The 57671-nt window shown below is 70.7% G+C and carries 44 protein-coding genes, 2 tRNA genes and 1 pseudogene (1 of these 47 running past the window's edge); 15 read left to right on the forward strand and 32 right to left on the reverse strand.

The features are described from left to right. From Manayef4_RS09495 to Manayef4_RS09510, 4 genes are all read right to left on the reverse strand, one after another. A partial coding sequence (locus tag Manayef4_RS09495; RefSeq protein WP_175443360.1) for an ATP-dependent Clp protease proteolytic subunit occupies positions 1-191 on the reverse strand: 191 nt, incomplete at its 3' end. Between the two features lie 83 nt (positions 192-274). Next, complete coding sequence (locus tag Manayef4_RS09500; protein WP_082456852.1) at positions 275-892, reverse strand: ATP-dependent Clp protease proteolytic subunit; 618 nt, start codon at positions 890-892, stop codon at positions 275-277. A 359-nt stretch (positions 893-1251) separates the two neighbouring features. Further along, on the reverse strand, positions 1252-2709 hold the full coding sequence (gene tig, locus Manayef4_RS09505) for a trigger factor (protein ID WP_070131357.1): 1458 nt from the start codon (positions 2707-2709) through the stop codon (positions 1252-1254). 57 nt (positions 2710-2766) lie between these two features. Further along, a tRNA-Pro gene (locus Manayef4_RS09510) sits at positions 2767-2839 on the reverse strand. 47 nt (positions 2840-2886) lie between these two features. On the opposite strand from Manayef4_RS09510, the gene Manayef4_RS09515 reads away from it, so the two are divergent. Then, positions 2887-2960: transfer RNA gene (locus Manayef4_RS09515), tRNA-Gly, on the forward strand. Between the two features lie 435 nt (positions 2961-3395). On the opposite strand, the gene Manayef4_RS09520 is transcribed toward Manayef4_RS09515, so the two are convergent. Together Manayef4_RS09520 and Manayef4_RS09525 are read right to left on the reverse strand one after the other, a co-directional pair. Beyond that, entirely contained in the window at positions 3396-4520 is a 1125-nt protein-coding gene (locus Manayef4_RS09520; RefSeq protein WP_198030948.1) for an acyl-CoA dehydrogenase family protein, read from the reverse strand. Between the two features lie 30 nt (positions 4521-4550). After that, entirely contained in the window at positions 4551-4886 is a 336-nt protein-coding gene (locus Manayef4_RS09525; RefSeq protein ID WP_070131358.1) for an enoyl-CoA hydratase-related protein, read from the reverse strand. Here Manayef4_RS09525 and Manayef4_RS09530 point away from each other — a divergent pair. After that, entirely contained in the window at positions 4885-5157 is a 273-nt protein-coding gene (locus Manayef4_RS09530) for a hypothetical protein (RefSeq protein WP_049760852.1), read from the forward strand. The genes Manayef4_RS09525 and Manayef4_RS09530 overlap by 2 nt on opposite strands. A 225-nt stretch (positions 5158-5382) precedes the next feature. Further along, positions 5383-7332: a class I SAM-dependent methyltransferase gene (locus Manayef4_RS09535; protein ID WP_175443358.1), complete on the forward strand. Its 1950-nt coding sequence runs from the start codon at positions 5383-5385 to the stop codon at positions 7330-7332. Between the two features lie 217 nt (positions 7333-7549). Here the strand turns inward: Manayef4_RS09535 and Manayef4_RS09540 are convergent, their stop codons facing one another. Then, a complete protein-coding gene (locus Manayef4_RS09540) occupies positions 7550-7909 on the reverse strand; it encodes a hypothetical protein (protein WP_070131359.1) in 360 nt (119 codons plus the stop codon). Positions 7910-8424: 515 nt separating this feature from the next. Here Manayef4_RS09540 and Manayef4_RS09545 point away from each other — a divergent pair. Then, positions 8425-8976: a DUF3291 domain-containing protein gene (locus tag Manayef4_RS09545; protein ID WP_070131360.1), complete on the forward strand. Its 552-nt coding sequence runs from the start codon at positions 8425-8427 to the stop codon at positions 8974-8976. A gap of 81 nt (positions 8977-9057) precedes the next feature. Here Manayef4_RS09545 and Manayef4_RS09550 read toward each other — a convergent pair whose 3' ends face one another. From Manayef4_RS09550 to Manayef4_RS09570, 5 genes are all read right to left on the reverse strand, one after another. Then, the gene (locus Manayef4_RS09550; protein WP_070131361.1) at positions 9058-9999 is read right to left on the reverse strand and encodes a dihydroorotate dehydrogenase; all 942 of its coding nucleotides are present in this window, start codon (positions 9997-9999) and stop codon (positions 9058-9060) included. A 68-nt stretch (positions 10000-10067) separates the two neighbouring features. Then, a complete protein-coding gene (locus Manayef4_RS09555) occupies positions 10068-11306 on the reverse strand; it encodes a glycosyltransferase family 4 protein (RefSeq protein ID WP_070131362.1) in 1239 nt (412 codons plus the stop codon). Positions 11307-11511: 205 nt separating this feature from the next. Next, entirely contained in the window at positions 11512-14193 is a 2682-nt protein-coding gene (locus tag Manayef4_RS09560) for an ATP-binding cassette domain-containing protein (RefSeq protein ID WP_139140054.1), read from the reverse strand. A gap of 197 nt (positions 14194-14390) precedes the next feature. Next, positions 14391-14606 (reverse strand): hypothetical protein, encoded by a 216-nt coding sequence (locus Manayef4_RS09565; RefSeq protein WP_011435628.1) that lies wholly within the window; start codon positions 14604-14606, stop codon positions 14391-14393. 60 nt (positions 14607-14666) lie between these two features. Beyond that, positions 14667-15500, reverse strand: a complete 834-nt coding sequence (locus Manayef4_RS09570) for a dihydrofolate reductase family protein (protein WP_070131392.1) — start codon at positions 15498-15500, stop codon at positions 14667-14669. Between the two features lie 68 nt (positions 15501-15568). On the opposite strand from Manayef4_RS09570, the gene Manayef4_RS09575 reads away from it, so the two are divergent. Further along, on the forward strand, positions 15569-16462 hold the full coding sequence (locus Manayef4_RS09575; protein ID WP_035959179.1) for an exodeoxyribonuclease III: 894 nt from the start codon (positions 15569-15571) through the stop codon (positions 16460-16462). A 108-nt stretch (positions 16463-16570) separates the two neighbouring features. On the opposite strand, the gene Manayef4_RS09580 is transcribed toward Manayef4_RS09575, so the two are convergent. Further along, the gene (locus Manayef4_RS09580) at positions 16571-17158 is read right to left on the reverse strand and encodes an Hsp20/alpha crystallin family protein (protein WP_011435625.1); all 588 of its coding nucleotides are present in this window, start codon (positions 17156-17158) and stop codon (positions 16571-16573) included. 845 nt (positions 17159-18003) lie between these two features. Here Manayef4_RS09580 and Manayef4_RS09585 point away from each other — a divergent pair. Then, a complete protein-coding gene (locus Manayef4_RS09585; RefSeq protein WP_254665557.1) occupies positions 18004-20856 on the forward strand; it encodes a non-ribosomal peptide synthetase in 2853 nt (950 codons plus the stop codon). A 13-nt stretch (positions 20857-20869) separates the two neighbouring features. On the opposite strand, the gene Manayef4_RS09590 is transcribed toward Manayef4_RS09585, so the two are convergent. Both Manayef4_RS09590 and Manayef4_RS09595 read right to left on the reverse strand, forming a co-directional pair. Then, a complete protein-coding gene (locus Manayef4_RS09590) occupies positions 20870-21586 on the reverse strand; it encodes a DUF4230 domain-containing protein (RefSeq protein WP_011435623.1) in 717 nt (238 codons plus the stop codon). 46 nt (positions 21587-21632) lie between these two features. Beyond that, on the reverse strand, positions 21633-23561 hold the full coding sequence (locus Manayef4_RS09595) for a SpoIIE family protein phosphatase (protein WP_070131365.1): 1929 nt from the start codon (positions 23559-23561) through the stop codon (positions 21633-21635). Positions 23562-24168: 607 nt separating this feature from the next. On the opposite strand from Manayef4_RS09595, the gene Manayef4_RS09600 reads away from it, so the two are divergent. Continuing rightward, positions 24169-25338 carry an ATP-binding cassette domain-containing protein gene (locus Manayef4_RS09600; RefSeq protein WP_070131366.1) on the forward strand — a complete coding sequence of 390 codons (1170 nt, stop codon included), beginning with the start codon at positions 24169-24171 and terminating at the stop codon, positions 25336-25338. Further along, complete coding sequence (locus tag Manayef4_RS09605; RefSeq protein ID WP_070131367.1) at positions 25335-26120, forward strand: ABC transporter permease; 786 nt, start codon at positions 25335-25337, stop codon at positions 26118-26120. Before Manayef4_RS09600 ends, Manayef4_RS09605 begins: the two co-directional genes overlap by 4 nt. Before the next feature lie 38 nt (positions 26121-26158). Here the strand turns inward: Manayef4_RS09605 and mdoC are convergent, their stop codons facing one another. Together mdoC and Manayef4_RS09615 are read right to left on the reverse strand one after the other, a co-directional pair. Further along, entirely contained in the window at positions 26159-27424 is a 1266-nt protein-coding gene (gene mdoC / locus Manayef4_RS09610; RefSeq protein WP_070131368.1) for a glucans biosynthesis protein MdoC, read from the reverse strand. Between the two features lie 149 nt (positions 27425-27573). Further along, on the reverse strand, positions 27574-28419 hold the full coding sequence (locus tag Manayef4_RS09615) for an aldo/keto reductase (RefSeq protein WP_070131369.1): 846 nt from the start codon (positions 28417-28419) through the stop codon (positions 27574-27576). Between the two features lie 180 nt (positions 28420-28599). Between Manayef4_RS09615 and Manayef4_RS09620 the strand changes: the two genes are divergently transcribed. Together Manayef4_RS09620 and Manayef4_RS09625 are read left to right on the forward strand one after the other, a co-directional pair. Then, a complete protein-coding gene (locus tag Manayef4_RS09620; RefSeq protein WP_070131370.1) occupies positions 28600-28878 on the forward strand; it encodes a DUF1778 domain-containing protein in 279 nt (92 codons plus the stop codon). Between the two features lie 100 nt (positions 28879-28978). Next, complete coding sequence (locus Manayef4_RS09625; protein WP_023840460.1) at positions 28979-29470, forward strand: GNAT family N-acetyltransferase; 492 nt, start codon at positions 28979-28981, stop codon at positions 29468-29470. 70 nt (positions 29471-29540) lie between these two features. Here the strand turns inward: Manayef4_RS09625 and Manayef4_RS09630 are convergent, their stop codons facing one another. Then, a complete protein-coding gene (locus tag Manayef4_RS09630) occupies positions 29541-31328 on the reverse strand; it encodes a hypothetical protein (RefSeq protein ID WP_254665558.1) in 1788 nt (595 codons plus the stop codon). A 55-nt stretch (positions 31329-31383) separates the two neighbouring features. Further along, positions 31384-32832: a hypothetical protein gene (locus tag Manayef4_RS09635; RefSeq protein ID WP_011435614.1), complete on the reverse strand. Its 1449-nt coding sequence runs from the start codon at positions 32830-32832 to the stop codon at positions 31384-31386. A 180-nt stretch (positions 32833-33012) separates the two neighbouring features. Here Manayef4_RS09635 and Manayef4_RS09640 point away from each other — a divergent pair, with 180 nt between their 5' ends. After that, entirely contained in the window at positions 33013-34839 is a 1827-nt protein-coding gene (locus Manayef4_RS09640) for a glycosyltransferase family 4 protein (RefSeq protein ID WP_070131372.1), read from the forward strand. A 123-nt stretch (positions 34840-34962) separates the two neighbouring features. On the opposite strand, the gene Manayef4_RS09645 is transcribed toward Manayef4_RS09640, so the two are convergent. The 3 genes from Manayef4_RS09645 to Manayef4_RS09655 form a co-directional block, all read right to left on the reverse strand. Then, positions 34963-35562 (reverse strand): RyR domain-containing protein, encoded by a 600-nt coding sequence (locus tag Manayef4_RS09645; protein WP_254665559.1) that lies wholly within the window; start codon positions 35560-35562, stop codon positions 34963-34965. 100 nt (positions 35563-35662) lie between these two features. Continuing rightward, positions 35663-39631: a DUF3367 domain-containing protein gene (locus Manayef4_RS09650; protein WP_070131374.1), complete on the reverse strand. Its 3969-nt coding sequence runs from the start codon at positions 39629-39631 to the stop codon at positions 35663-35665. A 185-nt stretch (positions 39632-39816) separates the two neighbouring features. Continuing rightward, the gene (locus tag Manayef4_RS09655; protein ID WP_254665565.1) at positions 39817-40770 is read right to left on the reverse strand and encodes a dolichyl-phosphate beta-glucosyltransferase; all 954 of its coding nucleotides are present in this window, start codon (positions 40768-40770) and stop codon (positions 39817-39819) included. Positions 40771-41496: 726 nt separating this feature from the next. Between Manayef4_RS09655 and Manayef4_RS09660 the strand changes: the two genes are divergently transcribed. Next, positions 41497-41982, forward strand: a complete 486-nt coding sequence (locus Manayef4_RS09660; protein WP_023840457.1) for a hypothetical protein — start codon at positions 41497-41499, stop codon at positions 41980-41982. Here the strand turns inward: Manayef4_RS09660 and Manayef4_RS09665 are convergent. From Manayef4_RS09665 to Manayef4_RS09675, 3 genes and pseudogenes are all read right to left on the reverse strand, one after another. Beyond that, entirely contained in the window at positions 41925-42413 is a 489-nt protein-coding gene (locus Manayef4_RS09665; protein ID WP_011435608.1) for a ribose-5-phosphate isomerase, read from the reverse strand. The two genes, Manayef4_RS09660 and Manayef4_RS09665, sit on opposite strands and share 58 nt — an antisense overlap. Positions 42414-42432: 19 nt before the next feature. Then, positions 42433-42516 (reverse strand): annotated as a pseudogene (locus Manayef4_RS26620) (disulfide bond formation protein DsbA); the annotation flags it as partial. Positions 42517-42671: 155 nt separating this feature from the next. Continuing rightward, entirely contained in the window at positions 42672-43919 is a 1248-nt protein-coding gene (locus Manayef4_RS09675) for an AI-2E family transporter (RefSeq protein WP_070131393.1), read from the reverse strand. A gap of 313 nt (positions 43920-44232) precedes the next feature. Here Manayef4_RS09675 and pepN point away from each other — a divergent pair, with 313 nt between their 5' ends. After that, complete coding sequence (pepN, locus tag Manayef4_RS09680) at positions 44233-46782, forward strand: aminopeptidase N (protein WP_070131394.1); 2550 nt, start codon at positions 44233-44235, stop codon at positions 46780-46782. Positions 46783-46859: 77 nt separating this feature from the next. On the opposite strand, the gene Manayef4_RS09685 is transcribed toward pepN, so the two are convergent. From Manayef4_RS09685 to Manayef4_RS09710, 6 genes are all read right to left on the reverse strand, one after another. Further along, positions 46860-47297 carry a DUF5130 family protein gene (locus tag Manayef4_RS09685; RefSeq protein ID WP_011435605.1) on the reverse strand — a complete coding sequence of 146 codons (438 nt, stop codon included), beginning with the start codon at positions 47295-47297 and terminating at the stop codon, positions 46860-46862. Then, positions 47284-47724: a hypothetical protein gene (locus Manayef4_RS09690; protein ID WP_232234886.1), complete on the reverse strand. Its 441-nt coding sequence runs from the start codon at positions 47722-47724 to the stop codon at positions 47284-47286. The genes Manayef4_RS09685 and Manayef4_RS09690 overlap by 14 nt, the downstream gene beginning before the upstream one ends. A gap of 10 nt (positions 47725-47734) precedes the next feature. Further along, on the reverse strand, positions 47735-50008 hold the full coding sequence (malQ, locus tag Manayef4_RS09695) for a 4-alpha-glucanotransferase (protein WP_070131377.1): 2274 nt from the start codon (positions 50006-50008) through the stop codon (positions 47735-47737). Between the two features lie 110 nt (positions 50009-50118). Further along, positions 50119-51540, reverse strand: coding sequence for a HAMP domain-containing sensor histidine kinase (locus Manayef4_RS09700; protein ID WP_254665566.1), 1422 nt, complete (start codon positions 51538-51540; stop codon positions 50119-50121). A 257-nt stretch (positions 51541-51797) separates the two neighbouring features. Then, positions 51798-52517: a response regulator transcription factor gene (locus tag Manayef4_RS09705; protein WP_070131379.1), complete on the reverse strand. Its 720-nt coding sequence runs from the start codon at positions 52515-52517 to the stop codon at positions 51798-51800. Positions 52518-52653: 136 nt separating this feature from the next. Then, a complete protein-coding gene (locus Manayef4_RS09710) occupies positions 52654-53982 on the reverse strand; it encodes a mechanosensitive ion channel family protein (RefSeq protein WP_070131380.1) in 1329 nt (442 codons plus the stop codon). Between the two features lie 418 nt (positions 53983-54400). Between Manayef4_RS09710 and Manayef4_RS09715 the strand changes: the two genes are divergently transcribed. Then, a complete protein-coding gene (locus Manayef4_RS09715) occupies positions 54401-54916 on the forward strand; it encodes an HNH endonuclease (protein ID WP_011435599.1) in 516 nt (171 codons plus the stop codon). 129 nt (positions 54917-55045) lie between these two features. After that, a complete protein-coding gene (locus tag Manayef4_RS09720; RefSeq protein ID WP_070131381.1) occupies positions 55046-56578 on the forward strand; it encodes an SDR family oxidoreductase in 1533 nt (510 codons plus the stop codon). Between the two features lie 62 nt (positions 56579-56640). On the opposite strand, the gene Manayef4_RS09725 is transcribed toward Manayef4_RS09720, so the two are convergent. Next, positions 56641-57671 carry the end of a SpoIIE family protein phosphatase gene (locus tag Manayef4_RS09725; protein ID WP_070131382.1) on the reverse strand. 1111 nt of this gene lie beyond the right edge of the window, so only the last 1031 of its 2142 coding nucleotides appear in the window; its start codon lies beyond the right edge, outside the window; the stop codon is at positions 56641-56643.

Raw genomic sequence — 57671 nt, forward strand, 5'->3', positions numbered from 1 at the left:
AGCAGCTGCGCCATCACGTCGTTCGCCGACACATCATCGATCTGCACACCGAGAAAGACGATCCGCTCCTTGAGCAGCTTCGAATACGGATCCATGCCGTACTCGCCGCGGGAGGTCTTCTCGATGATGTTCGGCAGGACGTAGCGGCCCTGCGGCTGGGCGGCTGCCTGGCGGGCCTGCTCGTGCCGCATCTGCTGGTACAGCGTGTCGTGGAACATGGTGGCTGCCTCCGGGACGGATGACGACGGTTCGATCCGGTGAGCGGGGGCTCCGCTCAGCTCACCGGGCCTTCGCTGGGAACCTGGCGGGCCTGCTGGACGACGTGGTCGACGAAGCCGTAGTCCTTGGCCTCCTCGGCTGTGAACCACCGGTCCCGGTCGGAGTCGCGCTCGATCTGCTCGATCGGCTGACCGGTGTGGAAGGCGATGCGCTCCTGCATCATCCGCTTGGTGTACAGCATCTGCTCCGCCTGGATGGCGATGTCGGAGGCGGTGCCCCCGATACCACCGGACGGCTGGTGCATCATGATCCGCGCGTGCGGCAGGGAGTAGCGCTTGCCCGACGCACCGGCGCAGAGCAGGAACTGCCCCATCGACGCGGCGAGRCCGAGCGAGACGGTCGCGACATCATTCTCGACGAACTGCATKGTGTCGTAGATCGCCATACCGGCGCTCACCGACCCACCCGGCGAGTTGATATAGAGGAAAATGTCGCGGGTCGGATCCTCCGCGTTGAGCAGCAGGAGTTGCGCGCAGATCGCGTTGGCGATCGAGTCCTCGACGACCGAGCCGAGGAAGACGATGCGGTTGGCCAACAGACGGTTGAACACCTGGTCGTCGAACGCGGGTCCACCCTGACCGGGTGCACGAAGGTCCGGACCCGGAACCGGCAGGCGCGGGGCTGCGATGTTACTCACGGTCAGCTCCTCGACTTCCTCACATGGGACGGCTGATTGACCGGCTCGACACTATCTGTGACACGCCCCAGTTCCCGCCCTTCCCGCCCGATGTTCGCGCTGGGCGTGAGGACGGGCCAGCCCGGCCAGCCCGGGGCCGGTGGGCGCTCATGGCCAGCCGGGTGCGGGCTGGTTCGGCGCGGCGCCGTCCGGTCACGGAAGGCGGCGATGATGAGACGAACAGCGGGGCCGGCCACGGTTCCAGGTGGGAACGGTGACCAACCCCCACGGTTCGCCTGTTATGACCCGATGGTTGCTTCGGGAGGAACGCGACCGCGCCAGCGGCGAGGCGCTGATCAGCCGTTGCCGTCGGTCTCCGCCTCGACCGGCTCGACCGGCTCGACCGTGGCGTCCCCGTCCCCGTCCCCGGGGGCGACGGCCTCCGCCGCGACGGTGACATCGCGGTCATGATCGGCGTCGGCATCGGTGTCCGGCTGCGAACGGGCTGGCAAAGCGAGCTCGACGGGGGTCCCCGCACCGTCGACGACCTTGGCGTTCTCCAGCAACAGGAAGAGCGCCTTGGTCCGCAGGACGTCGGCCATCAGGGCCGTGAGACCCTCGCCCTGCGCAAGCTGCTGAGCGTAGACGTCCGGCTGCACCCCGGAGCGCTGAGCGCGCAGGATGAGCTGCTCCATCAGCTCGCCCTGGTCGATCCCGATCGACTCGGCATCGATCACCGCGTCCAGGATGAACTGGGAGCGGATCGCCTTGCCGGCGGACTCGCGGACCTCCGCGTCGAACTCCTCCTCGGTCTGGCCGAGGGTCTCCAGGTAGGRCGGGCGGTCCGTGCCGATGTACTCCAGCTCGCGGGAGAGGCGGTGCTCACGGGCCTCGATCTCGCCGGCGAGCAGCGAGCCGGGCACCGGCACCTCCACCCGCTCCAGGAGGCTTTCCAGCAACTTCTCCCGGGCCTGGCCGACCTGTTCGGTGCGGCGCGACTGCTCCAGGCGCGTCCGGATGTCCGCGCGCAGCTCGTCGAGGGTGTCGAACTCGCTGGCGGTGGTCGCGAAGTCGTCGTCCAGGGCCGGGAGCTCCTTCTCCTTGACCCCGCGGACCGTCGCCGTCACCTGGGCGGGCTGACCGGCTTGCTCACCGGAGAGCAGCTCCGTGGTGAAGGTGCGGGTCTCGCCGTCCGTGGCGCCGATGATCGCGTCGTCGAGACCCTCGACCAGGTTGCCGCTACCGACCTCGTAGGACAGCCCGGTCGCCTCGGCACCATCGATCGGCGTGCCGTCCGCCTCGGCGGACAGGTCGAGCGAGACGTAGTCACCCGCCTGCACGGCCCGCTCCACCGGCGTGAGCACCGCGAAACGATCACGCAGCGCGCCGAGCTGCTCCTCGACCTGCTCGTCGGTGACCTCGACGGCGTCAACGGTGATCTCAAGCTCCGAGAACTCCGGCAGAGTCACCTCGGGCCGGACATCCACCTCGGCGGTGAAGACGAGCTGGCCGCCGTCGGCGAACTCGGTGATGTCCACCTCGGGCCGGGACAGCACATCGACCTCCTCGGCCTGCACGGCCTCGGAGTAGAGCTGCGGCAGCGCCTCCTGGACGGCCTCGTCCAGGATGACACCCCGGCCTAGCCGCTGGTCCAGGATGCGCGGCGGGACCTTGCCCGGCCGGAAGCCCGAGACCCGGACCTGGCGGGCAAGCTTGCGATATGTGGCCTCGAGCGAGGGCTTGAGCTCGTCGAAGGGCACCTCGACAGTGAGCTTGACCCGGGTCGGGCTGAGGGTCTCCTTGGTGGCCTTCACGGCGCGGCGGTCTCCTGGTACGACGTTGGACAGGGGGTGACACGCCGAGGGTATCGGTCGGGGCGGGGAGACTCGAACTCCCGATCTCCTGCACCCAAAGCAGGCGCRCTAGCCACTACGCTAYGCCCCGAGGCGTCGCCTGCTCATTCTACGGGGTAAGCTCGCATCGATCACCTCGCGGGTGTAGCTCAATGGCAGAGCCCCAGCCTTCCAAGCTGGCCATGCCGGTTCGATCCCGGTCACCCGCTCCACTCTGGGTCAACCGTGTCCGCGCGGAGGCGGACCTTGTCGTTCCGCCATGTCCACCGGGCGGGCCGAACCCCCCGAACCCCCCACGTACCGAACAGACCCGGCTCCAGGCAAACCGTGTCCGCGCGGAGGCGGACCTTGTCGTTCCGCCATGTCCACCGGGCGGGCCGAACCCCCCGAACCCCCCACGTACCGAACAGACCCGGCTCCAGGCAAACCGTGTCCGCGCGGAGGCGGACCTTGTCGTTCCGCCATTTCCACCGGGCGGGCCGAACCCCCCGAACCCCCCACGTACCGAACAGACCCGGCTCCAGGCAAACCGTGTCCGCGCGGAGGCGGACCTTGTCGTTCCGCCATGTCCACCGGGCGGGCCGAACCCCCCGAACCCCCCACGTACCGAACAGACCCGGCTCCAGGCGTGGTTGGTCTCTTGCCGGTCAGAGGGAGCGGGCGATGAGCTCCTTCATGATTTCGTTGGTGCCGCCGTAGATCCTCTGGACGCGGGCGGCGGCGTACATGCGGGCGATGGGGTACTCGGTCATGTAGCCGTAGCCGCCGAAGATCTGTAGGCAGCGGTCGACGATCTCGCACTGCTTGTCGGTGGCCAGGTATTTGGCCATGGACGCGGTTGCTCCGTCGAGCCGGCCGGCCACATGCTCGGTGATGCAGTGGTCGATGAAGGTGCGCAGCGCCAGCGCTTCGGTACGGCACTCGGCGAGCACGAACCGGGTGTTCTGGAATTCCAGCAGGGGTTTGCCGAACGCCGTGCGCTCCTTGGCGTAGGCGATGGCCAAGTCGACGGCGTGTTCGGCGGCGGCCGCGGCATTCACCGCGATGGACAGCCGTTCCTGCGGCAGCTGCTGTACCAGCTGCACGAAGCCTTGGCCCTCGGCCGGACCGAGCAGGTTGACCGCAGGMACCCGCATGTCGGTGAAGGCCAGCTCGCGGGTGTCGGTGCCCATCGCGCCGATCTTCTGCAGCACCCGGCCGCGTTCGAACCCCGGCAGCCCCTGGGTTTCCGCCACGATCAGCGACAGCCCTCTGCCGCCGGGCGCGTTGCCGGTGCGGGCCACGATGATGAGCAGGTCACAGTGGGTACCGTTGGTGATGAACGTCTTTGCACCGTTGATCACGTAATGGTCACCCTCACGCCGGGCGGTGGTGCGCACGGCCTGCAGGTCGCTACCGGTGCCCGGTTCGGTCATCGCGATCGCGCCGACGAACTCACCGGACGCCAGTCTGGGCAGCCAGCGCTGCTTCTGCTCGTGGTTGCCGTAGGCGTTGATGTAGTGCGCGACGATCGGGCTGTGCACCAGGTAGGCCCAGCAGTCGTCGGCGATGTAGCCCTGCTCGCGCAACACCACGGCCTCGTGCGCGAACGTGCCGCCACCGCCGCCGTACTCAATGGGGCAGCTGATGCACAGCAGGCCGATCTCGCCGGCCTTGTTCCAGAACTCGCGGTCGACCGCGTGCTGCTCGGTCCACCGCCCGTGGTTGGGTTCGGATTCCTTGGCCAGGAAGGTGCGGGTGAGGTTTTGGAGCTGGTCGAGCTCCTCGGTCATCCACGATGATCGGTAGGTCATAGTCTGTCCTCAGTGGCCGGTAAAGTTGTCGGTGATCCGTTCGGCGATTTTCGTCGCGGTGGCAAGGGTTCCGGTGTCGGGGACGACCTCGGCGGCCAGCCTGGCGGCGAGCGCGTCGGCGAGCGCGTCGGCGGCGATGATCGGCTCGCMGGTGAGCAGCATCCGCATCGCCGTGGCCTTGCCGGCCGCGTGCACCAGCCGCTGGGTGCCGCCCGCGCCCGGGATCACCCCGAGGGTCACCTCGGGCAGCCCGCCCTTCGAGGCGGAGTAGGCGGTCTGGCCGATCTGCCTTGCAAAGGCCGCGGTCGACGCGGTGTTGACGATGACGGCTTCTCGGATACTCATGCTGTCCGACGGTACGGCAGGCTATACAAACGGTCAGCTGATCATCCTGCTCGCCGACCTCACCCTCAGCCAGGTCCGCGACCTACGTGCCGCCGGCATTTCCACCAAGCCCGATCCAGAGCACACCCAGGCGCTGGGCATCCTGATCCGCGAACTCGGCCCTCGCCCGCTGCAACCCATGGTCGAGCAGTTCTGGAACCGCCTCGCCCAGGACGCGCCCACCGCCGGACCACCGCCAGAGCTGGAGATCAAAATCAGACCAGTCCCGTGACCCTGACGCWGGGCTCCGGCGTGCCTGCGGTGACGTTCTCCCGTGCCGCGGCGGGTGCGGCCGAACCCAGCTGCGTGTTCCGCCCCGGTTCAGCCTGACCACCCGGTTCAGCCGCGCAGCGCGGAGCGGTCGGTGAAGCTTCGGCTGCAATTCGGAGGCAAGAGGTATTTTGCGGGGGCTTCCCGACAGCGGACCGGATGCGGATCAAATATTCAGAGGAGGCCGATGGTGAGGCGTCGTGGCTGGCTCCCGGTAGCCGCGTGTGTGGGGATCGGCCTCAACAGCATCCGGCTGCGCGGCCGGGTAGGTGCCATCGACGTCATCGAATCGGTGGACCATGGGCCCCCGGGGGGCGCGCCCGGCTCGGACGACCCTCACGCGCAGCGTCCGCCGTACGTCCTCCTCCTCGCTTCCGGAGTGCGTCTCGGCCCCGAGCATCGCCGCGCGGCCGACGCGTACGCGCGTCGGCACGGCTGCGAGGTCCTCGACCTGGTCCCGGCCGAGATGTCGGCGCACCGGATCCTCGACCTGGCGCGGATGGTCGACCCGTCCACCTACCGGTCAGCCCGGCTGGCCCGCGGTCGCGGTGCCTTCCAAGCGGTGCTCGTCGATGCAGAGGTGCTGGCCCGCACCGGCCTCACCACCGCGGACAGCACCGATCTCACCGACCTCACCGACCTCACCGAGGCCGAGCTCGTGGCCGTGCTCGAGACGTGCAAACGGCACGCCGCCGCGTCCACCGACCTCGCCGTGCTGCCCGGCCTGGTCGGTGCCGAGCCGGACGACGGGCGCACCCGGCTGTCCGTGCACCGCGCCGCCTATGCGTGGGAGCCCGCCAGACGGGTGCTGCCCGCGCTGCGGGACGCCGCCATCCCGCTCGGGGCTACCAGCAACCCGCTCGCGGCACTCGCGGCGGTGACGATGTCCTGGCTGCAGCCGGTCGCCGTGGGCGGTAGCCGACTATTGGTGACGCCCGGGACGCTGCGGCGCAGCATGCTGACGCGGCGACGCGGCGCCCTCCTCCAGCTGGTGGGGATGCCGAGCCGAACCCGTGATCTTCTCGGCGCACCGACCATCGGCCCGGACCCGGCGACGTGCCCGCGGGCTCCGCGACCGATCAGAACGGCGGGCAGGCTCACCCCCACGGAGATCGCCGAGAAGAGATCCCAGTACCGGCGGGAGCTCGCCGGCGGTCTTGACCGGTTCCTCGAGTCGCCTCGCACGACCTGCCCGTGGTGCGGCGGAAACGACCTCTCCGTACGCATGAATGGCCGCGACGTCTCCCAGGGGAAGCCCGGCCGGTTCCGCTACGACCGGTGCGGCGACTGCGGCCACGTCTTCCAGAATCCCCGACTCTCCTTCGAAGGTCTGGACTTCTACTACCGGGACTTCTACGACGGGCTCGGCGCCGCCATGATCGAGGAGGTCTTCGGATTCAGCCCGGGCCCTTATCTCCACCGGGMCAGCCTGTCGATACCGACGCCCCGTCGCTGGTTGGACGTGGGAGGCGGCCATGGACATTTCTGTAACGTGGCGAGAACGGTCTGGCCGACGACGTCGTTCGACGCACTCGACATCGGGGCGGGCATCGAGGAGGCGGAACGCCGACGCTGGGTGGATCGGGCCTACCGCGGATTATTTCCCGATATCGCCGCCGATCTGGCTGACCAGTACGACGTCATCAGCATGTTCCACTACCTCGAACACACCCGGGATCCGCTGGCCGAACTGGATGCCGCCGCACTCGCGCTGGCCCCGGGCCGCCATCTGCTGCTCGAGGTACCGAATCCGGAGAGCCCCGCGGCCCGTATGTACCGCCAACTGTGGCCGGGATGGCTGATTCCGCAACATCAGCACCTTATGCCGGCGGCCAATCTGGCGGCTGCCCTGAGCGAACGTGGCTTCGCGGTCCAGGAGATCCGGTTCGGTGACGTCCATCAGCGGGGGGACCCGGTGATGGCCCTGTACGGGCTGCTCCAGACTGTCGCGCCGTCACCGTCCTCAGCGTGGCGCACCGAGGAGGAGCCGGGCCGCCCGCGGAGGGTCCGGGCGCTGACCGCGGCCGCCATGGTCCCCGCATTCGTGGCAGGCCTGGCCCTGGACGCGATGAGCCGGCCTTATCTGACCGCCGGCAGCCGGTCGAACGCCTACCGCATCCTCGCCCGCCGGAGGTAAGCCGGAGCGCCACATTCCCGCCRCCCGCGCGTGATGGCCATGAAACGTGAGTGCCGGACACCGCAGCGCCATGGTGTCCGGCACCGCGCCGGCCAAAGAACCCGGGYGGGCATTGCCGATCGGAATCCGTTCCGGACACCCTCGCCAACGCCGCTACACGTTTCTCCTAGCGGTTCGCCATATTTCAGTGGCGCTCCGTCCAGGTCCTCTCGTCAGCTCAGGCCCAGTCCCAGTTCCAGTCCCAGTCGTCCTTCTGGTGCCCACCCTTGTCGTCCCGGCCCTTCTTGTCCTTACCGTCCCAGTCCTTCTTGTGCTTGTCGTCCCGTCCCTTCTTGTCCTTGTCGTCCCGGCCCTTCTTGTCCTTGGCCTCCCAGACCTTCTTGTCCCAGCTCTCCTTCTCCCAGCGAATCTTGGTCCAGTGCTCCTTGACGACGTGCTTGGTGACGTGCTTGTCCTTCGGGCCGTCGTGACCATCGAAGGCCAACGCGCTCGTGGCCGCGGGCCCCGCGGCGACGACCAGAGCCGCCGTCGTGGACAGAGCGACAACTGCGGCTTTTCTCCTTGCGGAACTTCCCATGATTCCCCCATGGCTAATAGAAAATGACCAAATACTGCCGGCGGTGGAGGCCATTTCGGCCAGCGAGAACCGAAATTGGATCACCGGCCGAGCTCGAGCGATCCGCACTCAGGCTGATTTCCGCGGAGAAACGCGCTTCCACGTAAGTGACACAGCCCGCCCCGGGATCCTGGGATCTTCCCCTCCCGGCACCTCCGACTACGGAGAGTAGCGTCGCCGTTGCCAATAGGTGGGAGGCGCGCATGATCGACTCGGGTGAGTCCATCCGGGTGGCTCCAGCGGAGTCCTCGACGGCGACACCACCTGACGGATCATCTGACARCCCCACGATGGGGCGCCGATCGGGAGGCATYGRCATCAGCCGGCCCGTTCGTGGCGGGGTTACTGTTCGCTGGCTGTTCCGATCGGCATCGAAAAACTGGTAGAAATTGCACCCGCCGACTCGCCGATCATGATCGACCGGTAATTGACCGATATTCCTGGCGGCGGCGCGACAACCTCCCTAGGCTGCCTTCATGACGGGTTACCATCTGGCCCAGGTGAACATCGCCCGACTGCTCGCGCCGCCCGGCTCCTCCGCGCTGACCGACTTCGTCGCCGGTCTCACCCCCACCAACACGCTCGGCGACCGGCAGTCTGGTGTCGTCTGGCGCCCGCGGCCCGAGGATGGCGACACCGCCGTGCGCACGTTCGTGTGGGAGGGCGACGGCGACCATGCGATCATCGTGAACCTGACCGTGTGGGAGTCGGTGGAGGCACTGGCCAACTTCGTCTTCCATAGCGGCCACGGGGCGTTCCTACACCGTCGGCGCGAGTGGTTTCATCCCATCCAGCGGACGACCAACGCCCTGTGGTGGGTACCCGCCGGGCATCGGCCGGGGACGGACGAGGCCGAGGACCGGGTTCGTCACCTGCGGGCCCACGGCCCGACCGCCACCGCCTTCACGTTCCGGCTGACGTTTCCACCGCCGGACCGGCGGATCTCCCTGGTCCCGGGAAACGGCCCGGAGAACACCGCCGAGCAGCCGGGCCGAGYGGCACCGAGAAACGCGGCAGCCGGAGGCTGATCCGGCGCGACAGGCTCCCGTGCCGAGGACGTGAAAAAAATATGTCGGGAAGATATACGGAAAACACGCATGAAACCCTTTTCAGGGGACGGCCGGGTCGGTGTGGTCGATCCAGTCGGACAGAATGGCACCGAAGACGGCCGGATCCTCCGCACGGTTCCAGAACGCGGTGGYGGCCTGGACCGCGGTGGCCCCGGCCAGCAGGTAGTCGGCGACGTCACGACCGCCGGTCACACCCCCAACCCCGATGATGTCCACACTCTCCGGGAGCAGGCGGCGTAGCTGGCGCACCTGACCGAGCCCGACGGGCTTGAGCGCCGGCCCGCTCATACCGGCGAGCTCGACGTCGACGACTGGTCGGTGCGCATCGTCAACGGCGAAGGCGTTGGGGAAGGTGTTCACCGCCGTGACAAACCGCGGGCCACCGGGACGCGCGGCAACCTCATCGATCACCGTTGCGAGCTCCACCAGGGCCGACGGATCGGAGAACGGCGAGATCTTGACTCCGTAGGGGACGCGTCGGGCCGGATCGGCACCAGCCTGCGCCACCAGCGTGTCGCCCACCGCCGTGCAGATCGTCGCGGTGTGCCCGGGATCGAAGCAGGCGATGCGTTTCTGCGTTCCGCCGTCCCAGATGTTCGGGCAGGCCAGGTTCAGTTCGATCAGGTCGACCCCGGTCCGCGCCACGACCGCGGAGATCTCGCGGTACTCGTCAACACCGAACCCGGCGACGCTGACGGTCAACGGCTTGCCCGCCCGGTGAGCGCGCCGCACCATACCGGGCAGATGCGCGGCATAGTAGTCCAGCCCGCGGTTGGGAAGCCCGAGCGCGTTCAACGAGTAGACCCGGCCGGGCCAGTAGACGTTGCCGGAGTTACCTGACCGCGGTTCCCGGGTAATCGAACCAACGACGATCATCGAGACCGCCGACCGGGCGAACGTCTCGACATCCTCGGCGGTCTTGCAGGTGCCAGCCGCGTTCATGATCGGATGTTCCAGGGAGACACCGCACAGACCGCTCATGACCCTACCCTAGGGTTTTCGCCTGGATCAGGTTCGTGACCGGCAATCGATGATCCGGGTCGCTACCCTCATGCCACGGCGGAGGTTTTTCCGTGGCGCGCCCGCAAACGGTCGATGRCCTTCTGGTAGACCTTCTCCCGCAGGGCGGCGATACGCAGCGGCTCGAGCTCGGCGGTGCCGACCCGACCGCGGGCACCCACCGTCTCCGCGAGCTCCGGGTCGGTGAGGAAAGGTTCCAGGGCGTCGGCGAGTGCGGGGGCGTCCTCCGGCGGAACGACCGTGCCGCCCTTCCATTTCGCCACCCAGGTGGCCACCCCGGTCGTCGCGGTCGCGACGACCGGGCGTCCCGAGGCCATTCCTTCGAGACCCGCGATGGAGAAGCTCTCGAACCGGCTCGGCACGACGACCACCCGTGCCTCCTCATAGGCCTTGACCAGCTCGGGACGGGTCAGGTGGCCGGCGAAACGGCAGGTGACGCCGAGTTTGACCGCCTGCTGCTCCAGCCAGGTCCCGGTCGCCACGCCCTCGATCGTGCCCGAGGACTGACCGGCGAAGACCACCGTTACCTCGACACCCCGTTTCTTCAGCAGCGCGGCCGCCTCGATCAGGACGTCCAGCCCCTTGCGCCATTCGAGCCGTCCGACGACGAGCAACGTCGGGTCGGTGTGCCGGGGCGAAGCCACCTCCATGTACGGGGACCGGTCGAACGGGTAAGGAATGACGTCCGCGTCGGTGTCCTTATCCAGCCAGCCGAAACCGCGCAGCGTGGTGACGATCAGCTCGGAGGGAGCGGTGCGCGCGTCGGCGCGCAGCGCGGAGAACCGGTCGATCCGGTCGGCCACCGCGCCCCTGCCGTGCAGCCGGCCGTCCCGCAGACGCACGTCCATCATCGTCGGGGTGTGCAGGTGGATCACGAGGGGAATATCGCGGCGCAGGGCGGTACGCAGGCCCCGGGTCTCGCCGTCCTGAGTCTCGATCACGTCGGGACRCAGACCGAGACGACGCAGCCAAAAAGCATAGGAGACCGCGAGAACGAACCGCAGGGAGAGYGAATCGCGAGGATGGTTCTCCCCCTGAAACGACCGGCCGAGYGGACCGAGAAACCTGGTGACGGGCAACCGCAGGAGCGGCCGCCGGTGCACCATCACTCCGTCATGATCTTCGTCCGTGCGGTAGCGCCCCTGGGCGCAAAGGATATGAACCCGATGACCGAGCGCGACCAGGGCGTGAGCGATGTCGTGTGTGTAGACTCCCGCCCCGTCCCAGATGATCGGCGGATACTGCTCGCACAAGAAGACGATCTCCATACCCAATCCCCCACCGCGAGCGAACTTCGGTCGGCTCACCTTATCGCTACGATAACCGGTCGCTGCGKGGGGTTTTGGATTTGCGGCCACTCGCGCCACGTCGACCCACATATAGGGGCATAGCGGTCCCCCTCACGGCCCGRCTCGCGAGGGAGATCGCCGGGATACCTGCTCCGGGGCGTGGGCTACGGGGAGGACTGACCGCTCAGCCGCGCAGCGGCATGGACCGACCGGTCCTGGAACCGTGCGCCGGGGGAACCCCGGTGCCATACAGCCGCGGACCCGACAACCCTCCCGACAACCCTCCCGAACCCGAACCCGGACCAGTGGCCGGCCCTGGCCCGGCACCCGTCGGCCGGGTGACCTTCGGTTCGATCCGGCGCAGCATGACGGCAGTGAGGATCAGTGCCACGACACCGATCAGCACGCAGATCACGATGTCGAGGACCCAGATCGTCACGCTGTGCTTCCACAGCCCGTCGGTCGGGTCGGTCCGCAGGGTCTCGTTACCGAACTTGCTGACGTCGTTGAGATCGTCCGTGGACGCCAGGGCCGCGAACCCCCAGCGAGCCGGGACGAGCAGGCTGATCTGCGCCAGCACGGGACGCCCGACCAGCGAGGTCAGTCCCCCGGAGAACACCAGCTGACCCATCGTGACCAGGACCAGGATCGGCATGGTCTTGTCCGCGTTGTCGATCAGCGTCGAGACCAGCAGACCGATCATCATCGAGGCGAGCGCCGCGACCCCCACCGCGATCAGACACTCCAGCACCGGCGAGCCGAGCACGACCGCCCTCGGCGGGGTCCGGCCCACCAGCCCGATCAGGGTGAAGACAAGACACTGGGCGGTGGTGATCCCGGTCAGCAGAATGATCTTCGATCCAAGGTAGGCGGTGCGGGACAGCCCGATCGTGCGTTCCCGCCGGTAGATCGGCCGCTCCTTGACGATCTCCCGGACCGAGTTGGCCATGCCCATGAAACAGGCACACAGCACCAGAACGAGGAGGACCTTCGTCGCGTCGGTGTTCGGTGCCTGGGGTAACGCACGCAGCCCGTCCGGGGCGCGGATCACCTGCGGGACRACGCCGAGCAGGAACGGGAAGGCGATGATCAGCCGTAAGTACGACCGGTCGGCGARCACGACCCGCCAGTACCGTCGAGTCAGCGTCGCGAGCTGGGCCCGGACCGGCTGCTGGCGCACGCTGGGCAGCTCCGGCGGTGCCTTGCGCACCGCGGGCGCCACGATCGCGGAGGGTACGAAGAACTCCGAGTCCCGGAACCGCTCCGCCATCTCCTCGCCCGGAGTGGCCTCGAGCTCGCGGAACACCGCCGCGAACTCGCGGAAGTCCTCCTTGCCGAAGAAGCGCAGCGCCCCATCCGCCGGCCCGAAGTAGGCCACGTGCCCGCCGGGCGCGAGCACGAGGATGAAGTCGCACAGGTCCAGGAACAGCACACTGTGGGTGACGACGATGACGGTCCGGCCGGTCTCGTCGCCGGAGCCGGCGCCGCCGCCCTTCGCCAGGCCCCGCAGGGTTTCCATCACGGACTGGTCATTGGCCGGGTCCAGACCGGAGGTCGGCTCGTCCAGGAACAGCAAAGAGGGCCGGGTGAGCAGCTCCAGCGCGACGCTGGTGCGCTTCTTCTGGCCGCCGGAGAGCCGGGAGACCGGTGTGTCGGCGTGCGCGGTYAGTCCAAGCTGGCCGATGACCTCCTCCACCCGGGCCCGCCGCTCCTTGGCGGTGGTGTCGGCGGGGAAACGCAGTTCCGAGCCGTATACCAGAGCCTCACGCACGGTCAGCTGGTCATGCAGCGGGTCGGCCTGCGGCACGTACCCGATCCGGCGTCGCAACTCGTCGTACTCGGCGTAGAGGTCACGTCCCGCGTAGATCACCGATCCCTGGTCCGCCGGTCGGAAGCCGGTGAGAGCGTTGAGCAGCGTGGACTTGCCGGCCCCGCTCGGTCCGACGACACCGAGCAGGGAACGGCCCGGCAGCCGGAAGGTCATGTCGTGCATGAGCTGCTTGGTGCCGGCCCACACCGACAGCGCCTGCGCCTCGAAGGCCACGTCACCGGAGTCGACGTATTCGACGAGCGAGTTTCCCTCGAGCTGGAACAGATGATGGCCGATGGCGATGATGTCGCGTTGTATCACCCGTGCCCGGGTGACCCGGTGGCCGTTGACGAAGGTGCCGTTGGCGGAGGCGAGGTCGATGAGCTCGACGCCGGCCACCGAGATATGCAGCTCGGCGTGATGGCGGGAGGCAAGCAGGTCGCCCACGTTGATGTCGTTGTCGCGGGAGCGGCCCATCCGCACCCGTCCGATCGTCAGCGGATACACGCGCCGCCGGTCGTGCACCATCGTCGCCTGCCCCACGGCCGGGTCGGGCCCGCCCGACTGCGCGGGCGCCGACGGGACGGGCGCCGACGCAGCGCCCGGCGCCGGTTCGGACCACCATTCCATGCCCGGCACCGCCGCGCCCGGCGGCGATGGCAGCGACGGCGACGGCCAAGACGAGGGCGACGGGCCGGCAAGGGGGATGGGCGCCCCGCCCGGGCTGTGGGTCGGCGCGGTCGGCGGGATCATCGGCGGGGCCGGACGCGGAACGAGCACCACCTCGGGTCCGTCCACCGCGCCGAGCCGGAGCCGAAGCTCCCCGGAGACGGCGAGACCGCCCACACGGCAGCCATCCCGCCACAGACCGTTGGCGCTGATGTCCTCGATCCGCCATCCGCCGACGTCGGGATGCAGCACCAGATGCCGGCGCGACACCCGGCCATCGTTGATCACAATGTCGGCCGCACGGGCCCGCCCCACCACGACCGGCTTGTCTCCGGTGAGCGTCACCTCCCCCGCGGGGGTGGTGACATGAAGCGGGGTCGGAACCACCAGCACTCTCCCTCGCTCCTTCGATCGCCAGACGCACCATAGTGTGCCTGTACAGAGGGAATTTTCCTGCCCCTTCCGCAACATGTCCGAAAGCTGACGGCCATGAGACGGGCCACGACGGGTTGGAGCGTGCTGGACCCGGACACCGACCGGTCCGGGGAACGAGGAAATGTGGTGGGCGGGTGGTGGAAATCGAATCAGTTCCAGCGGGCCGCACGGGTGCCGCCGTCGGGCAGGCGGGCGGAACCGACGGCCTGACCGCGGTTGTTGACCGCCGTCGCCAGGCTGCCGCGGCCGCCCAGCGTCCCAAGATCGATGATCCTCCGACCCCGCCAGACGACCGCGTGCATCGTCCGATCGGCGGCCTGGGCCCAGCCGACGACGTCCCCGCGATGGGGGCGAAAGCCTGCCACCTGGCCGGCGTTGCTGATCCGCGCCGGCCCGGAAGCGATCGAGCCGCCGGACCACGGCGCTTAGTGAGACGTCGGTGCCAGATACCGAAGAAAAACCACATCGTCGAGTTGTCGGACCTCGGCAAGGCGAAGGGGCGAGTGGACGTCGTTGGGGAAGACCCCCGGTCCCACGAAGGTCGGCGCATCGCGCTCGCCGACGAAGAACGGGGCGACGGTGAGATGCAGCTCGTCGACCAGGCCGGCGGTGAGGAAGGCCGTATGCAGCGAGGTACCACCCTCCACCAGCAGCCGACGGACGCCACGCCGGGCGAGATCGGTCAGGATGGCGGCGACCTCGACCCGGGGCCGACCGGGGAGTTCGACCAGGATGACGCGCGCGGCGCGGGTAGCGGGCGCGGTGCGGATCGCAGCCGGCGCCGATTGCGGCGTCGACGGCTCGGGAGACGAGGTCGGCTCGGCGATCGCCAACGATGATCCAGCCCGACGGTAGATGATCGTCTCGACCGGGTCGGCGGTGAACAGCCGAGCGCTCGGATCGAGGTCTCCCCCGCCGGACAGCACGACCTTGATCGGCGTGGGCGGGCGTCCGGCCGCCTCTCGCGCCACCCGACGGTGCTGCGCGCGCACGGCGAGACGGGGATTGTCCCGCCGGACAGTGGCCGCGCCGACGAGGATCGCGTCACAGCCGGCACGCACCTCGTCCACCCGGTCGAGATCGGCGGCACTGGAGAGGATCATCCGCTCAGCCGAGCTGTCGTCGATGTGCCCATCCAACGACATCGCGCAGCTGCAGATGACGTACGGCCGGCCAGCAACAGCGCCTTGGCCCACAGTGTCATTGTCGACGATGACACTGTCGACAGTGTCATCGTCGACACGCCGGCTCATTCCCATGACGACCATCATCCCAGACCCGACATGCCCGGCAGACCTGTCGGACCGTGGGACTACCGTCAACAGATGTGCGGATCGCAACGTGGAACATCAACTCTGCGAAGGCTCGGCAGGCCCGCCTGATCGAATGGCTCGACCGGGCCGAGCCGGATGTGGTGTGCCTGCAGGAGACGAAGCTGGCGGACGACGCCTTCCTGGAGCTGTTCGACGAGGATCTGTTTCGCCGGGGCTACCGGGTCGCCCATCACGGYGACGGCCGGTGGAACGGCGTGGCGATTCTGTCGCGGGATACCCTCGACGACGTCGCGCGGGGTCTTCCGGGCGATCCGGGCTTTCCCGGTCCCGAGCCTCGCGCCATCGCCGCGACCTGCGGCGGCATCCGGATCTGGTCGCTGTACGTGCCCAACGGCCGGACCATCGACGACCCTCATTACGCCTACAAGCTGGCCTGGCTCGCCGCGCTGCGCGAGGTGGTGGCCGAGGCCACGACCCAGGGCGCGGTGATGACGTTGGGTGATTTCAACATCGCGCCAACGGACGTTGACGTCTGGGACATCACCCAGTTCGAGGGCGCCACCCACGTCACCCCGGCGGAACGCGCGGCACTCGCGGAACTCGTCGACGCCGGGCTCATCGATGTGCTGCGGGCCCGCTGGCCCGACGACGTCGTCTACACCTACTGGGACTACCGCCAGCTGTGTTTCCCGAAGAACCTCGGGATGCGCATCGACCTGGCTCTGGCGACCGCCGACGTGGCGGGCCGCGTGCGCGCGGTCTGGGTGGACCGGGCGGCCCGCAAAGGTGTCGGGACGAGCGACCACGCTCCCGTCATCGTCGATCTGGACACCGCGCCGGACGGCGACATCGGGCCGATGGTGCCGCCTCCGTCGAGTGGCAGCTCGGCCGGACAGTCCGCCCCGGGACGGACCTCCTCCACCGGCACCGGACCGCGCCGCCGCTGAGCCGGGCGGTCCCGGCAGGATCGACCGGTCCAGCGGGGTAGGCCGCCCGGCGCGAGGGAACCGCTGCCCGGCGTGCGGACGTCGGCGTCCGCACGCCGGGTGCGGTCCTCAGGCGGTGGAACCGGCTGCGGCCGGCGTGGCCGGCTCGGCGGACCGCGGCGTCGCGGACTCCGCTGATTCCGCCGGCAGCCCCGGGGAGCCCCCCTCGACGACCTCGGCCGGCCGGGCGTCGCCGACGACTGGGGTGATCTCGATCCGGGTCGCCTTGGGCTCCGCCGCCGCGCCGACGAGACGGACCGTCAGGATGCCCCGGTCGTAAGTGGCCGAGATCCGCTGCGCCTCCACGCCCTCGGGAAGCCTGAACTCCCGGCGGAAGGAACCGTGCCAGCGCTCGCGGTGTACGCGACCGGCGTGCTCACTCTCGCTGCCGGCCGCACGCTTCCCGCGGACGACCAGGCGGCCCCGGTCGATCTCGACCGCGACGTCCCGCTCGACATCGACCCCGGGCAGCTCGAGGTTGATCAGTACATCCGCTCCCTCAGTAACCACATCAGCCGACGGGACGGCGAACTCGGTGACCGACGACCGTCCGGTAAGCACCGGACGCCGCGGGCCCCAGACACGCCGAACGATCTCGTCGAACTCCCGGTCCATACGCCCCAGCGAGGCAAACGGGTCCCACAGGTAGGTGCTCACGATGCTCCCCCTCCAAAAGATTGATCTTTCTAGGGCCGATCTCTGTACATCGATGCCGATCGGGACGCTCCCGCGCCTCAGGCGCTCCCTGGGTGGATCACCTTCGGTTCGATTGCCTCCCGCTCTCACAGTTCATGAGTCTAAGGCGCTCAACCTTGCTGTTGCAAGCGGGGGTAAGGAATTTGTTGGATGTGAGGCAGAACACCGAAACGGCGAACGGTCGCAGCGGCCGACCCCGGGCGGCCGGGCGGCGGGGCCCCGGCTCCGGCCCGCCGCGGGCTCCGGGCCGCCGTGACGCCGCGGGCGCCGGGCCGCCGCGGGCTCCGGGCCGCCGTGACGCCGTGACACCGCGGAATGGCGGCACCGGATCCGGGCACCATCAGCCGAACCGCCGACCCGGGATCAAATTAGTCCGGGATCACGGCAAATCGTTTGCGCCGTACATACCCGAAGCCCGATTACCACCGACAAACTACCCCTTGAGTGAGGGTTACCGGGAGTGACCACAAGATAGCCACAGCACCGTGGTATAAAGTCGCACGCGCCATACCGGACTGCGTGTTGGGGAGGCTGTTCGTGTACCACGAGCGAACGGTTGCAGCACCGTACGAGGCAGCACCGTACGAGATTGTTGGACGGAGTTACCACAAACGGCCCGTCCCATCGCGCAGCCACCCGGCACCGGCCCCGGCCCCGGCGCATCCGTGACCATACGGGATTCGAGGTCCGCCCCCCGATCAGGGGTAACCAGCCGCATCCGGTTGACGAGATGAGGACCGGCGAGGATACAAGATCATCGTCATCCGCTGTGAGCCGATGACGCCGAGAGAGGACAGGACGAGGGAGTGGCTTTGAACGAAAGCGGTCGGCGCGCGTCCCTTGCGGTCGCGACGCCTGAAGGTGGCGCGTTCTTCCCGGCGTTGCACTTCGACGACCTGCCGGCCTCGGTGGTCAGCCGGTTCCGGGAGGTCGCCACGCACCTGCCCGATACACCCGCGCTGGTCTCGCCCGGCGTCGTCATGACCTTCGCCGAGGCTGATCGCCGGACCGATGACATCGCGATGGCGGTCCTCGGCCGCCTCGACGCGAACGAGGACGGTCCGGTCGCGACCCTGCTGCCGCACAGCGTGGCCGGCCTGCTGGGCGTACTGGGCGTACTGAAAACCGGACGCCCGGTCGTCCCGCTGGATCCGATGGTGCCCGCCGAGCGGATGGCGCAGATCGTTCGGCAGGCCGGCTGCGTGGCCCTGCTGACCGACCTGGGCGACAGTTCCGTGGCCCGCTCGACGGTGGGCCTGCGGCCGGTGGGGACCAACGGTTCGAACGCCACGGCCGAATCCAGCGTGAATCCGGACGCCCTGCTCGCCGCGCTGGCCGGGGGCGGCCCCCGCCACGTCCTGGACCTCGCCGCGGCGGCCGCGGACGGCGCCCGGTGGATCGCGGCAAACGGCGCGGACGCGGTCTGGTGGCCGCAGCCGCTGGTCGACGATCCGGCCTGCATCGTGTTCACCTCCGGTTCGACCGGCGCGCCCAAGGGCGTGGTGTGGACAAACGGCACGTTCCTGTGCGACGCCTACGCCGGCGCCGAACGTCTCGGTTTCGCGCCGGGCGACCGGCTGGCCCTCGTGCTGCCGTACTCGTTCGCCGCCGGCATCACCGTGGTGGTGTTCGGTCTACTCAACGGGGCCGGGGTGTATGCCTATGATCCACGGGCGGCGGGCCTGAGCGGCCTCGCCGACTGGATCTCCTCGCAGCACCTGACCGCGCTGCAGACCACTCCGTCTCTGCTGCGCTCCCTCGTCGGCTCGCTCGAACCGGACCAGGTCCTCGCCGACCTGCGGATCGTGACCACGTGCGGGGAGGCCGTCTACGGACGCGACATCACGGCGCTGCGGCCGCACGTGCCACCGGCGTGTACCTACGTGAACTGGTCCGGTGCCTCCGAGATCGCATCCCTCGGCTTCTTCGAGGTCCCGCCGGGCACGCAGCCGCCCGCGGGCACGGTACCYGCCGGCCTGCCGGCGACCGGCAAGGAGGTGGTACTGCGTCGCGAGGACGGCACGCCCGCCGATCCCGGCGAGGTAGGCGACGTGGAGGTCACCTCGGCCTACCTGTCGGCCGGGTACTGGGGGAACGCGGAGATGACGACGTCCCGCTTCACCCCGCTCACCGATGGCCGGACCACCTGCCGGACCGGCGACGTCGGCCGGTTCGAACCCAACGGCACGCTGATCCTGCTCGGCCGCCGGGACGCGGCGGTGAAGATCCGCGGCTATCTCGTCGAACCGAGCGAGGTGGAGGYGGCGCTGCTGAGCTCCGCGGAGATCGCCGAGGCGGTCGTCACCGCCGTCGCGCATCCTTCGGCGCGGAACCGGCTGGTCGCCTATGTCGTGCCGGCGGTACACGGCAACACCCTGTCCCCGGTCCGAATCCGGCGGAGGCTACGCGAGAAGCTGCCGGTCTGGATGGTCCCGACGACGATCATCCCCCTGGCGGAACTGCCCCGCAACGAACGCGGCAAGGTGGACCGGGGCGCGCTGCCGCCCCCGCCGGAGGCCCCGGCCGTCTCCGCCCGGCCGAGAACGCAGTGGGAGATCGTCGTCGCCGACATCTGGACGCGGGTCCTCGATCTCGAGGAGGTCGGCATCGGGGACGACTTCATGGAGCTCGGCGGCGACTCCCTGGCCGCGAACGAGCTGCTCACCCTGGTCGCGGAGAAGCTCGGGATCACCATGCCGTCATCGGCGCTGGTCGACGCGCCGACGCTGGGCGAGTTCGCCCGCGCGCTGTCACTCGCGCAGCAGTCGGGTCCGCGACACCCCACCGTCGTCCCCCTGCGCACCACCGGCTCGCGGCCGCCGCTGTTCTGCTTCGCCGGGGCCGGCGCGCTCGCCCTCGGCTTCCACTCACTGGCCCGCCGCCTCGGCGACGACCAGCCGGTCTACGCCTTCCAGGCGCATGGGCTGGAGCGGCGGGGCGTCCCGGACTGGAGCGTCGCGCGGACCGCCCGCCGCCACCTGGAGATCATCCGCGTCCTGGCTCCCCGGGGTCCCTACCTGCTCGCCGGGCACTCGCTGGGTGGCCTGATCGCCATGGAGATCGCCCAGCAGCTCGCCGCCGCGGGAGAGGAGGTCGGTTTCCTGTCCATCATGGACACCTACCTGCCGGCCTCGCTGCGGATCGAGTCGGCCGGGTCGGGTAGCGCCGCCGGGTCGGGCGGCGCCGCCGGGTCGTCGAAGGCAGCCGAGGACCACGCGCGCGGTTACCGCGGCCGGCTGGCGCGGTTCACCCAGAAGCTGCTACCGGAACAGCGGGCGAACTTCACCAGCAAGGCGACCCTCAAGAAAATGGTGCAGATTCCGCTCACCGGGGTCGTACAGTTCGGCGGGCTCGAGCAGTTCGACGTCTTCTTCAACCACGGGCGGCTTCTCGAACGTTTCTACCGACCGCGGCCATGGCCCGGCCGGACCCTCGTGTACCGATCGGCGGAGAATCCGGACCCGGAGGACGCATGGTCAGCATTCCTCACCGGGAGCCATGACACCCATTTCGTTCCGTGTGAGCATTTCTACCTGCTCCGCGAACCRCACATCATCAAGATCTCGGAGCATTTCCGGGCCGAGATCGACCGGGTGGTCGCCGGGCTGACGAAGACAGGTCGCCGGGCTGACGAAGGCAGGCTGACCGCGACGGACTGAGCACTCCGTTCGCCTAGCGGCGGTCGGCTGCGTAGGTCACCCTKACGTCGGTAAAGCCCAGCGCGCCGAGTAGACCGCGCAGCATGGCGGTGGTGTTCTTCCTGCCCAGCTCGAGCACCTGACCGTCCGTCTTCGCCGCGTCGGTCATCCGCGCCGACGCGGTCCGGTAGAGCTCCTGGTCGGTGCCGACCCCACCGAACAACCCGCCGACGCGGTTCAGCGCGCCGCGCTGGCGGGCCACCACGTAGCTGTGGTCGAGATCCAGCTCGGGCCTGGACAGCGTCGGGTTCGGCAACTCGATGGTGACCGCACGACGGTCCGGGGAGACGGTGACCGCGTCCTTGCCGAGCGCACCAAAATTGATCACCGAGTCGACGGTACCGACCCCGACGAACAGGGTGCGCTCGCCGCGCAGCGCATCAGGGATCCACTTGCTGTCCTTCTCGAGGTCGACCACCACCTCGAAGTGGGCGCTGGCGGCGTGATAGTCGCTCAGCTCTTCCAGGGAACGCAGCACCGCCGGGGAACTGCGGTCGACCGTCCTCTCCTCGAACAGGTTCGGCAGGCTCGGCCGCCATCCCGCCACCAGGGCGATGCCGGCGAGGACGAGCACGACGACGGCGACGACGGCGATCAACCGCAGTGGGCTGAGCCGGGACGACGGAGACCGCAAAGATCGCGGAGACCGGGTCGAGCGGGTGGGCCGGTCCAGGCCGGACTCGTCGTTCATGGGCGTCTTCTACCCGAAATGGYCGGCAACCACGCCGATGTCGCCRCTATGACTCTCCGGGCGCGATCGTGGAGCCACGCTGGGCGGTACGGGCGAGGATGATCGCCGTACGGTCGTCGCCCTGCCGTCCGGGCGCGTACCGGCGAACCGCGTCGAAGGCGTCGTCGAGCAGCGCCACCGGCGTGCGCGTGGGATCGCGCAGGATCTCGGCGATCAGCCGGTGCAGCCCGAACTGCCGCCCGGCCTCGTCACGTGCCTCCACCAGTCCGTCGGTGTAGGCGAAGAGCACGTCGCCCGGTTCGAGCCGCAGCGTCTGGATTCCCCACGCCCCGGGCTCCGCGAGCAGGCTCGACATCAACGGGCCCGTCGGAGGCAGCCGAACGACCTGCGCCGTTCCCAGCCGGGAACCGACGATGGAACCGGCTCCCGGCACCCGACCGGACCCGGGGCCGGCACCGTTCGCCCCATCCCCCGGCCCGCAGGCCGATCCGACGGCCTGCGCGGATCCGACGGCCTGCGCGGATCCAACAGCAGCCGCCATGACGGATCCGCCCGCCCCGTCACCGGGGCCGCATCCCGGCCGGGCGGGATCGCGGGGTCCGACCAGGTGAGCGGTCGGAGCGGGTACCTGGGGTGAGGATGCCTCGTCGGGAAGCACCGCGTCCGCAGGTACCTTGCCTGTGGGCAGCTCACCCACCCACACCTCGCCCACGGGCGACTCGCCCGCCGACGCCATGTTCCCGGAGTTCCCGGGCACCGCCCGGCGCAGCAGGAGCGCGTCGGGATGACCGGCGTTGACGTAGTACAGGTCCCCGGTCCGCGGGTCGACGACGGCAATGATCGCGGTCGCGAACATCTCCTCGATCTCGCCGAGGTTGTCCACCGTCCACTCCAGGGCCCGACCGGGATCGATCTCCGTCGACAGAGCCGCGTCGAGCAGTTGCTTGAGCCGCAACGCGAAGACCCCGGCCGCGGCTCCATGACCGGAGACGTCACCGACCACGACGGCGACCCGCCCGTCGGGCAGCTCGAAGGCGTCGTACCAGTCCCCGGCAAGTTCGCCCTCGGCCGGATCGACCCGGCCGTGCAGGACCAGGCCGCGGGCCCGCAGGAGCGAGGGCGTGAGCGCGTCCCGCAGTGCGATCACGGCGGGTCCCTGCTGGGCCAGGGCCTCCCACGACCGCTCGTTCTGGCGGACGAGCCGCACCAGCTGGGCGCGCATCGTCTCGACGTCGGCGGCCAGCTCCACGATCTCCTTGGGGCCGACGGAGGGGATCCGGGTGTCGTAGCGACCGGCGGCCACCGCGTTGACGGATCGCTGMAACGCTCCGATCGGGCGGAGCAGCCATCGCCGCGAGATGATCATAATGGTCAGCAGGAAGCCGAGGATGACAAACATCGCGCTGGCCAGCGAGCTCAGCAGCAGCACGGAGGCACTCTCCACCCGCCCGGACGCCTCGACCTGCTCACGGTCGATCGCCGCGGCGAGCTCCGCGACCTCGCGGCGCAGCAGGTCGAAGTCCTGGCGCGCTTTGGTGCGCACGATATCCTGGGCGGTGGCGGTGTCTCCTCTCGCCATCGCGACCAGTTCCGGCCGGACAACCTCGCGACGCCAGTCCCGGTACGCCTGGCCGACTTCCCCGTGCTGTGCGCGCAGCGCAGGGAAGTCGGCCAGCAATGCGTCCAGCCGTGCCGTCAGGACCGGGATGGACCTGGCGGACTCGTTGTAGGGGACCAGGAAACCCCGGTCCCGGGTGATGATGTAGCCACGCAGAGCATTCTCCTGGTCGACAAAGTCGGCCAGGAGCATCGCGGTGGTGGTCGCAGCCGGGTCCAGATGCCTGCTCCGCTCCGTCGCGGCATGACGTGACCGCAGGGCGGAGACCACGGCCAACACCAGCATCACGATGATCGAGATGCTGGCGAGCAGCGTCAGCACCCGGATGCCACGCCGAAGGCCAGCCGTCTCACCCATGTGAAGATTGTCGTCCAGCCGTCGGGCGCCGGTTGTGTCGGGTGACGTGTGGGGTCCCCCGGGGGGCTCGTACGACAGCTACCCCATCTCGCGGCTGGAACGATGAGCGCCGCACTGACTGTGCCGCGCCGGATGATCGCAAACCTCGGCGACGACGCGGACCTGCCCTGGCCCCGGACTTTCGCCAATGATCGTTTGATGACATGTCGGAAATGAGCGAAAATGACGATACGTCGTCACTCTTTCGGACGAGGCGGAAACCTCCGGGTTCCCACGGCACCGAGCGCTCCGGAGTGCCGGGAGCTGGAACGGTGCCCGTGGTCCGCTCGTTAGGCCTGCTGAGCTCGGCGGATCCCGAGCCGGGGACTGGCCCGGCCACTGCGGCGCCCGGTGCCGACGGCGCCCAGTGCGTACCGCCGGTCGGCGCGGGAGTTCGGTCAGCCTCCGTGCTGGTGCCGACCCCGCCAGCGGCCGCGCATGTGGTCGACCACGACGGCCTCCGCGGGCACGACTCCCATAGAGCACGGTGGATGACGGAGTCACGGTGGAGGGTAACGGATCGACCGATCTCGGGAGTTGAACGCATGATCTGGGAGGCTGTCAGACGATGACTTCGGGTTCGGTCACCGAACCGACGCACGCATCGAACGTGGCTGGTCGCCCCCGCGGCGCGGCGCGGCCCCCGCGGCTGGYCGGGCGATCGCCCGAGGGCCCGACCGAGGCGGCAATCTGGACCCACGGGCTCGGCAAGCGGTACGGCGACCGGGTGGCGGTGGACCATCTCGACCTCCAGGTGCCGCGCGGGACGCTGTCCGGTTTCGTCGGCCCGAACGGGGCCGGGAAGTCCAGCACGCTGCGCATGCTGCTGGGGTTGATCCGCCCCACGGCGGGCCAGGGGTACGTGCTGGGCGCGTCGATCTCCCATCCGGCCCGCTACCTGGGCCGGGTCGGGGCGATGATCGAGGGCCCGACGTTCCATCCCGGGCTGTCCGGCCGGCGCAATCTGGACCAGCTCGCCCTGCTGCGTGGGATCGGCGGGCGGCGCCGCGCCGATCGCGCGCGGCGGGTCGGGGAAGTCCTCGCACAGGTGGGCCTGACCGAGCGAGCCGACGACCGGTTCACCGCCTACTCCCTCGGGATGAAGCAGCGCCTGGGCATCGCCGCCGCTCTGCTGCCCGATCCCAGCCTGCTCATCCTGGACGAGCCGACGAACGGCCTCGACCCGGCGGGCATCCGGGAGATCCGCGCGCTGCTGGGTCAGCTGGCCAGCAGCGGCATGACGGTCTTCATGTCGAGCCATCTACTGACCGAGGTCGAGCAGATCTGCGATCATCTGGTGATGATCAATGGCGGGCGGATGCTGTTCCAGGGGCACGTCACCGACCTGCTCTCCGCCGAGGATCCCCGGATCCTCATGGTGCCCGAGCGGGACGACGACGCCCGCCGCCTGGCCGGGCTCCTCGGTRAGACCGGCCTTCGGGTCGAGATCGACCTCTGCCCCGGGCCGTCGTGCGACGCGGGAGTCGGCGAACGCCATCCGGTGGTGACCGCCCACGCCCGCGAGGGAGTGGCCGCGGACCTCAACCGACTGGCGATGCGCGCCGGCATCACCCTGCGCTCGCTGCGCACCCATCGGCCGAACCTGGAGGAGACCTTCCTGCGCGTCACCGGCGAAATCGACGGCGACCTCGTCCGTTTCGGTCGCACCCCGGACGGCAGTGTGCCCGCCGTGGGAGCCGGGCTCGACCCGGCCCAGAGCCGTGGAGGTGCCACATGATCACGGCTTTCCGCGCCGAATGGGTGCCGCTGTTGCGGACCCGGTTCCTGCTCGGGACGCTGGGGGCGGTCATCGCCTCGGCCCTGCTCGGCACCGTTCTGACCTTCGTCTCGGTGGGGCACAACGACTTCGATGGCGACCCCGTCACGGCCAGCGGGCTGTCCGCCGCGAACGGCGTCGCGCAGGGGGTGCAGGCGGTCAGCATCCTGCTCGGCGTGGTGGCCCTGTCCGTCGTCGCCGCGTCGCTCGCAGGCGACCATGCGCACGGGGCCCTGCGCAACCAGCTCGTCGCCCAGCCGCACCGGCTCCGGCTTCTCGCCGGCAAACTGCTGGCTCTGGCGGCGTTCGTGGTCCTCGTCATCGCCGTGGCGACCGTGGTTTCGGTCGCCCTGTCCTTCGCGCTCGCGCCGCTGAAGGGGGTGTCGACGGCCGCCTGGAGCAGCGCGGCGGGGCTGGCCGAACTGAGCAAGAGCTTTGTCAACCTGTGCGCCGGATCGCTCGGCTACGCCGCGCTCGGCGCCCTGGCCGCGATCGTCTTCYGCGCGCCTGCCGCGGCGATCGCGGTCGCGGTCGCCTACGCGCTGCCGGTGGAGATGCTGGTCACGCGCATCTACGGTCCCGCCCGGGCCTGGCTGCCGGTGCAGCTGATGGAGGCGATCGCCACCGGTGGCTTCGCCGTCGCCACGCCCTACGCCGACGCGCTGCTGCGCGGGCTGGTCTACTGCACCGCGATGGTGCTGGTCGCCGTCGTCCTCTTCTGGCGCCGGGACATGACCTCATAAGGAAACGTTATAAGGGAGCGTTATAAAGGAAGGTTGCGTCAGGGAGCCCAGCGCAGGTGCTGGGTCCGTTCCGGGTCGAGCTGTTCGGCCCGGGGAAGCCAGCGCAGCGGCTGGGTCAGCTCGGAGTCCGCCGTGCCGRCCGCTGTGGTCAGGGGCCCGGCCGCGGGCCGGCCGGTGCCGCGGCGGCCGTCGACCGGGAATTTCCCGTTGAAGATCTTGCGGAGGAAGGGTGACCGCAAGATGACGAAATGGTGGATGGCCAGGGTCACGCCGAAGGTGAGGGCGGTGACCAGGAGCATCTGCGGCCAGCGGAGGCTCGGGTCCAGCGAGAGCAGCGTCGCGATGGCGTAGATCCAGAAATAGTGGAAGAGGTAGACCGTGTAGGAGGCGTCGGAGAGGTAGCGGACGGCGGGCCGCGGACCGGGGACGAGCCGGCTGGCAAGGGCGAAGAGCGTGGCGGTGATCGCGATGGTGAAGAGGGTCCTGCTGAGCACCAGACCGGTGGATGAGGTCAGCACTCCACCCCAGTCCTGATTGGCCGCCAGCAGCAGGACGCCRGCCACGGCGAGCAGGATCGGCGCGGGCCGCTGAAAGGACGGCAGGATTCRCCGCCGATCCAGGTAGAGGAGCACGCCGAGGAGGAAGAACGGCAGGAAGTCCAGCGTCTCCTCGACCGGGAGGTCGAGGGGATCGGAACCGATGACGGGAGTCACCGCGGCCCGGTACCCGCCGCGGATGAGGATGGTGGTCACGATGACGAGTGAGATGATCGTGGCCATGACGCGCAGCCGACCGGTGGTGGCCCGCCGGTAGAGGGAGCTGGCCACAAGGCGGGATATGACGCTCACGGCCGCCGGGGTGCACAGCGCGTAGGCGAGCAGCACCATGAGGAACCACAGCTGCAGAGGCCAGCGCAGCTCGCCCACCGGCTCGGGGACGATGTTTCCACGCAGGAAGTCCAGGAACGAGACGTCCGGGTTGTGGAAGTTGTAGCTCAACCAGAGCGCGGTGKGATTGAACAGGACCAGGGTGCACAGGAATGGGATTCCCACGCTGGCGAGCCTGCGATGCACGGTGCGCGACGGCCCATACTTCCCGACGAGCATCGCGGAGAGGAACCYGGAGATCAGGAAGAAGTCCGCCATCCGGAAGAGGCCGGAGGCGTAGGCGATCCCGTGGAAGAACGGGTCGTCACCGAGCGTCGAGGCATGCACGAAGACGCCGCCCAGCATGAAGACGGCGCGCAACGCGTCCAGGTGGTGGTAGTGCCCGCCCGGAGCGGACGGCGCCGCCTTTCGCCCCACGATTCCTCCACCAAGGCTGCCGGACCGCTCCGAGCCCCTACGGGCGACGCCCTCCGGTGAAGACGTGGCAGGCTTACATCGTACGTATCATGAATGATACGAAACGAGAGGATTGCCCCGAGCTCCCAGGGACCCCGAACTCCCGGAGCTCAGTGCCCGAACACGTCGGAGTCGAGGGCGTCCGCCTCCCCCGCGGCGCCCCGGTCCAGTCCGGAGATCGCGGCAATCTCCTCAGCGGAAAGCGTGAAGTCGAAGACGTCGATGTTCTCTGCCATGCGCCTGGGGCTGGYCGACTTCGGCACCACCACGATGCCCAGCTCGATGTGCCAGCGCAGGGCGACCTGCGCGGGGGTGCGCTCGTGCGCGGCGGCGATCCGCGTGATCACGGGTTCGTCGAGCAGCCCGGTGCCGGCGCCCAGCGGGCTCCACGCCTCCGTCACGATCCCCTGCTCCGCGTGGTAGGCGCGGATCGCGGACCGGCCGAGTCGGGGATCGAGCTGGATCTGGTTCACGTCCGSCGCGACACCGGTCTGGGCCAGCAGCCGGTCGAGGTGGGTCGTCTTGAAGTTCGACACCCCGATCGCGCGCACCTGGCCGTCCTTCAACAGCTCGACGAGCCCCTTCCAGGCCTCGACKTACCGATCCCGCCACGGGTTCGGCCAGTGGATGAGGAGCAGATCGAGGTAGTCCAGCCCCATCCGGCGGGTACTCTCCACGGCGGCCCTGCRCACGCCGCGGACGCTGTGCGAGCGTTTGTTGAACYTCGTGGTGACGAACAGCTCCTCGCGGGGCACGCCGGCGGCGCGTAGTCCGGCGCCCACTCCCTTCTCGTTGCCGTAGTTGTGCGCGGTGTCAATCAATCGGTAGCCCAGCCCGAGCGCCTGTTCCACCACCCCCTGGACCTCCCGGTCGTTCAGCGGCCAGGTTCCGAGCCCGAGCCTGGGCATCCGGGCACCGTGCGCGAGCGGGAYGGTGGGGACAGGCGAAAGCACCACGGGCGTAGGACCTCTCTGGTACGAAGATCTGGTACGAAGAGATGCCGGGCACCCGACCGGATCCGCGCTCCGGCMGGCCTTCGAGTATCCGGGCGACACGGCCGCGATGGATGTGGTACCCACGTCGGCGAGCGAGACCCGGGGAAACGGGTCCGAAGACCCGGAGGGCAGACTGCCAGCATGAGCACCGCCAGGGACGACAGACTCGCGGTACGRCTACCCGAGGATGAAGCCGAGATCATCCGCTCGGCCGCGGAGGGTGAGGGCCTGTCCCTTGAGGACTTCGCCGCCGAGGCCATGAAGCGATACGCGCGAGAGGTTCTCGCCGACCGCCGCCTGTTCCGCGTCCCGGATGCCGACTGGAGCAAGCTCGAGGCGCTGCTCGACGCGCCGCCGCCGGACTCCCCCCGGCTGCGCCGGCTCCTCGACGAGGAACMGGGCTCGGAGCAGCAGGAGTAGCCGGAGTACCCCGCCACCTCTKCCCGCCTCCCGATCGGCCGACCAGTCGACCGGCGATCCCGACGCGGTCCGACGCGGCCCCAAGAAAGGATCCTACGCAGTGCCCCTCGCCAAGCCCGCGGCCCTGTCCGAGGGCCCGGACCGGCTCACCTTCAACAGCGGTGACGACCTGCTCGACGGCTGGCTGCGCCACCACGCCCTCGAACACCAGCAGGACCGGACGACAAACACGTTCGTGATCGTCGACGGTACCCGGATCGCCGGCTACTACTGCCTGGCCACCGCGGCCCTGGAACGGATCCCCGGTTCACGCCGGTGGTCGCGCCGGTCCACCGAACCCGTTCCGGCGATGTTCGTGGGGCGGCTCGCGGTCGATGTCCGGTACCAGGGCCGCGGGCTCGGCGCCCAACTCGTGCGGGACGCCGTGATGCGGTCGCTGACCGTCCATCGCATGGTCGGAGTGCCGCTCCTGCTCGCCCACGCGATACGGCAACCCGGCCGGGCGTTCTACCGCCATCTCGGCTTCCTCGGCACCCACGTCGACCCCTACCTGCTCGCGCTGCCGCTACACGCCGCCGCCGGCGGGGGCTAAGCATCGCCGGCCGCCGCAGGCCCCGCCGAACGCCGCTGGCCCCCGCTGGCCCCCGCTGGCCGCCCGTCACCTACCCGTCACCGAGCAGCACATCCAGGTTGACGCGCAGCAACCACTGATCGAGCTTGAACGGGGGGTACGGCCAGGGCAGGCCGTCGAGCAGCAGCTGGTTCACCGGGAGCCACAGGCTGCGACGGCGGGCGTCGACCGCGCCGCGGCGCACCCCGACATACCGGGTCGCGGGGCCCCGCAGCCTGCTCAGCCCCACGTCGATCGGCCGGTCGGTGCGGAAGGTCATCCGCGTGCCGCGCCCCGCCGGCCGCACGACCTGCACCAGGCCGTCGAGCCCGGCGAGCAGCACCGCGCCGGTGGCCGGATCGAGGGTGATGCTGCGCACCAGCCCACCCCGGTCGGTGCCCGCGACCAGGTAGTCGGGGCGGTTGGCGATGCCCCAGGTGTCGACCGGCCAGTTGCCCGTGGCGGGGGCCCGGGTCACCAGGCCGCGCTCCCCATCGATCTTCGGGTAGACGGCGAGGGTCTCCGCCCGCAGCCCGTCGGCCTTGGTGCGGGCCACATACAGGGTGCCGTCCGCGCCGAACACGGCCGACTCCATCCGGGAGCCGTCCTGAACGGCGCGCACCGCCGTGCTCTTCGGGCTGATGGTGCCCCGCGACGCCGAGTAGGAGAACTCCTGCACGGGGAAGGGCTGGGCCCGGAAGTCCAGCCCGCGCACGTCGCTGATCAGCACGAACCGTTCGTCATCGGGTTCGCTGGTGGGATCGGCGACGACCTCCCGCGGGTTCACGACCAGTTCGAGGCCCAGMGGGCGGACCTGCGGGTACTGCCAGTGCGCCCGCACCCGGCCGGCAAGGTCGACGACGAGCAGGGCGCCGTTGTCGGTGCCGCCGACCCCGGTCCCCAGGTACTGGGCGATGACCAGGTGCCCGCTGCGGGGCAGCCGGGCGATCGAGGACGGCCCGCGCGGTGAGCGCGGCTCCAGCGGCGCGAGCACCGGGAAGGCCAGCGCCGCCACGTRCGGCGGGGCGGTCCCGGCGAGCTGGGCCGCCGTCCTGGACGCCGTCCGGTCGTAGGCCCACCGTCCGCCCGGGGAATCCCGCCGGAGCTGACCGATGCTCGGCAACTCGCCATCGATGGAGGTGTTCCAGCCGAAGAAGGGCATCAGCGAGACGAAGACCACCCGCTCGGTGCCGTCCGGACCGGGCACGACGATCACGTCCGAGATGTCCCCGCCGCCCACACCATGGTAGTTCGGGTCGGCCCGGGGCAGGCTTGTCCGGCCCTTCGTTGAGGGGATCACCAGGCGGGTGAACCGTTCGGCGGCCGGCTCGAAGATCTCTATCTCCATGCCCGTGCCGGTCAGTTTCGCCTGGTCGTCGGTGAACGGAGTCGTCGCGAGGAAGACGGTGCCGTCCGCGGCGACCGCGGACAGAAAGGCGGCCTGACCGGGGCCGAAGCCCCAGCCCGGCACCCCGGCAATCTCGATGGCCGACCGGTCGTCGAGGTTTCCGAAGGTGCCGGGTGCGCCGTAAATGGTCAGCAGATTCCCGGGCAGGCCCGCCACCGCCCCGGCCGGCATCGACGGCCCCACGGTGACCCCGCCGACTGGTGCCGAGGGTCGGCTCAGCGGCAGGTCACCGGAGGATGTCGGACCCGAGGACGAGGAGAGCAGGCGCGCGGCGACGAGGGCACCGGCGGATGTCGCGCCGAGGCCCACGGCCGTCGCAAGCAGGCGGCGGCGAGTGACGGCGAGCGGCGAACGCACCGACCCCGACGACCCGGGAGAAACGGGAGAACCGGGCTCACCGCCGTCCGCGTTCGGACGGGTCTGGGCTGGCATCAGCGGTGGCCTCTCCGCGCGGGGTGGGCTGGGACTCGTCGGGCAGAGGAGCTCCTCACACCCGGGCCGGGACCCCCTCGCCGGGTTGGGGGTTGGGTAGCCCCATATCCCCCGCCGGCCGCCGGTGCGTCTCGGCGACCCGCGCCACCCGGCGGTCGGCGTGATGCAGCTGGACCACGAGCAGGCCGACCGCGAGTGCGGTCACCGACTCGGCGGCGAGCGCGGCGGTGGCCGTGGCCATCGATCCGCCGCCGGCCGAGACAAGCGCCCCAGCCGTCGCCACCGTGGCGACGGCGAGCACGCCGACGACCCGGCGCACCCCGGCGCCGAGCAGGTACGTGGTGAACATCAGGGTGACGGCCAGCAGGGTCATGCTCAGCGCGAGCACCGACAGCGCGGAGGCGGCGGCGGTGAGATGCGCCCCGAAGACGAGTCCGATCAACCACTTCGCCGCGAACAGACCGAGCCCGGCAAGGAAGAGCCCGGGAGCGACGACGAAGACCAGCGCCACGACCAACGTGCCCCCGGCGGGGCGTCCCTCCTTGCGCCGTCGTGCCGCCTCGGGCAGCAGGAAGTTCGCGACCGCCAGCCCGATGAAGACCGGTACCTTGCAGGCCGTCGAGATCGCCGCGTAGCCGCCGACCCCGGAGGAGCCCAGCCAGCCGACGATGACGACGTCCATGTTCTGCAGCAGGGCGAGGGGGATCAGCGCGCCGAGGGCGACGGTGGTGTCGGCAATGACGCTCTGCCGGGCGCTGGCGCGTGGCGCCGGGATCGGCAGCGGAATCGGCCCGGTGGCCGGCGGTGTGCCGTCGTCAGGCAGCACGGGCGCCCCGCGCTGGGACACGGGCGCCCCGCGCTGGGACGCGGGCGGGCGCGGCAGCCGCGGGGTGCGCGTGACGGCCCACCGGGCGTGCTCGGCGCCGACGACGACGCCGAGCACGATGCCCAGGCCCGCGCCGTTCACCCCGAGCCCGCCCAGCACGAGCACGATCACCAGGCCGATCCGGACGAAGCCCTCGACCACGAAGTTGACGGCGAGACGCGGATAGGCCCCCCTGGCCTGCAGCAGGCCGCGTTCGACGCACAGCAGCGTCCACAGCGCGGCACCGATGGTCGCCTCGGCGATCGCGAGCGGATGCGGATAGGACATCAGCGCGGCCACCGGCCGGCACAGCACCACCGCGACGATCGCGGAGATCGCGATGCCGACGCCGCAGGCGCCCCGCAGCCGCCGGATCCAGGACCACTGCTCGCGCCGGGTGCCCCCCGGGCCGGACGTCTCGTGCTGCACCACGGCGATCAGCAGCGCGTTACCCGCGACCGAGAGGATCAGGAAGATGCTGACCTGCACCGACACGGCGCCGTAGGAGTCCGGGTCCAGCGACCGGGCGACGATCAGGTTCATCAGCAGGTTGCACCCGTTGACGAGCATGCCGGCGACGGCCAGTGCTGCCGGACCGGCCAGCAGGCCCGTCACAGCCTCACGCGAGGGCTTCGCCATCAGTCTCCCCACCGGGAACGGGACACGTCGAAATCACCCACAGCGGAACACCGGCCATGGTAGGTGGTCGACGATTTTCCGACATCGGTAGGTTGCAGGCRAACCTTGCAGACGAACATGGTAAGCCCTGGCGAGCGGAACGAAATGGAAGGAATGCCACCGGTGACGGGAAGTCCCAGCGTGACGCCCCCGGGAGGATCGACACACCTCRGAGGGTCCCGGGAGCGCCGGTACCTGCCCACCCTCGCCGGCCGGCACGTGGTGTTCCTCAACTGGCGGGACCGGGAGCATCCGCAGGCCGGCGGGGCGGAGTTGTTCTGCCAGTCGATCGCCGAGCGGTTCGCCGCGGCCGGTGCCCGGGTCACCCTGCTGACCTCGCGGGCCACGGAAGGTGAACGCCCTGGTCCGCCCGTCGCCGAGTCCGTTGGCGGCGTCGAGGTGCGCCGCGGGGGCGGTACCTTCGGCGTCTATCCATCGGTGCTCGCCCGGCTGGCCAGCCTGGGCCGGGCCGGGCACCGCGTCGACGCCGTCGTCGACTGCCAGAACGGGATCCCGTTCTTCAGCCCCCTGGTGCTGCCGGCGAGCACCCCCGTCGTGCAGGTGCTCCACCACGTTCATCAGAAACAGTTTCCGTTGTACTTCCCCGGGCCGGTCGCCCGGGTGGGGCAACTGCTGGAGGCGCCGGGCAGCCGGTGGGTCTACCGGCGCCGGCCGGTGGTGGTCGTCTCCCCCTCGACCCGCGCCGAGGCCCGTGACATCCTCGGCCTGCCCGGCCCGCGCTTCCTGGTCCCCAACGGGGTGACCACCTCGGCCGCCGGGGCCGCCGGGGCCACCTCGGCCGCCGGGGCCACTACGTTCACGGGCCCGGCTGGCGGTGGGCCCGCAGGCTCGGATGGCGGCCCCGCGACGGCACCCACCATCGTGTGCGTCGGCCGGCTCGTGCCGCACAAGCGGCTCCACCTGCTCCTCGACGCGCTGCCCGCGCTGGTCGGGGCGCATCCCGGGCTCACCGTCCACATCGTCGGCGACGGCCCGGACCGCGAACGGCTGACCGCCCGCGCGGTCGCCCTCGGGCTGACCACTACCGGTGCGGTGACCACTACCGACCCGGGGGCGGCTCCGGGCTCGGGAGGCACGACCGACCGGGACGGTGACGCCGTGCGCTGGCACGGCTACACCGATGCCGCCACCCGCGACCGGCTGCTTTCCTCGGCCTGGCTGACAGTCAACCCCTCGCATGGTGAGGGCTGGGGGCTGTCGGTCCTGGAGGCCGCTGCCCTCGGGGTGCCCGCGGTGGCGTTCCGGGTCCCGGGGCTGCGCGACGCGGTCCGGGACGGGACTACGGGATGGCTGGTCGACGAGGGCGAGCCGCTGGAGAAGACCCTCGACGCGGCGCTAAGGCTACTGGCCGAGCCGCCCGCGGCGGCCGAGCTGCGCGCGGCGGCCCGCGCCTGGGCGGCCGGGTTCACCTGGGACGCCAGCGCCGAACTGCTGGCCCGGGTGGTCACCGCCGAGATCGACCGACTGGCCGACCCGGCGGCGAAGCGGGCCGAAGYAGGAGAACAAGGCCGCGCGCCGCAGCGGGGTCGGGGACCGGATCGGGGCCTGGAGCGCCGGCGCCGGGACGATGACCTCACGCACGCCCGTTTCACCCTGCCGGTCGGCACCTCCCGCCCGGCGTTGCGCCGCACGGACCTGGTGTACCGGCCGGATCCGACCGGCCCGGAGATGATCGCGCTCCTCTACGGCGCCGGCCCCGCCGCCGCACGCACCGCCCTGACCCGGGCCGGAGTCGGGGTCGGCGCGCTCGCCGACCTGCGGCTACGCCCGGCGACCGGCGAGGACCTGCTGTTCGCGGCCAGCCGTGACCTGGCGGCATCTCCCCCGGATCCGGGTCCCGGTCCGATCCCGACCGACAACCGGGGCGATCAGGCGAAGGCCGGAGCGCGACGAGCAGCCTCGAACATGCTTTCCACGGAGCTAGCGGGAAAACCAGGTGACCGTTGATCGGGACGGTACCCAGGGGGCTGACACGAAAATAAGGTGACCGGTGCGCTCAGGCTGCGGAGGTCTTCGGGGTCATCGGCGGACAGCGGCAATGCGCCGACGATCGTCGCGGCCGTCAGCCGCTCACCGGATAGCCGCCTCGGCCGCGGGTCGCCGGGTGATGCACAGATCGGCCCGGGCCAGAACGGCCGGCATGTTCCGGATCGCGTCGCGGTCCCGATCACGGTCCTCTTCGGTCAGCTCCTCCCAGTCCACCATCGACGGGTGACGCTTGTCCGGGCCGAGGTCCTCGCGCACCGGACCGTAGGAGTAACCCTGCCGCTCCTTGTGCTGCCGCCACCGGTCGTGCTCGGCCCGGGCGAGCTCCTCGACCTCGGCGGCGGACAGCGAAAACGGATCGACAGCCGGATCGACGTCCTGCTCGGCCGGTGTGCACACCCAGCCACGGTTACGCAGCACCGTCTCGTAATGAACCGCCTGATCACGGTTGGCTTCCCGCAGCGCCTCGGAGAGCTCCGCCCAGGGCCRCAGTCCGGGCCYCGATCCGGCCGCGTGCCGTTTACCGAGCTCATGCTCCAGATAGCGGTCGTGGATCGCCCGCGCCAGCTGCTCCACCAACTCCCCGTCGCCCAGGACCGACGGCGTGCCGCCGACGCCGCCATCCCCGCCCACCGCATCGGCCCAGGCCGGGCGCGAGGCCCCGATCGGCCGTAGAGCATCCACGCGGACTCCACGCACGGCACGCCTGGCTGTGATCATGACCGGATGTCTCCCTCAGGAACAGACGGTGGACGACGTCCGAACAATCGGCGCCACGAAAACGCTAACCGAGTCCCTTGCTGTCGGTATAGGGATTGCGAGTCCTATGCCCGACATCGGACCCGGCTCGGGCGCCGAAGTGGGCGCCGGCGCCCGAGCCGGCGGGACGGTCCCAGGCCCGCCCGGCCAACGCGGCCAGCACCGCCGCCAAGGCCAAGGCGCCGAACACCTGGACCAGCGGCCCGAACGCCCCCTGCCCGGATCCGGGCTGGCTGCCGGGCTGCGCCGCCACCCCGATTCCCGCGCCAATCATGGCGACCGCGGCGCAGCGGCCCCCCGCCGCGGGCCAGCGCCGACCGACCAGGACGAACACCGGTACGGCCAGCGCCACCGGGCCCGCCACCAGCGCCACCGCCAGCATGGCGAGCACCGTCCACCCCACACCGGCCACCGGCGGGGACACCGTCGCCCGGCCCAGCCGGCCCAGCCGGCGCGGCCTCAGCAGCGCCGGATAGCCGTTCTCGTCGGATCGTGGCCGTAGCCGGAACCGGGCGGGCAGCACGGCGAGCACGACCAGCACCACGACCAGCAACAGCCCCACCACGAGGTTGCGGCGGTATTCCGCACCGGGCGCGTTGTCGATGACGATCGTGCCGCCGGTGYCGGCCGGGACGATCCAGCCCTGCTGCCAGCCGTCGAGGCGCAGCGGGGTCAACGCCACGCCGTTCAGCTTCGCCGTCCACGAGGAGTTGGCGTTCTCCCGGACGGCGAGGAAGGCGCGGTCACCGGCGCCGATCTGGACCGTCCGGTGCTCCGCTGTCCACTCGTGCACCGTCGTCGCCCGCGGCGTGGCCGCGCTCACCTGGGCGCCCGATCCGACCAGCGCGATCGCGTCGACGAGGATGGAGGTCGCTCCCTGGTCGACGCCGAGCAGGTGCGGCCCCGCCGAGAGCCGCAGCGTGCCGCCGTCGGTGCACAGCGACACCCGCACCGGCCGCACCGAGGTGACGTCGCTGTCCCGGCCGGAGATCCGCAGGGGGTAACGGGTCCCGTCGACGACCAGGGTGGGGCCCTGGCCGCAGTCGACCAGCAACGGAGTGTCACCCGCTGGGGGTGTCCCCCGCGGCGGGGGGATGAAGCTCGCCGAGCCGCTCATCGTGAAGGTCATGTCCCGGGGCACCTCGAAGCGCCGGGACAGCGCCAGCTCCTCCGAGCCGCCGAACGGCTGCGCCGGGTCGACCCGCTCCCGGGCCATCGAGAAGGCGACCAGCCCCCCGTCCGGCGCGGCGAAGCGCCGGGCCACGTCGGTGGGGAGCTGCGCGTAGTGGCGGAAGGTGACCCCGGGGATGGTGATCTCCCGAATACCGGCGCCGAGGGTGTCGTCGGTCTCCTGGCCGACCCGCGCGAACGTGATGCGGTACCAGCGGCTCGGCCCCGCTGGGACGGCGAGGCGCTGGATGTCCTCCACCGGACGCACCTCGGTGACCACCGAGCCCGCCTCGCTGGACACCCGCAGCGCCTCGACGGCCGGCCGCCACGAACCCTCGGACAGCAGCCGCACGTCGAGGTAGGGCACGGTCATCCGCCGGCCGGCATCGAGCTGGATCCACTGCCCGGCCGACGTCGTGCCCTTCGTGCGCTGTGCCGTCCACGCGGTCGCGGCGAAGCCGTCGACGGCCGCCGGTGGCGCGAGGTCCGGCGCGGCGAGTAGGTCGTAGCCGTAGGAGGACGCGGTGACGGACATGCCGCCGACGTAGCCCGCGACCGTCTGGTGGCCGGCGACGTCGGCCTCGGCCCACTGGTGGGGCTCCCCCGTCTTGCCGACCGCGGTGCCGGTGGGCCCGAGGAGGTACGAAGCGGCGTCGTGGACGAGTCCGAAGGTGCTGTCGCGCCGGGTCAGGGTGTCCGTGTCGACCCAGGCGGTCGTCGGGCCGATCACCTCCCCCGGCGCAACCTTGATCGCCGCCGGGCTCGTCGAAGACGCCACGGCGGCGGACGGATCGGTGCGATCCGCGGCGAGGTCCGCGGCGAGCACGGCGGCCCGGTCGCTGCTCAGCAGGCCCTGCCCGGCGAGCTGCACCGTCGCCTCGGGGCCGCCGGAGACGACGACGGCGGTGTCCGCCGGGTAGGAGCCGACAAGCTTCGCGCCGCCCGGGACGGTCCAGACCTCCAGCGCGGGTACCCGCGCGGTCGGGTTACGCAGCTCCGGGACGAGCCTCTCCTTCGCCGAGGCGCGCGCCGGCACCTGCGGGCCGAACGCGGCGGTCAGGGTGAGACCGGAGGAACGCAACGCCCGGTGGAGCTCGTCGGTGGACGGGGGGACGTCCCAGTTCTTCTGTTCCAGGTCGTTGCGGAGCAGGATCTGGCCGATCCCGGCCCGGGCCAGCGCCGGGGCGAGGCCCGCGGCGGACCCGGTGGCGAGCTGGTGCTCGATGCCGTCCATCAGCCGGGTCACGCCCGTGCCACCGAGCGGGATCAGGCCGCGGACCCCCCACGGCGTGCGGGCCAGCCACTGCAGCGGCTCGTCGAGCGGCCGGCCCCACTCGTACTCGGCGAACGGCGAGCCGGGCAGCACCAGTGCCCGGCCGTCCTGGGGATGGGCGGCCAGCCAGTCCGCGGCGGCCACCCAGTAGTCGGGMACCCGGGCGAACGGCCGGGGCTGCAGCGCCCTGCCGGCGAGCGCTGGCGTCATGCCGCAGACCAGCGCGGCCACGGTCAGCACGACGGGGACGTTCACCGCGACGGTCACGATCATGTCCGCGGTCCTGCCGTGCCGGCGGGAAGCCCCGCGGGTCGTCCATCTCCGCACACGGGCGGTGAGACTGACAGGTCGGACCGTCAGGGCGTGCGCGATCCCCAGGRCTATCGGCAGGCGCACCACCGGCTGGAACTTGTAGACGTTGCGCAGAAAGCCCAGCTGGTCACCGAGCAGGTMCCGCACCACGCCCGCCAGCGGGCTGCCCGGATGCCCCGGATAGGCCGCAGCCACCGAGACCGTGCCGGCGGYCAACGTCACCAGCAGGAACCGGCGGGCGGGCAGATCGGCCCGGGACAGCCCCCACAGCCCGATCGCCGCCACGGCTGCCGATCCGATGATAGGCACCGGCCGGGACACGTACTCGGTGGCGGCCGGCAGCCAGGGCCTGGGTAACTGGACATACGCCAGCCAGTCCGTCGCGCCGCGCAGGGCTTCCGCCACCGACGTCGTCGCCGTGGTCGTCTGGGCGGTCTCGGTGAACGCGAGGAAGTTCAGCCCGTAGCGGCCCTGCACCATCAGCGCCAGCAGCCACCAGGCCGAGGCGAGGATGACGGCGACGACCCACCAGGCCCGCAGCGCCCAGGCCCGGCGGGTGCCGCCGGCGAACACAAGGACCGCCGCCGGACAGAGYAGGACGCACAGCGTGACCGTCGCGTTGATTCCGCCGGTGCCCAGGATGGCGAGTCCGGACAGGGCAGCCGCCCGTCGCGGGGACAGCCGCCGGCCCGGGTCCAGGGCGGGATCGTCAGCGGCATCGACATCATCGACGGCCGTGGTACTGGTGGTGGCGGCCGTACCGGTGTCGGCGCCGAAGGCGCCGTCCGGACGCAGCGCGAGGATGAGCGGCAGGGTGATCCACGGGAGCATGGCGGCGCCCGCGAGCGCCACGGAAGTCGCCCCGATCTTGCCGAGGAACATCGGGGACAGGGTGTAGGCGAGTCCGGCCAGCACCCGGGTGCGCGGTACGCCGAGCCGCAGGGCCTCGGCCAGCCGCACGACCCCCCAGGCGGAGACGGTGAGGAGCAGCGCGATCCACAGCCGCTGGGTGACCCAGGCGGGTATCCCGAGCAGGTCACCGGCACCGAAGAACGGTCCCATCGGGAACAGGTAGCCGACGTACTGGTTGGGCAGGTAGCCGAACTCGGCGAGGGAGTTCCACAGGTGGGTGGCCCGCCCCATGAAGCCCCACGGGTCAAGGGGGACGTCCAGCTTGGTGTCGGCGGTCAGGTTGCCGGGGGCCTGGAGCAGAAAGAGCACCATAAAGCCGGCGGCCATGCCGAACAGGGGCCGCCGTGACGTCCGCGTGTCGCGGCGACGCGGCGACGCGGCGACGGCCGGGGCTGCGACGGCCGGGGCGGGTGACGGCGCGCCGAGGCCCTGCGCCGTCGTGGGGGTGCCGGCGGCGGGGGAAGGGATCGCTTACTCCAAAGGATAAGGATGGGGTCCGGTTCGCCGGACCTTCATACAGCCTTCCGAGGCAGCGGAGTCACACCACCCAGGTCCGCGGGCAGGCGCAGGGGCTTCTCGACGCCCCCCACGGCCGCCGTGAGGACGGCGGGCGGCGGCCCGGCGGTCACCGGTTCCGCGGGGGCCGGGACGCTCACGGCAGAAGGCGGGACTCGGACCTGCGCGGCGGGGGACGCCCCGTCGCCCGGACGAACCGGCGCTGCCGCGGCGGCGGGCGACTGCACCGTGGGACGCGTCACTACGAGGCCGGGAGCGGAGCGGTTCAGGTACCGCCGGGCGCGCATCACGTCGACGAGCATCGCGGGGGTGTGCCGGGTCACCCGGAACGTGCCACCGGGTATCTCCGCCCATCGGACCGGGACCTCGGCGATCCGGTAGCCGATCGACCGGGCGATCGAGAGCACCTCCACGTCGAAGCCAAATCCGGAGGAGCGCGCAAGGCTGAACAGCAGCTTGGCCTCGGGGCCGCGGAAAGCCTTGAACCCGCATTGGGTGTCGGCGACGTCCAGGCTGGTCAGGGACCGGGTGATCTGGTTGAAGGCCCAGCTGCCGACCCGCCGGCCACTGCTGCGGACCGCACCCGCCCCAACCCGGCGCGATCCGAGCGCCACTTCGGCGTGCTCCAGCGCGGCGAGGAGCAGAGGAAGATCATTGACGTCGGAGGCGCCGTCGGCGTCCAGGAAGGCGATCGACTCACCGTGCGCGGYCGACACCCCCATGCGGACCGCGGCGCCCTTRCCCGAGTTCCACGGCAGCCGCAGGACCCGACCACCGGGCAGATCCGCGAGCAACTCCTCGGCGATCGCAGCGGTGCCGTCCGTACTGCCGTCGTCAACCACAATCACCTCGGCACCGGGGATCCTGTGCATGACCGAGATCAGCGGGGGTAGCGAGCCGGGCAGGCGCATCGCCTCGTTGTAGGCGGGGATGACAACGCTCACAGGCACGCGGTCCAAGACTCACTCCTAGGCCGCGACGACGGAGCCGATGACTGAAGCCACCGAGGCGCAGCGGTTGGTGACGGCCGATCGAGATCAGCAAACAGTTTTAGGCGTTCTACCGAAACGCGGCAAAGTATGCATGCTAGAGTTTCCTTTTGTTTCATTTACTGGSAATGTGACACAATGGGCATCTCTTGAGTACAGGTGGACATCTATTGAGCGTACGTTGGACTATCAGACGTTCATCTGGCGATGTGTAGCATACGGATGAGGCAGAACAGCTCGGACAGGGGGTGGCCGATCCCCCGGAGCGCCTCGGATCATCCTGGATCGGACGGTCGGCCAGGTCGCGGTGCGGCGACCCGGCGCCCGCGGGCGTGCACGCTGCGGAGCAGAAAAACGCGGCAGGCGGGCCGGCGGGGGACCAACCGCCGACACCGGGTACGGATTTGCGAACCGTGGATCGGCGACGCCACGACGATTCCGGGGCCCGGCGTCGACCGGACCGGACCGGAAACGGTCGGGCTGTCGCTGTCGGGCGACCCGCCGGTAGCACCCGGGACGGTGAACTTCCGGAGACCTTCRGAAATGGAAGGATGGAGATCAACCTGTCGCGGGGGATAACCGCGCACCGGCGGATTTCCGACGTCCACCCGCGTCACGAGGCCTCCCCGAGCGGCCCGCTTCTGGGATGATCCACCAAGGGTTCCGGCCAGGGCGGATGGAGGAGCCATGCCACGACCCGAGCGCGCAGGTCGGGCCCGGTCGCATGCGGCCGGGGCGGGCGAGGCGGACGCGCAGCTGCGCGGTCTCATCGATGCGGGTCGCAGCAAGCTGCCCCCGAGAACGGCGATGCGGGCCCGCGACGCCGCCCGGCCCACCGACGCCGACCTCGCCGAGGCCGAGCGATCGGTGGTACTGCATCGCGGATCACGCCCCGCACCGGCGACCCCGTCGACCAGCCCCACCGACCCGGTCCGCCGCGGCGGCCCCAGCAGCGCCGGAGCCGGTCGTGCCGAAGCCAGCAGCGCCGGAGCCGAGAGCGCCACGACCGACCGCCGCGGCCGGGGTGCCCGCAGGACCCGCCGACGCTCCGACCGCGGATCCGCCGGACCGCATGAGAGCGGCCCTGCCGAGACCGGGTCCTCGAAGAACAGGTCTCAGGAAGCCGACGAGGCCGACCCGGGCACCGACGGTACGTCCCCGGTCCGCTCGTAGGCCGAGAGCATCCGAAGCCGCCGCACGTGTCGTTGCTCCCCGCTGAACGGCGTGGTGAGGAAGACCTCGGCGAACGTCAGGGCCGCCGTGACGGTGTACATGCGCGCGCCGAGGCTCAGCACGTTGGCATCGTTGTGCTGGCGGGCCAGCGTCGCCGTCTGCTCGCTCCATGCCAGGGCCGCGCGCACCCCGGCGACCTTGTTCGCCGCGATGGCCTCCCCGTTGCCCGATCCCCCGATGACGATGCCCATGCTGCCCGGTTCGACAGCGGTGGCGGCGGCGGCGGCGAGGACGAACGGAGGGTAGTCATCGTCGGGGTCGTACTCGACAGGACCATGGTCGACGGGCGCGTGGCCCAGCTCCACCAGACGCTCGGCGAGCGCCTCCTTCAGGTGGAAGCCCGCATGGTCAGATCCCAGATGGACACGCATGATGTGTCATCATGCCCGATCACGTGAGGATCGGGTCCTGGTCCCAGGTCCGTTTGAGCTCGTGGAAGCCGGGGGTAGCAGCGACGAGCAGAACTCCGTCCCAGAAGACCGCTTCGGTCGCGTCCGCGGGCAAGGGTACGGACGTGGGTGTGGGTGTGGGTACGAACGTGGCCGCGGGGGTGTCGAGAGTTTCGGCGCTCATGTGGTCTCCTCGGTCGACGGCACCGTTCGACCGGGATCAACCCGTCGGGGTGGTKGTCACTTCCCGCTCACGGCGAGATAACCGGCGACCCTGTTCACCATGGCAGCGAACGGAACGGCGGCGATGGCACCGGGGATGCCGGCCAACACGCCACCGGCCGACAGCGCGATGACAATCGCGAGCGGATGCAACCGCACCGCCCGCCGCATGACCARCGGCTGCAACAGGTGCCCCTCGACCTGCTGCACGGCCAACACGACACCCAGAATGATCAACGCATCCGGCACGCCATTCGAGACCAGGGTCACCAGTACCGCCGCGGCGCCGGCCACCGTCGCCCCGACAATCGGGACGAACCCGCCGAAGAACGTCAGCAGGGCCAGCGGCGCGACGAGCGGGACACCCACGCCGACCAGGCCGATGGTGATACCGATCGCGTCGACCGCCGCGACAAAGACCGTCCCACGAATGTAGCCGGTCAACGTGTTCCACGCCTCCCGACCGGCGCCACGCACCCGCTCCTCCGCTCCGTCCGGGAAGCGGGTGACGATCCAGTTCCAGATACGATCCCCGTCGTACAGGAAGAAGAAGGTCGAGAACAGGGTGACGAGCAGGCCGGTGAGCACCTCGGCGGCCACCGAGGCACCGGAGATCACCCCGGAGACCAGGCGCCCCCGGTTGTTCGCCAGGCTCTTGCGGATGTCGTCGACCAGATTGTCGATCTGGCTCTGTGACAGGTGGAGCGGACCGTTTCTMAGATAGCCGCGGATCTGCTCGACGCCCTCGCTGACCTGATCGCTGACCGTGGKGATCTCGTTCGCTGCGTTGAAGCCCACCGCCACCCCGGCACCCACGAACACCGCGAAGAACACGAACAACGCGGTGAAGGCAGCGCCCARCCGGTTCATACCGAGCCGCTGCAGCCGGTGCGCGAGCGGATGGATGAGAGCGGCGATGAGCAGCCCGGCGATGAGCGGAATCACCACGATCCGGACCCGTCCCACGACCATCAGCAGGATGTAGATGGCCGCGCCCGTGACGATCAGACGCCACGACCAGCCCGCCGAGACCCGCAGCGCGACCGGGATGTGATAGTCGGCCCGCCGAGCCGGGGACTCCCCCCCGCCGGCGGCCCGCGGCCCGCCTGGTGGCTCGGATGCCGCCGCCTCGGGCATCGGCGCGGTGGGCATCGGCGCGGTGGGCATCGGCGCGGTGGACGACCCACCGCCGGCCGGAACGGCTGAGGCCCGGCGAGCCCGGTGAGGGCGCCCGGGGACGCGACCGAGCCCCGCCACCCGTCTCACCGGCGGCTCCCTTCCTGTCCTGCCCTCTTCCTGCCTTCCCGCGACCGCGCGGACATCCCGATCCTCCCGCAGGCTGGTCACGCGGAAGATGTCGCCATCGTGCCGCATCGGCGACCAGCGAGAGCGGGCACCCCGCGCCAATCACCACAATCCACCATCTCCGGCACCGGTACCACGGCCGACGGCCCGACCACCACGTCCCCGACCACCACGTCCCCCGGCGGCGACCGTTCCCCTCATCGGCGTGGGAGACTGGGAACACGGTGATGACCGTGTGCAGTCCTGCAAGTCCGTGCCGTCCGAAAGGAACCGGGTGCCCAACAACCTCACCCGCGACGAGGCGCGCGAGCGCGCCCGCCTGCTCAACGTTGCCTCCTATGACGTCGAACTCGACCTGACGACCGGCCACGAGACCTTCCGCACKTCAACCGCGGTCATCTTCACCTGCGTCGAGCCTGGGGCGTCGACGTTCATCGAGCTCGCCGCCGCGAAGGTCGACGAGGTCGTTCTCAACGGAGCGCCGCTCGACCCCGCCGCGGTGTTCGACGGCGAGCGGATCCGGCTCGATAACCTCGCGGAGTCGAACCGGCTCACGGTGGTGGCGGACGGCGTCTACTCCCGCACCGGTGAGGGCCTGCACCGCTTCGTCGACCCGGTGGACGAGGCCGTTTACCTCTACACCCAGTTCGAGACGTACGACGCGCACCGGATGTACGCCTGCTTCGACCAGCCCGACCTCAAGGCGACGTTCACCCTCACGGTCACCGTCCCGGCGGACTGGAAGGCGATCTCCAACAGCGCGGTCGCCGCGGTGGCGGAGGCCGCGATCGGGGTGCGCACCATCCGCTTCCTGACCACCCCGGTGATGTCGACGTACATCACCGCGCTCGTCGCCGGCCCGTACCACGAGGTCCGCGACCACCACGACGGCATCGACCTGGGCCTCTACTGCCGCCGATCGCTGGCCGAGTTCCTCGACCCCGCCGAGCTCTTCGAGATCACCAAAGCCGGGTTCGACTTCTACCACCGGGTGTTCGACTACCGGTACCCGTTCGGCAAGTACGACCAGTTGTTCGTGCCCGAGTTCAACGCCGGGGCGATGGAGAACGCCGGCTGCGTGACCTTCCTGGAGGAGTATGTCTTCCGGGCGAAGGTGACCGAGGCCCGCCGCGAGCGGCGCGCCGAGACGATCCTGCACGAGATGGCGCACATGTGGTTCGGTGACCTGGTCACCATGCGCTGGTGGGACGACCTGTGGCTGAACGAGTCGTTCGCCACCTACATGTCGGTCCTCGCCCAGGTGAACGCGACCCGCTTCACCAACGGCTGGACGACCTTCGCCAACGCGGAGAAGGGCTGGGCCTACCGCCAGGACCAGCTCTCCTCCACGCACCCGATCGTCGCCGACGCCCCGGACATGGACGCGGTACGGACGAACTTCGACGGCATCACCTACGCCAAGGGCGCCTCGGTGCTCAAGCAGCTCGTGGCCTGGGTCGGCCAAGAGGAGTTCCTCGCCGGGCTGCGGGCGTACTTCCGCCGCTACGAGTACGCGAACACGTCGCTGCGCGACCTGCTCGACGAGTTGGAGAACGCCAGCGGGCGGAACCTTACCGCCTGGTCCGCGGACTGGCTGGAGACCACCGGCGCGAACACCCTGCGGCCGCGCTTCTTCACCGACTCCTCGGGCCTGTTCACCTCGTTCGACGTGGTGCAGGAGCCGGCGTCGGCGCCGCCGACCGCCTCGCGCACGCTGCGCCCGCACCGGCTCGCGATCGGCCTTTACGATCGGGACGCCACCGGCGCGCTGGTCCGGCGGGAACGGGTCGAGCTCGACGTGACGGGCAAGCTCACCGAGGTCGCCAAGCTCGTCGGTGCCCGCCAGCCGGATCTGATCCTGCTCAACGACGACGACCTCACGTACGCGAAGGTGCGCCTCGACGAGCGGTCGCTGGCCACGCTCGTCGAGGCGATCGGCGCCATCTCCCAGTCACTGCCCCGGACGCTGTGCTGGGCGGCGGCCTGGGACATGACCCGCGACGCCGAACTCGCCGCCCGGGACTACGTCCGGCTCGTGCTGTCCGGGGTGACCGCTGAGGACGACATCGGCGTGGTGCAGTCGCTGCTGGCCAAGGCGGACCTGACGATCGACACCTACGGCGACCCGGCAAACCGGAAGCCCGCGCTGCGCGCGCTGACGGAACGCGCCGAGGAGCTGGCGCGCGCCGCGGCCCCCGGCAGCGACCTGMAGCTCGTCTACACCACCTCCTTCGCCCAGGCCGAGGAGGCCGACCAGGTGGCGCGGATCCGGGCGCTGTTCGAGGGCACCGACGTCATCGAGGGGCTCGTGCTCGACACCGAGCTGCGCTGGACCCTGCTGACCCAACTCGTCGCCCGGGGCGTGTACGCCGACGCCGAGATCGACACGGAGCTCGCCCGCGACCGCACCGCCACCGGCGAGAAGCGAGCTGCGACCGCGCGGGCGGCACGGCCGACCGCGGCGGCGAAGGCCGCAGCCTGGTCGGCGGTCATGGACTCGGACACCCTGTCGAACCACTTGGCCGCCGCGACGATGGGCGGTTTCTGGATCTCCGACCAGCTCGAGCTGACCCGGCCCTACGTGGACCGTTTCTTCGACGAGATCGCTGGGATCTGGGAGACCCGCAGCTTCGACATGGCCTCCACCATCACCCAGATGCTGTTCCCGGCGTCGGTGATCGAACCGGAGACGGTGGCGAAGGTCGACGCCTACCTGGCCGAGCACAACCCGGTCCCGCCCCTGCGGCGGGCCCTGCTGGAAGGCCGCGACGGGCTCGTCCGGGCGCTGGCCGCACGCAAGAAGGACATCGAGGCGGCGGCGTAGCGTACCCGCATCAGGCCGGTCGGAGCCGGCCGGGCCGGGAGGAGYCGGCCGGGCCGGCTCCTCCGGGATCAGCGGGGTCAGGGCGTCGGGCTGACCGCCAACGAAGGCTGCGTCGGGGGGAGGGTCCCGGCGGCTGCGCCGCCCGCGCCACCTGCCGCGTCCGCGAGCTGGCGGATGCCGGTGATCAGGCCGCCGACCAGATCGCCCAGCGCGAAGCTGGAGGCCATCGTCAACGCGGCGAGCCCGGTGGCCGAGTCGCTGATCCGCTTCCTGGCGGCCGGGGTCGTGGCGATCCGTACGAACCGCTGCCCGGGCGAGACGAGGATCAGCACGGCGGCATCCCGCCCCGCGTCGTTGACGAGGTTCGCGAGGATCCGCTCGGCGGCGAGCCGGACGTCGCCGCGCACCGCGCCGATCCGGATGCTGACGTGGATGCCGGTACGCGTCTCGGCAAGCTCCCGGGCCCGGTTCAGCCGGTCGAGCTGCTCGTGGGTGAACGGCTCACCAGTTGCCACTGGCACCACCCGCGCCGGGAAGGGCGGTCTTCGTCTGCTCGCCCTCGATCTCCTCCGGCTTGGAGCCGATCCAGATCTCGTCGTGCTCCCAGGGCTGCCCCGGGCGGTAGCGCACCGGCCCGCTCTTGCGGCTCGACCACGCGGCCAGCAGGATCGCGATGACGAACCCACCGACGATGGTGCCGCCGTAGATCGCCCATGACTGCACGGCCGTGAGCGGATCGGGGTTGTAGGGGGTTCCGATCTCCCCGGCCGAGGCGCTCACCGCGAACACCGGCACCGCGAACAGCGCGAGGCCGACAACGGTGAGAACCCGGCGCGGCGCGATCCTGGATCGCGACCCCGGCGCGGGGTGTGCCCCCGGCCACGGGCGGGAGGTGCCGGCGAACGGCAGCCATCGGGTCTGGCGCGGTCGACGTCGAGTCACGCAGCGAAGATTACCGGGAAATGGGGTTACGGTCCTCGTCTGGGGATGCCGCACCGGTGGACGACACGCCCCGGACCTGGGCAACCCGGACCTGGGCGAGGAACTCGCCAAGCCGGCGCACGTCCGGATCGGTCAGCAGACGTTCCACCGTAACCGGCCGACCGGCGGAGTCGGTCACCGGGAGCCGCCAGTTCGGATAGGCGTCGGTCGTGCCCGGCAGGTTCGGCTGATGCCGGTCGCCCAGCGCGTCACCCGGCGACCCGAGCACGATGCGGCACGAAGACCGCACCAGCAGCCGGTGCAGCGCGAAAACGATCTCCTGCCGAACGGCGGGGTCGAACTCCGGCCGGCCGCGCCCGCCGGGGTTCCCCCGTCCGCCGAGGCCCGCCGCCGCGCCCGCCGGATCCACCAGCCCCTCGGATCGCACCAGCTCGACCAACGCGTCCCGCTCGGCTCGCCAGCCGGCCGCCTCGGCCTCCTCCGAACGCCCGAGCAGCCCCAACCGGGCGCGGGTGCGCACGTGCTCGCCCTCGAGGTAGCCGGCGGCGGTGGGCAGGTCGTGCGTGGTGAGGCTGGCCATCGTCGCCGCCCGGTACGCCGTCGGCGGCAACGGGCGGCCCTCGGCGTCCTGCTCGAACCACAGCACCGTCGAACCCAGCACGTTCATGCGGGCGAGCGTCGTCGCCACCGATGCCTCGACGGTACCCAGATCCTCCCCGACGACGACGGCGCCGGCACGGGCGGCCTCCAACGCGAGCAGGCCGAGCATCGCCTCGGCGTCGTAACGCACGTATGTCCCGTGAGCGGCGCCCGCCCCAGCCGGAATCCACCACAGCCGGAACAGGCCGAGGATGTGGTCGACCCGCAGCCCGCCGCCGYGGCGCAGCACCGAGGCGACCATCTGACGCAACGGCGCGTACCCGGCCTCGGCCAGGGCGTCCGGCCGCCACGGCGGCAGCCCCCAGTCCTGGCCCTGCTGGTTGAAGGTGTCCGGTGGGGCCCCCACGCTCGCGCCGACGGCGAGAACGTCCTGCAGCGCCCAGGCGTCCGCACCGCCCGGATCGACGCCGACGGCCAGGTCGTGCACGATCCCGGCGGCCATCCCGGCGGCCCGGGCGGCGGCCTGCGCCGCGGCGAGCTGCTGGTCGCAGCGCTGCTGGAGCCACACGTGGAAGGCGACACGGTCGGCCAGCTGCGCCCTCGCCTCGGCGACGGCGGGCGCGCCCGGATGAGCGAGACGCGCCGGCCAGGTCCGCCAGTCCGGGCCGTACCGCTCGGCGAGCGCGCTCCAGGTCGCGAAATCGATCAGGTCGGACCCGGCCGGCTCGGCGGCGGGCTCGGAAGCGGCGGACCCGGCGGATGCCACCTGCTCGCCGCCACGCCGGAAGACCTCGAAGAGCAGTTCCAGCGCGGCCAGCTTCGCCCGCCACACCGCGTCCCGATCGAGCAGACCGTCCCGCCGCCCGTCGCGACGGGCGCCGCGGGCGAGCTTGTCAACGGCAGCCCGGGTGGCGGGATCGGCCCGGGCGTACTCGGGCGTCCGCTCCGGTCGCAGGTAGAGCGGGGAGACGAAACGGCGGCTTGCGGGCGAGTAGGGGGACGCCGCGACGGGCAGGGTCGGCGCACCCGCATGCAGCGGATTCACCAGCAGCACGTCGGCACCCGCCCGGCCCGACCAGTCGGCGAGCGTCGCGAGATCGCCATAGTCCCCCATCCCCCAGGACGACGTCGAGGTGAGCGCGTAGAGCTGGATCATCCAGCCCCAGGCGCGGGCCGGCGGGGCGAGGGCGGCGGGGCCGGGCACCGCGGCCGGCACGGCAACGACCTGGCAGCGATGCCGCTCGGTTCCGGCGTCGATGTGCAGCACGTGGTCCCCCAAGGGCAGACCCGCCGGGAGCCCTATCGGCCGGGCGACCCAGGGCACGCCGTCGAGCACCCGCTCGGCCAGGGGGGCGCCAGGGGGATCGAGGACGATTCGGCCGCCGGTGCCGAGCTCCAGCTCAGCGTGTGGAATGATCTCCACGGGCGTGTGAACGACCACCGGGCGCGGTGCTGCGGCGACGACGACGGCGCAGGCCGGCACCCGGCGTCGCCAAGGCCGCTCCAGCGCCGCCGCGAGCGCTGCGGCGGGATCCGTCGGATCGACCCCCGCCAGCCGCAGGACGGCCCGGACGGTGTCCGGCGCGACCTGTACCGGGACACCGTCGGCCCCGAGGTAGGACGTCGCCACGCCGGACACTGCGGCGAGTTCGGCGAGGACCGGGTCGATGGTGGGGTCCACCACCGGCGTCCCAGCGGGCTGCGGTCCCGCCGGGGCGGTGGGACCGGCGGGGGACGCGGGGGACGCGGAGGACGCAGACGCGGATGCGGTGGGCACGGCGGGGCAGTCGGAAGTCACGGCCTGGGATTCTCGCCCGCGCGGTCCGGAGGCGAAGCAGCGCCGTCCGGCGGGTTCGGCGCCGGACCCGGTGTGGTGGCCGGGCCCAGCGGACCGGGGTCGTCAACGACCGGCAGCCGCATCCGCAGCAACGCCCCGCCACTCGGGGAACTCTCCGCGGTGACGGTACCCCGGTGGGTGTGCACGGCATCCGCGACGATCGCGAGGCCGAGCCCGGATCCGGGCAGGCCCCGCGCGGAGGTGGCCCGGTAGAAGCGGTCGAACACCTGCACGCGGTCCTCCGGCGCGATGCCCGGTCCGTCATCCGCGACGGTTACCTCGCCGTCCCGGGAGCCGACCCGGACGACGGAGGCGGGCGGCGAGAACTTCACGGCGTTGTCGAGCAGGTTGGTGATCGCCCGTTCGARCATGTTCGCCCGCCCGTCGACCGTCGAGGGAGTCGCGTCGAGCTCGATGCTGATGCTCTTGCCGGTGGCGCGGCGCCGGGCCCGTTCGGCCGCGGCTCGCACGATCTCCGCGAGATCGAGCCGTTCCACCTCCTCGGTGGGCGCCTCGTCCCGGGCGAGCTCAACCAGTTCGCTGACGAGGCCGGACAGTTCGCGCATCTGCGCGTCCACGTCGCGTAGCAGTGCCTCATGGTCGGCCGCRGGCAGCGCGCGATGCGGGTTCGCCTCGGCGCGCAGCAACAGTTCGATGTTCGTACGCAGGCTCGTCAACGGGGTGCGCAGCTCGTGGCTGGCATCGTCGACGAGCTGGCGCTGGCGGGCCCGAGATGCCTCCAGCGCGCGCAGCATGCTGTTGAGGCTCTCCGCCAGCCGGGTGATCTCGTCGGATCCGGTCACCGGGATGAGCGCCGACAAATTCTGGGTACGAGCGACCTCCTCGGCGGCCGCGGCCGCGGCGTCAACGGGTTTGAGCGCGGCACGTGCCACGATCTGTCCGGCGAGCACCGAGCCGACCACCCCGACGATCCCGACGACAAGCAGCACCAGCGCGAGGTCGCGCAGGGTCCGGTCGACGTCGGTGGTCGGCCGGGCGAGCTGCAATGCACCGCCGGACGCGGGACGTTGCAGCGGAACCGTGACAAGCCGGTAGGACTGCCCGTCAACGGCGATCGTGCGCAGGTTCTGGGCCCGCTCCCGCCGGGCCACCTCGGCGTCGGCGGAGTCGACCGGGATCCGCACGCTGTTCCAGGACGAGACGGCGTTCTCCAGCGGATTGCCGGCGGCGTCGAGGAACTGGCCCTCCAGCCCGAAGCTGAACGCCTGCAGTTCCAGCCCCAGCGGGCTGGTCTGGATGGTGCGCGCCGACGCCTCAGCCTGCTCTACGAGCTGGTCGTCGATGGCCTGGTTCAGCACGATGCTGGTCGCCCCCAGCGACACCCCGGCGACGACCGTCACGGCGGCAGCCACCGCCATCCCGACGAGCAGGGCGAGCCGGGCCCGCAACGTCAGCTGACCGAGCGGGGAGGAAAACCGGATCCTGGGGTGACGTCCCGGGTGGACCCGCCGCGCGAACCCGTCCAACCGGCCGGCGCGCCCGTTCACCGCCGCATGCCCCGCTACCGGCTGCCCCACCGCCGGACGACCCGCTACCGGCTGCCCCACCGCCGCATGCCCCGCTGCCGGCTGCGGCCACCACGGCGAGGGCGCGGCCCCCTGGTCGGGGGCACTGCTCACGCCCGGTCCCCCGACGGCTCACGCAGCACGTAGCCAACTCCGCGCACGGTGTGCAACAGCCTGGGCTCGCCGTTCGCCTCGAGCTTGCGGCGCAGGTAGCTCACGAAGACCTCCAGCGAGTTCGACGTCGGGCCGAAGTCATACCCCCAAACCCGCTCCATGATCATGGAGCGGGAGAGCACCTGACGCGGATGAGCGAGAAACAACTCCAGCAGCTCGAACTCGGTCTTGGTCAGAATCAGCTCCCGATCACCGCGGGTCACCTGGCGGCTGACCTGATCCAGACAGACCCCGCCGTAGCGAAGCGTCGAGTCGGGGATCCCTCTGGACCCGGCCGCCCGCACCCGCGCGGCCAACGCCGCCCGGCGGATCAGTGCYCGCAACCGGGCGAACAGCTCCTCCAGGGCGAACGGTTTGACCAGGTAGTCGTCGGCACCGACGTCCAAGCCGCTGACCCGGTCGGCCAAGCCGTCCCGAGCGGTCAGCATGAGCACCGGGACGTCGTCGCCCTGGGCCCGCAGCCGACGGCAGGTCTCCAGCCCGTCCACCCGGGGCATCATCACGTCCAGCACGACGATGTCCGRCCGCTCGCGGCCGATGACATCGAGCGCGTCCGCCCCGTCCACCGCCGTGGCCACCTCGTACCCCTCGAACCGCAGTGAGCGTTCCAGGGACTCCCGGACAGCCGCGTCGTCGTCCACCACCAGTACCCGCACGCCCCCAGTCTGCCTTCACCCGACGCGGTGATGGTGCTGCGCGGGGCCGGTCTCAGGAAGACGTACCGCGATCCTCAGGACGGTTTCAGCCACCGCAAGCCCGGACAGACCGACCGGCACGCCCAGGCYGACCAGATCAACCCCTCAGGTGCGACGGGCCGGGGGCGGGCGGGTCGATCCGTGCCCGCGGCAGATCCGTCCCYTGAGCGTCCGCGTCACCCCCGCCGACCCCGGCATCCGGATCCGCGTCGTCCTCCTCACGGCTCCCKGCGGTCTCCTCGTCGTCGTCGACCATGGTCACCTCACTGCGTTRCACGGAACCGAGCTCGATGCCAGCCGCGCCAAGCGAGGTCCGGACCCGCTCACGCAGCTCACGCGCGACCTCCCACTGCTTGAGCGGCTGGGTCTTGATGGCGACACGCAGGGTGTAACCGTCCGAGGTCATGGTCTCCATGCCCCAGACCTCGGGCTCGGCGAGGATGAGGCTGCTCCACTTCGCGTCCGCCCAGAGCTCGTTCGCCGTCCGGGCCAGCACCCGTTTGGCGGTGGCGACCTCGGTGTYGTAGTCGAGCGGAACGTCGAGCACGGTCCGTGCCCATTGCTGGCTCTTGTTACCGACCCTGGTGATCTCGCCGTTCCGGACGTACCAGACGGTGCCCTCGACGTCGCGCAGTCTGGTCGTCCGGAGACTGACCGCCTCCACGGCGCCGGAGACCGGACCGAGATCGATCACGTCTCCCACCCCGTACTGGTCCTCCAGCAGCATGAACATCCCCGACAGGAAGTCCCGGACGAGGTTCTGCGCACCGAAACCGACCGCGACTCCCAGCACACCGGCGCTGGCGACGATGGGGGCGAGATTGATGCCCAGCTCACCCAGGATGCTGAGGAATGCCAGGCCGAAGATGAAGATGGACGTCACGCTGCGCAGCAGCGAACCGACCGTCGCCGCACGCTGACGGCGCCTTTCCATCAGCACTGCCGGGTCGCCGAACGCGCCCAGCAGAGAGCCGGCCCGGGAACTCCGGAACAACCCGCCCCAACTGCCGGAACCAGTCCGTTCGGTGGCGTGTCCGATGTCGGTGGTGCGCCGGATGAAGCGGTGCAGCAGCGCCCGCACCACGAACGCGATCACTAAAATGAGCGCGATGCGGATCGGGGTACCGAGGAACACCTCAGCCCCGGAGGCGAGATAGTTACTGTGGGTCGTGTTGTAGACGGTGCGACACAGCAGCCCCGGATCGGTCCCGCAGGCGTCCCGCAGCGCGGTCGCGACGCCCTCCAGGGACACCAGCGGGTCGGAGGTCACCGACGGGCTCGGCGAGGGCAGCGGGGTGGGCGTCGTCAGCCCGGACGTCGGGCCCGGCGATCCGGTGGGTGACGGCGAGGCGGACAGCAGCATTCCCAGCGACGGGATGAGAGGCTGAGCCAGCAGGGACGGGGCGGGCGTCACGGCGTCGATCATCCTTCCGGTAGATTGCGATCATTCGGAGTTCCCCGAGCCGGCCGAGGTCACCGGCCCTCCCGCGCTCGCGGCGGCCGGGGCGGCGGCCGCAGGTCAGTCTCACCCATGCCGGTGGCCCGGCGGTGGGGGCCCCGATCCGGTCGACGGACGGCCACGCTCCGGCCCAACCACTCTCCAACCCAACCCGGCCAGGTCTCCCACTACACTCAAAAAAGCACTTTCCGTATTGATATGGTCACAGAATGGTCGCCCACATGTGACAAAGGCCACGAGATATGTGCAGMGCCACGGCACGAAAGGCGATGACCATGCAAACAGGCTCGCGTTCTGCCGCGGAAGAAGGTTGACTATCCATTGTCACCGGAGACGCTGGGCAGAACGGCCCGCAAAGGGCCCTCGGTGGGCAGGAGGTCGGCGCGTGGCAGAGGCGCTGGTTCTCAATGCCACGTACGAGCCTCTGTGYGTGGTGTCGCAAAGGCGCGCGCTGGTGCTGGTCCTGACCGACAAGGCCGTCATGGTCGAATCGGCCGGGCAGGTTCTTCGGTCCGCGACGGCATCCATCGATGTCCCGATCGTGGTCCGGTTAGCGCGTTTCGTCCGGGTGCCGTACCGCTCGCAGGTCCCGCTAACCCGTAAGGGTGTGCTGGCCCGCGACCATCATCGCTGCGTGTACTGCAATGCTCCGGCAACATCACTGGATCATGTCATTCCACGCTCCCGTGGGGGCCCGCATGCGTGGGAGAACGTCGTGGCGGCCTGTGGCCGCTGCAACCATCTGAAAGCCGACCGGGCCGTCGCTGATCTCGGCTGGCGGCTCCGCACGGCGCCACGGGCGCCGAGCGGAGCCGCTTGGCGCATTCTGGGCTCCCGTCGGATGGATCCACGCTGGTCGGCCTACCTGAGTACCGACGTGACCGAGGCCGCCTCGGCCTGACGGCGCCCGCCCGGGGCGTCCCTGCCCGCCCGGGGCGTTCCCCGCCTGTTCGAGGCGTTCCCCGGCACGGCGACGGCGGATCGGCCGGGTGCCAGGGTACGGCGGGGCCTACCGGGGCAGGTAACCAGCGTGCGCATCCTCGTCACCGGGGCGACCGGGTACATCGGCGGCCGGCTGGCTCCCCGCCTGCTCGACCGTGGCCACCACGTCCGGGTCATGACCCGGGATCCCGTCCGGCTGCGGGACATCCCGTGGGCCGTCCGGGCGGAGGTCGTCCGCGCCGACGCCCGGGATCCGGAGTCGTTGCGGTCCGCACTCGACGGGATCGAGGTCGCCTACTACCTCATCCACTCGATCGACAGTGGTGGTGACTTCTCCGCGGTCGACCGGCGGGCGGCGAACGCCTTCGCCGCCGCGGCCCGGGCGGCCGATGTCCGCAGGATCGTCTACCTCGGCGGGCTGGGCCCGGCGACGACGGGTGGCACGTCCGCCCATCTGAGCTCCCGCCAGGAGGTCGGGAGGATCCTGCTCGGCTCGGGGGTTCCGACGATCGTGCTGCGTGCGGCGGTCGTCATCGGCAGCGGCAGCGCCTCGTTCGAGATGYTGCGCTACCTGACGGAGCGCCTGCCGGTGATGCTGACGCCGCGCTGGGTGCGGACCAGGATCCAGCCAATCGCCGTCCGGGACGTGCTGCACTATCTGATCGGCGCTCTGGACGTCCCCGACGACGTCGAGGGCACCTTCGACGTGGGCGGCCYGGACATCCTGACCTATGCGGAGATGATGCAGCGCTTCGCCGCCATCGAGGGGCTGCGGCGCCGGATCATCGTCCCGGTTCCGATCCTGTCCCCCGAACTGTCCTCGCTGTGGGTCGGGCTCGTCACCCCGGTGCCGGGCGGCATCGCGAGGCCGCTCATCCGTTCCTTGCGCAACGAGGTGGTGGTCCACGACCACCAGGTCGCCCGCTGGATCCCCGATCCTGCCGAGGGACTRCTGCCCTTCGACGCCGCGGTGGCCCTCGCGCTGGCCCGGGTGCGGGCGCGTTCGRTGAAGACCCGATGGTCGACGGCGGTGTGGCCGGGTTCGGGAGGCGCATCGGACGACGGGGACGGCGCCGGTGCCACGCACCCCCCGAACGAGCCCCTGCCGACCGACCCGCAGTGGGCCGGGGGATCCCTCTACGTCGACGAGCGCAGCATGGCCGTGGCGGCGCCGCCGGCCTGTCTGTGGCACGTCATCGAGGGCATCGGGGGCGACAACGGCTGGTACTCGTGGCCCCTGGCCTGGTCCGCCCGCGGCTGGCTGGACACCGCCCTCGGTGGCGTCGGTCTGCGCCGGGGTCGGCGTGATCCGCAGCGGGTGCACGTCGGGGAGGCGCTGGACTTCTGGCGGGTCGAGGAGATCGAACCGGGCCACCTRCTCCGGCTGCGTGCCGAGATGAAGCTGCCTGGCGAGGCATGGCTGGAACTACGCTCGATGGTGGACTCCGAGGGCACCACGACCTACTCGCAGCGCGCGAGTTTCCTGCCCCRCGGACTTCCCGGGCAGCTCTACTGGTGGTCGGTCAGCCCGTTCCACGCGGCCGTCTTCGGTGGAATGCTGCGCAACATCGTGCGCAAGGCCGAGGACGAATGGGCCGCCCGCGCCGTCGCCACCGCCTGATCACGCGGCCTTGGCCCGGCTCGTCAGGTGGCCCGGCCCGTCAGGTGGCCCGGCCCCGGATGCTATCCCCAGCACCGGCCCTGGATCGGCGGGTCGAGAGGAGGCTTCCGGGACGGGCCCGCCGAGGGAGACGGATCGGGTCCAACGATCGGTCTCGTCGGGCCGGCAGCACCCGGCTCCTGGTCGGGTATCTCGATGTCGAACCAGACACGCTTGCCCCCGGGGGTCATCTCCACGCCCCAGGCCAGCGCCAGCGCCTCGACCAGCAGCAGGCCCCACCCCGACTCGGGCTCGGGTTTGTTCTCCGCGGCCGCGCCGGGCCGGGGCAGACGCGCGCCTTCCCGGTCCTCGACACTGATCCGCAGCCGACCGGGTTCCATCGACGCCCGCAGTACCAGATCACTGCGGGCGTGCAGCACCGCGTTCGTCACCACCTCGCTGACCAGCAGCGTCGCGTCCTCGACGGAGGTGATCCCGCATTCGGCGAGGACCGAACGCATCGCTGTCCGGGCCTCGCCTGCCGACGCGGCCACCGCGGGCAACGCGAGTTCGAGCAATGGCGGGTTCACGGCCTGCGTGGTGAGCACCACCATGGCGGTGTCGTCGTCGGTCCGGGCCGGGAGATCGGCGGCGATCAGGCACCGTTCGAGCAGCGTGCGGGCGGTCTCCTCGACGGGGCCCTCGCCGGGGCCGTTGACGGTGTCCGGACCGAACCAGCTACGCGCCGCGAAGTTCACCCTGCGCGCCCGGCGCCGCCGGTCCGCCCAGGAGCGGCGTTCCGGCACCCCGGGGGGTGGGCCGAGCGACGGGCCGGGGGCCCGCCGATCCGTCCCCGCCTTCCCGGTCCGTTCCGCCTTCTCGGTCCGTTCCGCCTTCTCGGTCCGTTCCGCGCTCATGCCCTCGCCCTCGCCTCCGGCCGCCACGTCGGCACCCGCTGCGACTTCGACCGCCTCGAGGCCTACCGCGGCAGCCCGGGCCCGCTGTGTGGTAAGACCGCGTCGAAGATTGTCCAGGCCGTCCACGAGCGGTCGGCGTCGCGACTCCACCAGGCCGTCGGTGAACATCACCAACGCCGATCCGGGTGGAAGCGCGA

It is taken from the genome of Frankia sp. CgMI4, from assembly GCF_001756285.1.
Classification (GTDB): Bacteria; Actinomycetota; Actinomycetes; order Frankiales; family Frankiaceae; genus Frankia; species Frankia casuarinae.

Coding starts and splice junctions, on each gene's coding strand:
- Manayef4_RS09530 (WP_049760852.1), top strand. CDS start 4,885: ATGCTGTCCGACGGTACGGCAGGCTATACAAACGGTCAGCTGATCATC.
- Manayef4_RS09540 (WP_070131359.1), bottom strand. CDS start 7,909: ATGGGAAGTTCCGCAAGGAGAAAAGCCGCAGTTGTCGCTCTGTCCACG.
- Manayef4_RS09570 (WP_070131392.1), bottom strand. CDS start 15,500: ATGGGAATGAGCCGGCGTGTCGACGATGACACTGTCGACAGTGTCATC.
- Manayef4_RS09635 (WP_011435614.1), bottom strand. CDS start 32,832: ATGGCGAAGCCCTCGCGTGAGGCTGTGACGGGCCTGCTGGCCGGTCCG.
- Manayef4_RS09660 (WP_023840457.1), top strand. CDS start 41,497: ATGCCACGACCCGAGCGCGCAGGTCGGGCCCGGTCGCATGCGGCCGGG.
- Manayef4_RS09665 (WP_011435608.1), bottom strand. CDS start 42,413: ATGCGTGTCCATCTGGGATCTGACCATGCGGGCTTCCACCTGAAGGAG.